The organism is Micromonospora sp. NPDC047644 (assembly GCF_040704315.1).
GTDB lineage: Bacteria > Actinomycetota > Actinomycetes > Mycobacteriales > Micromonosporaceae > Micromonospora.
On record NZ_JBEYSY010000007.1, the window covers coordinates 1 to 56,698 of the forward strand.

At 72.4% G+C, this 56,698-nt stretch carries 55 protein-coding genes and 1 pseudogene (1 of these 56 cut by a window edge); 11 read left to right on the forward strand and 45 right to left on the reverse strand.

Translation table 11 applies throughout. The features are described 5' to 3' along the window. The first annotated feature begins 122 nt into the window (after positions 1 to 122). A complete protein-coding gene (locus AB0877_RS12805) occupies positions 123 to 719 on the forward strand; it encodes a TetR family transcriptional regulator (protein WP_366608738.1) in 597 nt (198 codons plus the stop codon). Between the two features lie 186 nt (positions 720 to 905). Here the strand turns inward: AB0877_RS12805 and AB0877_RS12810 are convergent, their stop codons facing one another. From AB0877_RS12810 to AB0877_RS12820, 3 genes are all read right to left on the reverse strand, one after another. Then, the gene (locus AB0877_RS12810; RefSeq protein WP_366608739.1) at positions 906 to 1,655 is read right to left on the reverse strand and encodes a DUF2470 domain-containing protein; all 750 of its coding nucleotides are present in this window, start codon (positions 1,653 to 1,655) and stop codon (positions 906 to 908) included. A gap of 84 nt (positions 1,656 to 1,739) precedes the next feature. Next, on the reverse strand, positions 1,740 to 3,530 hold the full coding sequence (locus AB0877_RS12815) for an ABC transporter ATP-binding protein (protein WP_366608740.1): 1,791 nt from the start codon (positions 3,528 to 3,530) through the stop codon (positions 1,740 to 1,742). 55 nt (positions 3,531 to 3,585) lie between these two features. Beyond that, the gene (locus tag AB0877_RS12820; RefSeq protein WP_366608741.1) at positions 3,586 to 5,469 is read right to left on the reverse strand and encodes an ABC transporter ATP-binding protein; all 1,884 of its coding nucleotides are present in this window, start codon (positions 5,467 to 5,469) and stop codon (positions 3,586 to 3,588) included. A 172-nt stretch (positions 5,470 to 5,641) separates the two neighbouring features. Here AB0877_RS12820 and AB0877_RS12825 point away from each other — a divergent pair, with 172 nt between their 5' ends. Both AB0877_RS12825 and AB0877_RS12830 read left to right on the forward strand, forming a co-directional pair. Beyond that, a complete protein-coding gene (locus tag AB0877_RS12825) occupies positions 5,642 to 6,271 on the forward strand; it encodes a TIGR03085 family metal-binding protein (RefSeq protein WP_366608742.1) in 630 nt (209 codons plus the stop codon). Positions 6,272 to 6,399: 128 nt separating this feature from the next. After that, a complete protein-coding gene (locus AB0877_RS12830) occupies positions 6,400 to 7,347 on the forward strand; it encodes a terpene synthase (protein WP_366608743.1) in 948 nt (315 codons plus the stop codon). Positions 7,348 to 7,394: 47 nt separating this feature from the next. Here the strand turns inward: AB0877_RS12830 and AB0877_RS12835 are convergent, their stop codons facing one another. Beyond that, entirely contained in the window at positions 7,395 to 8,843 is a 1,449-nt protein-coding gene (locus tag AB0877_RS12835; protein WP_366608744.1) for a transposase, read from the reverse strand. A gap of 143 nt (positions 8,844 to 8,986) precedes the next feature. Here AB0877_RS12835 and AB0877_RS12840 point away from each other — a divergent pair, with 143 nt between their 5' ends. After that, a complete protein-coding gene (locus AB0877_RS12840) occupies positions 8,987 to 10,813 on the forward strand; it encodes a long-chain fatty acid--CoA ligase (protein ID WP_366608745.1) in 1,827 nt (608 codons plus the stop codon). 63 nt (positions 10,814 to 10,876) lie between these two features. Here AB0877_RS12840 and AB0877_RS12845 read toward each other — a convergent pair whose 3' ends face one another. Beyond that, complete coding sequence (locus tag AB0877_RS12845) at positions 10,877 to 12,331, reverse strand: PLP-dependent aminotransferase family protein (RefSeq protein WP_366608746.1); 1,455 nt, start codon at positions 12,329 to 12,331, stop codon at positions 10,877 to 10,879. A 59-nt stretch (positions 12,332 to 12,390) separates the two neighbouring features. Here AB0877_RS12845 and AB0877_RS12850 point away from each other — a divergent pair, with 59 nt between their 5' ends. Both AB0877_RS12850 and AB0877_RS12855 read left to right on the forward strand, forming a co-directional pair. After that, positions 12,391 to 13,062, forward strand: coding sequence for a hypothetical protein (locus AB0877_RS12850; protein ID WP_366608747.1), 672 nt, complete (start codon positions 12,391 to 12,393; stop codon positions 13,060 to 13,062). 100 nt (positions 13,063 to 13,162) lie between these two features. Beyond that, positions 13,163 to 13,624 carry a hypothetical protein gene (locus AB0877_RS12855; RefSeq protein WP_366608748.1) on the forward strand — a complete coding sequence of 154 codons (462 nt, stop codon included), beginning with the start codon at positions 13,163 to 13,165 and terminating at the stop codon, positions 13,622 to 13,624. A 41-nt stretch (positions 13,625 to 13,665) separates the two neighbouring features. Here AB0877_RS12855 and AB0877_RS12860 read toward each other — a convergent pair whose 3' ends face one another. Continuing rightward, positions 13,666 to 14,208 (reverse strand): GNAT family N-acetyltransferase, encoded by a 543-nt coding sequence (locus AB0877_RS12860; protein WP_366608749.1) that lies wholly within the window; start codon positions 14,206 to 14,208, stop codon positions 13,666 to 13,668. Beyond that, positions 14,199 to 15,437, reverse strand: coding sequence for a helix-turn-helix transcriptional regulator (locus AB0877_RS12865; RefSeq protein WP_366608750.1), 1,239 nt, complete (start codon positions 15,435 to 15,437; stop codon positions 14,199 to 14,201). Before AB0877_RS12865 ends, AB0877_RS12860 begins: the two co-directional genes overlap by 10 nt. 174 nt (positions 15,438 to 15,611) lie before the next feature. On the opposite strand from AB0877_RS12865, the gene AB0877_RS12870 reads away from it, so the two are divergent. Then, positions 15,612 to 15,860, forward strand: coding sequence for a hypothetical protein (locus AB0877_RS12870; RefSeq protein WP_366608751.1), 249 nt, complete (start codon positions 15,612 to 15,614; stop codon positions 15,858 to 15,860). Positions 15,861 to 16,043: 183 nt separating this feature from the next. Here AB0877_RS12870 and hisF read toward each other — a convergent pair whose 3' ends face one another. From hisF to hisD, 12 genes are all read right to left on the reverse strand, one after another. Then, a complete protein-coding gene (gene hisF / locus AB0877_RS12875; RefSeq protein WP_366608752.1) occupies positions 16,044 to 16,811 on the reverse strand; it encodes an imidazole glycerol phosphate synthase subunit HisF in 768 nt (255 codons plus the stop codon). A gap of 73 nt (positions 16,812 to 16,884) precedes the next feature. Next, complete coding sequence (locus AB0877_RS12880) at positions 16,885 to 17,880, reverse strand: NADP-dependent oxidoreductase (RefSeq protein ID WP_366608753.1); 996 nt, start codon at positions 17,878 to 17,880, stop codon at positions 16,885 to 16,887. Between the two features lie 47 nt (positions 17,881 to 17,927). Next, on the reverse strand, positions 17,928 to 18,359 hold the full coding sequence (locus AB0877_RS12885; protein WP_366609027.1) for an organic hydroperoxide resistance protein: 432 nt from the start codon (positions 18,357 to 18,359) through the stop codon (positions 17,928 to 17,930). 5 nt (positions 18,360 to 18,364) lie between these two features. Further along, positions 18,365 to 18,811: a MarR family transcriptional regulator gene (locus tag AB0877_RS12890; RefSeq protein WP_366608754.1), complete on the reverse strand. Its 447-nt coding sequence runs from the start codon at positions 18,809 to 18,811 to the stop codon at positions 18,365 to 18,367. 80 nt (positions 18,812 to 18,891) lie between these two features. Beyond that, complete coding sequence (locus AB0877_RS12895; RefSeq protein WP_366608755.1) at positions 18,892 to 19,281, reverse strand: RidA family protein; 390 nt, start codon at positions 19,279 to 19,281, stop codon at positions 18,892 to 18,894. Continuing rightward, entirely contained in the window at positions 19,278 to 20,003 is a 726-nt protein-coding gene (priA, locus tag AB0877_RS12900; RefSeq protein ID WP_357202526.1) for a bifunctional 1-(5-phosphoribosyl)-5-((5-phosphoribosylamino)methylideneamino)imidazole-4-carboxamide isomerase/phosphoribosylanthranilate isomerase PriA, read from the reverse strand. The genes AB0877_RS12895 and priA overlap by 4 nt, the downstream gene beginning before the upstream one ends. 14 nt (positions 20,004 to 20,017) lie before the next feature. Then, positions 20,018 to 20,341 (reverse strand): hypothetical protein, encoded by a 324-nt coding sequence (locus AB0877_RS12905; RefSeq protein WP_355007656.1) that lies wholly within the window; start codon positions 20,339 to 20,341, stop codon positions 20,018 to 20,020. Between the two features lie 36 nt (positions 20,342 to 20,377). Next, the gene (hisH, locus tag AB0877_RS12910) at positions 20,378 to 21,010 is read right to left on the reverse strand and encodes an imidazole glycerol phosphate synthase subunit HisH (RefSeq protein WP_366608756.1); all 633 of its coding nucleotides are present in this window, start codon (positions 21,008 to 21,010) and stop codon (positions 20,378 to 20,380) included. A gap of 13 nt (positions 21,011 to 21,023) precedes the next feature. Further along, positions 21,024 to 21,194: a hypothetical protein gene (locus AB0877_RS12915; protein ID WP_167362522.1), complete on the reverse strand. Its 171-nt coding sequence runs from the start codon at positions 21,192 to 21,194 to the stop codon at positions 21,024 to 21,026. 58 nt (positions 21,195 to 21,252) lie between these two features. Next, positions 21,253 to 21,864, reverse strand: a complete 612-nt coding sequence (gene hisB / locus AB0877_RS12920; protein WP_366608757.1) for an imidazoleglycerol-phosphate dehydratase HisB — start codon at positions 21,862 to 21,864, stop codon at positions 21,253 to 21,255. Then, entirely contained in the window at positions 21,861 to 22,934 is a 1,074-nt protein-coding gene (locus AB0877_RS12925) for a histidinol-phosphate transaminase (RefSeq protein WP_366608758.1), read from the reverse strand. Before AB0877_RS12925 ends, hisB begins: the two co-directional genes overlap by 4 nt. Then, positions 22,931 to 24,253: a histidinol dehydrogenase gene (hisD, locus tag AB0877_RS12930; RefSeq protein WP_366608759.1), complete on the reverse strand. Its 1,323-nt coding sequence runs from the start codon at positions 24,251 to 24,253 to the stop codon at positions 22,931 to 22,933. Before hisD ends, AB0877_RS12925 begins: the two co-directional genes overlap by 4 nt. Positions 24,254 to 24,359: 106 nt before the next feature. Between hisD and AB0877_RS12935 the strand changes: the two genes are divergently transcribed. Continuing rightward, complete coding sequence (locus AB0877_RS12935; RefSeq protein ID WP_366608760.1) at positions 24,360 to 25,067, forward strand: LON peptidase substrate-binding domain-containing protein; 708 nt, start codon at positions 24,360 to 24,362, stop codon at positions 25,065 to 25,067. Here AB0877_RS12935 and AB0877_RS12940 read toward each other — a convergent pair. From AB0877_RS12940 to mraZ, 25 genes and pseudogenes are all read right to left on the reverse strand, one after another. Then, positions 24,982 to 25,812, reverse strand: a complete 831-nt coding sequence (locus tag AB0877_RS12940) for a DUF2567 domain-containing protein (protein WP_366608761.1) — start codon at positions 25,810 to 25,812, stop codon at positions 24,982 to 24,984. The genes AB0877_RS12935 and AB0877_RS12940 overlap by 86 nt on opposite strands. Positions 25,813 to 25,868: 56 nt before the next feature. Beyond that, positions 25,869 to 27,566 (reverse strand): AAA family ATPase, encoded by a 1,698-nt coding sequence (locus AB0877_RS12945; RefSeq protein WP_366608762.1) that lies wholly within the window; start codon positions 27,564 to 27,566, stop codon positions 25,869 to 25,871. Positions 27,567 to 27,640: 74 nt separating this feature from the next. Next, complete coding sequence (locus AB0877_RS12950; RefSeq protein ID WP_366608763.1) at positions 27,641 to 28,672, reverse strand: hypothetical protein; 1,032 nt, start codon at positions 28,670 to 28,672, stop codon at positions 27,641 to 27,643. Between the two features lie 42 nt (positions 28,673 to 28,714). Then, positions 28,715 to 29,659, reverse strand: a complete 945-nt coding sequence (locus AB0877_RS12955) for an RluA family pseudouridine synthase (protein WP_091407730.1) — start codon at positions 29,657 to 29,659, stop codon at positions 28,715 to 28,717. After that, complete coding sequence (gene lspA / locus AB0877_RS12960) at positions 29,656 to 30,270, reverse strand: signal peptidase II (protein WP_366608764.1); 615 nt, start codon at positions 30,268 to 30,270, stop codon at positions 29,656 to 29,658. Before lspA ends, AB0877_RS12955 begins: the two co-directional genes overlap by 4 nt. A gap of 64 nt (positions 30,271 to 30,334) precedes the next feature. Then, positions 30,335 to 30,754: a TraR/DksA C4-type zinc finger protein gene (locus tag AB0877_RS12965; RefSeq protein ID WP_366608765.1), complete on the reverse strand. Its 420-nt coding sequence runs from the start codon at positions 30,752 to 30,754 to the stop codon at positions 30,335 to 30,337. A gap of 225 nt (positions 30,755 to 30,979) precedes the next feature. Next, on the reverse strand, positions 30,980 to 32,479 hold the full coding sequence (locus AB0877_RS12970) for a potassium/proton antiporter (protein WP_366608766.1): 1,500 nt from the start codon (positions 32,477 to 32,479) through the stop codon (positions 30,980 to 30,982). Positions 32,480 to 32,501: 22 nt separating this feature from the next. Then, entirely contained in the window at positions 32,502 to 32,807 is a 306-nt protein-coding gene (locus tag AB0877_RS12975; protein WP_366608767.1) for a DUF167 domain-containing protein, read from the reverse strand. 10 nt (positions 32,808 to 32,817) lie between these two features. Continuing rightward, positions 32,818 to 33,531 carry a hypothetical protein gene (locus AB0877_RS12980; protein WP_366608768.1) on the reverse strand — a complete coding sequence of 238 codons (714 nt, stop codon included), beginning with the start codon at positions 33,529 to 33,531 and terminating at the stop codon, positions 32,818 to 32,820. Positions 33,532 to 33,611: 80 nt separating this feature from the next. Continuing rightward, positions 33,612 to 34,421 carry a DivIVA domain-containing protein gene (locus AB0877_RS12985; protein WP_357354875.1) on the reverse strand — a complete coding sequence of 270 codons (810 nt, stop codon included), beginning with the start codon at positions 34,419 to 34,421 and terminating at the stop codon, positions 33,612 to 33,614. 44 nt (positions 34,422 to 34,465) lie between these two features. Beyond that, on the reverse strand, positions 34,466 to 34,771 hold the full coding sequence (locus AB0877_RS12990) for a YggT family protein (RefSeq protein ID WP_366608769.1): 306 nt from the start codon (positions 34,769 to 34,771) through the stop codon (positions 34,466 to 34,468). A 30-nt stretch (positions 34,772 to 34,801) separates the two neighbouring features. Beyond that, positions 34,802 to 35,494: a cell division protein SepF gene (gene sepF / locus AB0877_RS12995; RefSeq protein WP_366608770.1), complete on the reverse strand. Its 693-nt coding sequence runs from the start codon at positions 35,492 to 35,494 to the stop codon at positions 34,802 to 34,804. A gap of 192 nt (positions 35,495 to 35,686) precedes the next feature. Then, the gene (locus tag AB0877_RS13000) at positions 35,687 to 36,430 is read right to left on the reverse strand and encodes a YggS family pyridoxal phosphate-dependent enzyme (RefSeq protein WP_366608771.1); all 744 of its coding nucleotides are present in this window, start codon (positions 36,428 to 36,430) and stop codon (positions 35,687 to 35,689) included. Positions 36,431 to 36,439: 9 nt separating this feature from the next. Continuing rightward, positions 36,440 to 37,555 carry a cell division protein FtsZ gene (ftsZ, locus tag AB0877_RS13005; protein WP_366608772.1) on the reverse strand — a complete coding sequence of 372 codons (1,116 nt, stop codon included), beginning with the start codon at positions 37,553 to 37,555 and terminating at the stop codon, positions 36,440 to 36,442. Between the two features lie 244 nt (positions 37,556 to 37,799). Further along, complete coding sequence (locus AB0877_RS13010; RefSeq protein WP_366608773.1) at positions 37,800 to 38,618, reverse strand: FtsQ-type POTRA domain-containing protein; 819 nt, start codon at positions 38,616 to 38,618, stop codon at positions 37,800 to 37,802. Further along, the gene (murC, locus tag AB0877_RS13015; RefSeq protein WP_366608774.1) at positions 38,615 to 40,180 is read right to left on the reverse strand and encodes a UDP-N-acetylmuramate--L-alanine ligase; all 1,566 of its coding nucleotides are present in this window, start codon (positions 40,178 to 40,180) and stop codon (positions 38,615 to 38,617) included. Before murC ends, AB0877_RS13010 begins: the two co-directional genes overlap by 4 nt. Then, positions 40,177 to 41,283, reverse strand: coding sequence for an undecaprenyldiphospho-muramoylpentapeptide beta-N-acetylglucosaminyltransferase (gene murG, locus AB0877_RS13020; protein WP_355007673.1), 1,107 nt, complete (start codon positions 41,281 to 41,283; stop codon positions 40,177 to 40,179). Before murG ends, murC begins: the two co-directional genes overlap by 4 nt. Continuing rightward, complete coding sequence (locus tag AB0877_RS13025; RefSeq protein ID WP_366609028.1) at positions 41,283 to 42,695, reverse strand: putative peptidoglycan glycosyltransferase FtsW; 1,413 nt, start codon at positions 42,693 to 42,695, stop codon at positions 41,283 to 41,285. Before AB0877_RS13025 ends, murG begins: the two co-directional genes overlap by 1 nt. A 489-nt stretch (positions 42,696 to 43,184) precedes the next feature. Next, positions 43,185 to 44,309, reverse strand: coding sequence for a phospho-N-acetylmuramoyl-pentapeptide-transferase (gene mraY / locus AB0877_RS13030; RefSeq protein WP_030334519.1), 1,125 nt, complete (start codon positions 44,307 to 44,309; stop codon positions 43,185 to 43,187). After that, positions 44,306 to 45,703: a UDP-N-acetylmuramoyl-tripeptide--D-alanyl-D-alanine ligase gene (gene murF / locus AB0877_RS13035; protein WP_366608775.1), complete on the reverse strand. Its 1,398-nt coding sequence runs from the start codon at positions 45,701 to 45,703 to the stop codon at positions 44,306 to 44,308. Before murF ends, mraY begins: the two co-directional genes overlap by 4 nt. Beyond that, positions 45,700 to 47,262, reverse strand: coding sequence for a UDP-N-acetylmuramoyl-L-alanyl-D-glutamate--2,6-diaminopimelate ligase (locus AB0877_RS13040; RefSeq protein ID WP_366608776.1), 1,563 nt, complete (start codon positions 47,260 to 47,262; stop codon positions 45,700 to 45,702). Before AB0877_RS13040 ends, murF begins: the two co-directional genes overlap by 4 nt. A gap of 52 nt (positions 47,263 to 47,314) precedes the next feature. Further along, positions 47,315 to 49,522: a penicillin-binding transpeptidase domain-containing protein gene (locus AB0877_RS13045; RefSeq protein ID WP_366608777.1), complete on the reverse strand. Its 2,208-nt coding sequence runs from the start codon at positions 49,520 to 49,522 to the stop codon at positions 47,315 to 47,317. A gap of 3 nt (positions 49,523 to 49,525) precedes the next feature. Beyond that, positions 49,526 to 50,131, reverse strand: coding sequence for a hypothetical protein (locus AB0877_RS13050; protein WP_366608778.1), 606 nt, complete (start codon positions 50,129 to 50,131; stop codon positions 49,526 to 49,528). Continuing rightward, a pseudogene (rsmH, locus tag AB0877_RS13055) lies at positions 50,121 to 51,231 on the reverse strand (16S rRNA (cytosine(1402)-N(4))-methyltransferase RsmH). Before rsmH ends, AB0877_RS13050 begins: the two are co-directional and overlap by 11 nt. Before the next feature lie 206 nt (positions 51,232 to 51,437). After that, positions 51,438 to 51,869: a division/cell wall cluster transcriptional repressor MraZ gene (gene mraZ, locus AB0877_RS13060; RefSeq protein WP_030488958.1), complete on the reverse strand. Its 432-nt coding sequence runs from the start codon at positions 51,867 to 51,869 to the stop codon at positions 51,438 to 51,440. Positions 51,870 to 52,224: 355 nt separating this feature from the next. Here mraZ and AB0877_RS13065 point away from each other — a divergent pair, with 355 nt between their 5' ends. Genes AB0877_RS13065 through AB0877_RS13075 form a run of 3 tightly spaced genes read left to right on the forward strand, consistent with a single transcriptional unit; the run spans position 52,225 to position 54,861 of the window. Then, positions 52,225 to 53,472, forward strand: coding sequence for a MurT ligase domain-containing protein (locus tag AB0877_RS13065; RefSeq protein WP_355007801.1), 1,248 nt, complete (start codon positions 52,225 to 52,227; stop codon positions 53,470 to 53,472). Beyond that, a complete protein-coding gene (locus AB0877_RS13070) occupies positions 53,462 to 54,181 on the forward strand; it encodes a glutamine amidotransferase (protein WP_355007678.1) in 720 nt (239 codons plus the stop codon). The genes AB0877_RS13065 and AB0877_RS13070 overlap by 11 nt, the downstream gene beginning before the upstream one ends. Further along, positions 54,178 to 54,861: a VTT domain-containing protein gene (locus tag AB0877_RS13075; protein ID WP_366608779.1), complete on the forward strand. Its 684-nt coding sequence runs from the start codon at positions 54,178 to 54,180 to the stop codon at positions 54,859 to 54,861. Before AB0877_RS13070 ends, AB0877_RS13075 begins: the two co-directional genes overlap by 4 nt. A 271-nt stretch (positions 54,862 to 55,132) precedes the next feature. On the opposite strand, the gene leuS is transcribed toward AB0877_RS13075, so the two are convergent. After that, positions 55,133 to 56,698, reverse strand: the 3' portion of a protein-coding gene (gene leuS, locus AB0877_RS13080) for a leucine--tRNA ligase (protein WP_366608780.1). 1,275 nt of this gene lie beyond the right edge of the window; the window shows 1,566 of its 2,841 coding nt (coding positions 1,276-2,841); its start codon lies off the right edge, out of view — the gene reads right to left on this strand; its stop codon occupies positions 55,133 to 55,135.

A 56,698-nucleotide genomic window follows, 5' to 3' on the forward strand; every position in this document is an offset into this window, starting at 1 on the left:
TCCCGCCCGCTCTTCCGATCTCTGCCCGCCCGCGCGGGGGGCGGCGCCGGGCGCGGCAGCCGACCCGGGGGGGGGGCGGGCCCGCCCCACGACTCGGCGAGGCGGACGAACGAAGGGCGGCGATGACGCGGCGGACCGGCCGGCGACCCGGCAACCCGGGCACCCGGGAGGCGATTCTCGACGCGGCGCGGACGGCGTTCGCCGACCGTGGTTACGACGCCGCCTCGATCCGTGGCATCGCCGGCACGGCGCAGGTCGACCCGGCGCTCGTGCACCACTACTTCGGCAGCAAGGACCAGCTCTTCCTTGCCGCGATGAACTTTCCGGTCGACCCCGGTCAACTGGTGCCGAGGGTGCTCGCCGGCGACCGGGACGGCGTCGGTGAGCGGATGGTGCGCATCTTCCTCGGCGTCTGGGACTCCCCGGCCGGCAGCGCCGCACAGGCGCTGCTGCGCTCTGCGGTGAGCAACGAGTGGACCGCTCGACTACTGCGCGAGTTCGTCACCACCCAGGTGCTGCGCCGGGTGCTGGAGAACCTCGACGTCGACCCGGTCGAGCTACCGCTGCGAGGCTCCCTGGTGGCCACCCAGATGATCGGCCTGGCCATGATGCGACACGTGGTGCGCCTAGAGCCGGTCGCCTCGGCCGACCCGGAAACCCTGGTGGCCGCGATCGGCCCCACGATCCAGCGCTACCTCACCGGCCCCCTACCAACCTGACCCGCCCCAACCCCGCCCCGCCCGCCCCGCTCCGCCCCCGCCCGGCCGACGCCCCCGCCCCGCCCGTCCCCGCGATCTTGCACTTTCTGTCCCGACAAACGGGGCATATGACGCGTAACGGCAACCCAAACTGCAAGATCGACGCCGGCGGGGCGCGCGGCGCGCGGGGCGCGGGGCGGCGGGCGGTTAGTGCGGGGGGTGGGCGTCGGCAGGTAGTCGCAGGGGTGGGAGTAGCCGCGGCAGGTCGGCCGGGTCGGTCACCGGGCCCGGGAAGGCCAGCCGGACCCGACGCCGGGCGCCGGGTCGGCCGAGGGCCACCACCAGGCCGTAGCGGTCGATGCGCACCACCCGGGGCGGCCCGTCCGGGGTGTGCTCGGTCAACCCGAGCTGCTGGCGTAGGTACTCCGTCACCCGGGCGCCGTGGCAGTCGGCGAGGTCGGCCAGCAGCCGGGCCTCGACCGGGTGCACCGGGTCCGGTTCGGCCTCGGCGTACTCCACCGGGTCGATCCGGCGCACGACGCCGGCCCGCTCCCAGCGGACCTCGACCACCTCGAAGCGGAACAGCCGGAACCGGGTGCCCAGGTCGAGCAGGTCACCGGTCGGCTCGACCGCGGCGAACTCGTCAGCCGCGTGGCGGGCCTCGTCGCCGCGCAGCTCGGCCGCCCAGCCGGACACCCAGGCGCGACCCAGTCCGGGCGCGCCGGCGGCGGGCGGCAGGTCGAGCACGTCGAGCACGACAGCGACGTCGCTGCCCCCGGCCGCCGGTTGCAGGGCGGCGGCCAGGTGGCTGGCCACCGGCACCAGCAGCAGCACCCGCCCGTCCGAGTCGGTGGCGTGCCGGGCGTGGTGCGGGCCCGGCCGGTGGGCCAGGTGCACGAGGCCGGGCAGGCGGCCGGCGACGAGGGTACGGACGATCTCGGCGGAGTTGGGCCGCATGGGCGCGACCTCCTTCAAAGGTTAGGCTTACCTAACCCGGAGCCTAGAGCACCCGCCCGTCCGCGTCCACCGCCCCGCCGCACCTCACCGGGTCTGCTCCAGCCAGGAGGCGTAGAGCAGGCCGTACACCGAGTCGGCGTCGCGCACCAGCTCGTCGTGCGGGCCGCGCTGCACCACCCGGCCCCGGTCCACCACGATCACCTCGTCGGCGGCCTGTGCGGTGGAGAGCCGGTGCGCGATGGCCAGGGTGGTCCGACCCCGGGTGACCGCGTCCAGGGTGCGTTGCAACCGCACCTCGGTCGCCGGGTCCACCGCGCTGGTCGCCTCGTCGAGCACCAGCAGGTCCGGGTCGGCCACGTACGCGCGGGCCAACGCGACGAGCTGCCGCTCCCCGACGCTGAGCGCCTCGCCGCGCTCGCCGACCGGGGTGTCCAGGCCCGCCGGCAGGCCCTCCAGCCAGTCCGACAGGCCCAGCTCGGTGAAGGCGACGGTCAACTGCTCGTCGGTCAACTCCGGACGGGCGAACCGGACATTATTCCCCACCGTCGCGTCGAAGAGGAACCCGTCCTGCGGCACCATCACCACGCGGGAGCGCAGCGAGCCGAACCGGACGTCGGTCAGCGGCACCCCGGACAGCAGCACCGCCCCGGTCGACGGGTCCATCAGCCGGGTCAGCAACTTGGCGAAGGTGGTCTTGCCGCTGCCGGTTTCACCGACCACCGCCACCCGACTCTTCGCCGCGATCTCCAGGTCGATGTCGTGCAGCACCGGCGGACCACCCGGGTAGGCGAACCGCACACCGGCGAACCGGATGTCCAGCGGCCCGTCCGGCAGCTCCCGCCCCTGCTCCCCCGGGTCGGCCACGTCGGGGGCGACGTCCAGCACGTCCAGCACCCGACGCCAGCCGGCGATCGCGTTCTGCGCCTCGTTGAGCACCTCGGTGGCGATCTGCACCGGCTGGATGAAGAGCGTCACCAGGAAGAGGAACGCCGTCAGCTGGCCGATCGACAGCGTGCCGTCCACCCCCAACAGCACGCCGAGCACCACCACACCGGCCAGCGCCAACCCTGCCGCCAACTCCCCGACCGAGCTGCCCACGATGCTGATCCGGATCGCCCGCTGCTGGGCGAGGCGCTGCTTGTCGATCGCCTCGTCCAGCCGCCGCTCGGTGCGCCCGGCGATCCCGTACGCCCGGATCACCGGCGCGCCCACCACGCTCTCGCCGATCGCGCCGAGCAGCGTGCCGGTGCGTTGACGCACCGTCGCGTACGCGCCGCCGAGGCGACGTTGCAACTGCCGGATGACGAACACCGCCGGCAGGAACGCGGCCAGCACCACAAGTGTCAACTGCCAGGAGTACGCCAGCATGACGGCCGTGGTGACCACCAGCTGACCGAGGTTGACCAGCAGGATCACCCCGCCCCACTGGAGGAACTGGGTGATCTGGTCCACGTCGCTGGTGACCCGCGAGACCAGCGAACCGCGCCGCTCCGACTGCTGGTGCAGCATCGACAGGTCGTGCACGTGGCGGAACGCGCGCGTCCGGACGTTGGCCAGCGCCGTCTCGCTGACGGTGAACAGCCGGCGCATCATCAGGTAGCCGCAGATCGTGGTGATCGTCAGGATCGCCGCGGTGATCGCCACCACCGTCCACACCACGGTCAGATTCAGACCACCGACCAGGCCCCGGTCGATGCCCTGCTGCACGGCGACCGGCACGGCGACCCGACCCACCATGTAGACCAACGCCAGGGCCAACGTGCCGGCCAGACCGATCCGTAGCTCCGGGGAGAGCGCCAGGCCCCGACGCAGCGTCTGCCAGGTCGTCTCCTCCCGCGCCTCCGGCTCGTCCTTGTTCAGCGTCGACGTCGTCACCGGGCACGCCTTTCGTTCGCGACTGCGGGGCTCCGCTCCGCTGCACTCCTCGCGCTCACCGGTCCACCTCGATCTCCAGGCCCGACGGCAGCGGCGCCACATCGTCGCCGTAGGAACTCTCCTGTGCCCGCTCCACCTCGGCCTGCTCGTAGGCGGTGACCAGGTCGACGTAGCCGGGCACGGTGGCCAACAACTCGCTGTGGGTGCCCCGGGCGACCACCCGTCCCTGCTCCACGTAGATGACCTCGTCGGCGAGCGCGATGGTGGCCCGGCGGTACGCCACCACCAGGATCGACGCGGCGGGAACGCCCGCCTGCGTGGTCGAGGAGCGCAGCCCCGCCAGGATGGCCGCCTCCACCCGCGGGTCGACAGCGCTCGTCGCGTCGTCGAGCACCAGCAGGCGCGGTCGACCGGCCAGCGCGCGGGCCAGGGTGAGCCGCTGCCGCTGACCGCCGGAGAGCGAGGTGCCCCGCTCGCCGACCATGGTGTCCAGACCGTCGGGCAGCGCGGCGACGAAACCGTCCGCCTCGGCCAGCCGCAGCGCCGCCCAGACCACCTCGTCGTCCACACCGGGCCGATCGAGGGCGATGTTGGCGCGGACCGTGTCGTCGAAGATGAAGGGCACCTGGGCGACCAGGGCCACAGTGCCGGCCAACGACACGGAGGTCAGCTCGCGCACGTCCACGCCGTCCAGGCTCACGGTGCCGGAGTCGGGGTCGACGAGACGCACCGCCAGCGAGGCGATGGTGGACTTGCCGGCGCCGGTGGGCCCCACCAGGGCCACCGTCCGACCGGACGGCACCGTGAAGCCGACCTCGCCGAGGACCTGCGCGCCGGGCGGGTGCGCTTCGGCCGGCGGGTAGGAGTAGTGCACGTCGGTGAAGGTGAGGGTGGCCGGGCCGGCGGCGTCGGGGTCGAGCACCCGCTGCCCGTACGGCATCTCGCCGGTGGCGTCGAGCACCCGGCGCACCCGGTCCCAGCCGGCGACGCTGCGCGGCAGCTCGGCCAGCACCCAACCGATGGCCCGCACCGGGAAGGCCAGCACGGTGAAGAGGAAGGCCACACTGACCAGCTCGGTCACGCTGATCGCGCCCTGGCGCAACCGGAACGCCCCGACCACCAGGACGGCCAGGGTGCCGAGGCTGGGCAGCGTCTCCAGCAGCGGGTCGAAGATGCCGCGCAGCCGGCCGACCGCGATCAGCGAGTCGCGCAGCTCGCCGGCGCGGCCCGCGAACCGGGCGGTCTCCTGGGCCTCGCGACCCATCGTCTTGACCACCAGGGCGCCGTCGAAGCTCTCGTGGGCGATGCCGCTGACCTCCGCGCGCAGGCGCTGCGCCCGGGCCTGCCTGGGGGCCATCCGGCGGGAGTAGACGACGTTGAGCGCGAACAGGGCGGGGAAGACCGCGAGCCCGACCAGGGCGAGCGCCCAGTCGGTGGCGAAGAGCGACACGATCGCCCCGACCAGCATCACCAACGTGCCGACGGCGAACGGCAGCGGCGCGATCGGGTACCAGGCCGCCTCCACGTCGGAGTTGGCGTTGGACAGCAGGGTGCCGGTGGAGTTGCGGTGGTGCCAGGACAGCGGCAGTTCCAGGTACCGACGGGTCACCCTGCGGCGGTAGGAGGCCTGGAGGCGGTACTGCATGTAGCCGGCGCCGAGCCGGCGGCCGAAGATGCCCGCCACCCGCAGCACACTGATCCCGAACAACGCGGCCGCGGCCAGCGCCAGGGTGCCGGCGCCCACCTCGCCGCGCTCGATGGCCGGCAGCGCCACCTCACCGATGACCGACCCGACGACCCGGGCGCTGACGATGATCATCCCGCCGAAGAGCACGCTGCCGACGACCGCCACCGAAAAGATCCGCGGCTGCTCACGGATCGCCTGCCGCAGGACCCCCAGCCCTCGACTGAGAACGTCCCGACTTGTCTTGCTCGCCACGCTCTCCCCCGCCGTAAGCCGCAATTATCTCCCTCATCCTTACCGGTCGGAGCCAGTGCCGCCGACCCTGACCGGATATGTCGACCATCACGTACCGGACGGCGGCGTGCTCCCGGTGCCGACCGGCGTCCGCCGCCGCGCGCCGAGCGGCCACCGGGCCTACGATCGGGCCATGCCGCGGTACGCCCGAGCCGAGCGCGAGGCGCTGGCCGATCTTCTGCTGGCCCTCGGGCCGGACGCCCCTACTGTCAACGAGGGCTGGGCGACCCGCGACCTCGCCGCGCATCTGGTGCTGCGGGAGCGCCGTCCGGACGCGGCGGGTGGGATCCTGCTGCCGCCGCTGCGCGGCTATTCCGAGCGGGTCCGTCGCCGACTCGCCGCACGGCCCTACCCCGAGCTGGTGGCACAGGTGCGCCGACCGCCGCTGTGGAGCCCGATCAGCAACCCGCTGACCGACGAGCTGGCCAACACGATGGAGTTCTTCATCCATCACGAGGACGTCCGGCGAGCCGACTCCGGGTGGCAGCCGCGCGAGCTGGCCACCGGCCTGCAGAGCGCCCTCTGGAAACGCGCGGCCCCGATGGCCCGGCTGGCGCTGCGGCGTTTCTCGGCGGACCTCTACGTGCAGGCGCCCGGCCACGGGGAGGTCTCCCTCGGTCGCGGTGGTGAGCCACTGCGCCTGGTCGGGCCCCCGGCCGAGCTGGTGCTGTTCTTCTCCGGCCGGCAACGGGTGGCCCGGGTCCAACTGAACGGCTCGGCGGAGACGGCTCAACGGTTGCGGACCGCCGACCTGGGCATGTGACTGGCTGTACGTAAACGGTCACCGAAAGACTGTGGAATTTCCCACACCCAGCGAAACATGCAGATACCTCCTCCCGTACGCTTCACCGCGCCGCTCCGCGCCGGGCGGCACGGGAGTGGGGGCTCACTGTGCGGGACTTCGCGATTTCGGCGCTGCGGGAACCCCCGTTTCCCACGGGACGCCACGAGGCCACTGACCAGGTAGCAGGCGAGAGCATCGACTGGGCGCGGACGTTCGGTCTGGTCGATTCCAGCCAGCGCGTGCACCGCCTGGAACGGGCCGACGCCGCCGGCCTGGCCGGTCGCGCCTGCCTGGACGGCTCGGCGGAGGGCCTGCGGCTGCTCACTGACCTGATCAGCTGGCTCTTCGTCATGGACGACGCCTGCGACGAGGACGGCCTCGGCGCCGACCCGGTCCGGCTGGGCCCGGCGATCAGCACACTGCTCGACGTGCTGGACCGGTGCGGTGACCCGTACGTCGCACCGCCCGCCGTCGGGCCACTGGGCGACGCGCTGCACGACCTCTGCCGCCGGACCCGACTGCACGATCACGCCGGGCTGTTGCTGCGGTTCGTCAGCCAGATGCGCGAGTACCTGTTGGCGCTGCTCTGGGAGGCGGGTAACCGGGAGCGTCGGCGCGTACCCGAGGTGGCGGAGTACGTGCAGCTGCGCCGGCACATCGGGGGCGTTCATCCCTGCCTCACCCTGACCGACCTGGCGTCGACGCGGCCCTCCGGGCCGACCCAGCGCGCCAACCCGGGGCTGGTTGCCCTGGATCTGCTGGCGGTGGACCTGGTCTGCTGGTGCAACGACCTCTTCTCCTACGGCAAGGAGAGCCAGGCCGACCCGGACGCGCACAACCTCGTCACGGTGCTCGCCCAGGACGGCGACGCGGACGAGGTGACCGCGCTCCGGAGTGCGGCACACCGGTTCAACCAGGGTCTGGCGACGTACCTGGACGCGGAGGAGGCGCTGCGGACCACCGCCGACGACGGGATCCGCGACGCCCTGGCCGCTCGGCGCAACTGGGTCCGGGCCACCTACGACTGGTCAGTGATGGCCGCCCGGTACGCCTGATCGGCCGTACCGGTTGGTGAGACGGGCCGGCCGGACGATCACCAGGGCTAGTGCGGTGTCCATGAACGTTCACCGGGTGTCCGGTGGTCGTTGTGGATCCTCGCCTTGTGGGCGAGCGACTCCCCTCCGGGTGGTGGGGCGGGCCAGCGCGGGCCAACTGATCCTCGCGCCGTCCGTGGGCGACGGGGATCACGTCGGGACTGGCCGGCACCGGGAAGGTGCCGTCCGGCTCGACGGTGCGTGAGCACCTCCGACAACACAACAGCTGTCGGGGTCGTGGGTCCGCCGCCCGGGCTACGGGTGGCGATGGTGGCAGCCGCGACCAGGTCACGGTGCCCAGAAAACCGGCAGTGCGGGCAGGACAGGGTCCGCCCACGGGGCTTCGGTACCCGCCGCTGGCAGGCAGGGCAGGTCGAGGATGTGCCACGTTCGTCCACGAGGCGCAGCGTGATGCCGGCCAGGGTGGCCTTGTCGGTGAGGACCTGCAAAAGCCGGGCGACCTGCCACTGCCGCAACCGCAGGTTGTGCCGCCGCCCCGCCTCGATGTTAAGCACCCTACGTGGGTCCCCGACGCGCAGCTCACCGATTCGCTGTTCGACCGCCCACGACACGACCGAACGGGCGGCTTCGTGCTGGGCCTGACGGACCCTGCGCCAATGCCGGCCCTCCACCATACGGGCGCGGCGTCGGTACTTGCGCCACCGCCGCGAACCCCGCTGACCCGGCTTCGGCGCCCGGCGAGCCACCGCACGGCGGCGGGCTTTCGTGTCAGCCAGGTGCATGCGGTGCTCCGCCCGGATCGCCCGCCCCGACACCAGCAGCCCCGCACCGTCCGGGCCGGCCACCGCATACGGGTGGATGATCCCCAGGTCCACCCCAGCGATCCGGGCCGGGTCCGGTCCAGTGCCGGTCGGATAGGTCGCGATCGGAATCTCGGCACTCACGTCCAAGAACAGCCGACCGCCCTCGCACAGCAGCGTGATTGAGCGGACCTGCTCGAGCGGGTACGGCACCTCCCGCGCCAACCTCACCCACAACGGCGCCGCGCCCTTGCCCGTCGGGATCCGGACCCGACACCCGTCCAGGGCGAACGTGCCCTGAAACCAACGCACCGGCACCAACCCCCGCCGCCGACGCGGGAACCCGGCCGACACGTCACCGTCCTTACGTCGCTTCGCTGCCGCGAACCACGCGTCGGAGTACCGGCGCAACACCGACCGGGCCCCCGTCGAGTCCAACTCGGCGAACGTGCCCGGCCCCGAGGCCGCCAACTCCCGACACAACTCCTGATAGCCGGACAACGGCGCGTCCCGACGGCGACGCCGCCACGCGTTCACCTCCAACACACACGCCCACACATCACCAGCCGAACGCAGCAACCCGAAACACCGCCGCCGCTGCCCTGGCGTAACCCGCAACGCCACCCGCGCGGTGCGATACACCACCCCGGGCGCGGCAGGATCCCGACGACGAGGCACAACCACACCCAACACCATCGGTACGACGAAACCCCCGGCCGCCGACGCGGCAAACGTAAGTGGACACCGCACTAGCCGATGCACGGTGCCACGCAATACTCTTCGGTAACCATCATGACGTGACGACCGTCACGCCACCACCCCCGAAGGCGGCTACAGCGATGGCTCTCGATGTACCGTACCGCTCCATCCCGGACATGTTCCTCAAGCGCGTGGCGGCCACCCCCGACCGGCACGCGTTCGCGTCCCCGAACTCCGACGACTCGGGGCCGGCCTGGCTGACCTGGGCTCAGGTCGGTCAGCGCGCCAAGGCGGTCGCCGCCGGCCTGCACGGTCTGGGCGTCGGCCAGGAGGACCCGGTCGCGATCCTCGCCAACACCCGGCTGGAGTGGGTGATCGCCGACCTCGGCATCATGTGCGCCGGCGGCGCGACCACCACCGTCTACCCGACCACCGAGCCGGCCGACGCGACGTACATCATCGCCGACTCCGGGTCGAAGGTGCTGTTCGCGGAGAACCCGGCCCAGGCGGCGAAGATCGCCGGGGCGACCCTGCCCGCGCTCACCCACGTGGTGCTTCTCGACGGCGCGGTCGACCCGGAGGCCGCTGTCGCGCAGTTGACGCTCGCCGACCTCGAGGAGCGCGGCACCCAGGCGCTGGCCACCGAGCCGGAGCTGATCGACATGCTGGTGGCTGGCATCGGCCCGGACCACCTGGCCACCCTGATCTACACCTCCGGCACCACCGGCCAGCCCAAGGGCGTCGAGCTGCTGCACGGCGGCTGGTGCTGGGAGGCGGTCGCGCAGGCGGAGGTCGGGCTGCTGCGCGACGACGACCTGCAGTACCTGTGGCTGCCGCTGGCCCACTCGTTCGGCAAGACCCTGCTGTGCGGCGCCATCCACGTCGGCCTGCCCACCTACGTCGACGGGCGGGTGGACAAGCTGGTCGAGCTGCTCTCGGTGATCCGCCCGACGCTGATGTGCGGCGCTCCGCGGGTGTTCGAGAAGGTCTACAACAAGGCGGTGACCACCGCGCAGGGCGCCGGCGGCGCGAAGGCGAAGATCTTCGGCTGGGCCGTCGGCGTCGGCAAGGAGAAGGTCACCCTGGAGCAGGCCGGCAAGCCCGTGCCGGCCGGGTTGAAGGTGCGCTACGGGCTGGCCGAGAAGCTGGTGTTCAGCAAGCTCCAGGCTCGTCTGGGCGGCCGGATGCGGGTGCTGGTGTCCGGTGCCGCGCCGCTCAGCCCGGAGATCGCCACCTTCTTCGCCGCCGCGAACCTGCCGATCTCCGAGGGCTACGGCCTGACCGAGACCAGCGCGGGCAACTTCGTCAACCCGCCGGACGGTCTGCGGATCGGCACGGTGGGGCGGGCGATGGGCGACCTGGAGTGCAGGATCGACACCGACGGGGAGATCCTGGTGCGGGGTCGGCCCGTGATGCGCGGCTACCACAACCTGCCGGAGGAGACCGCCGCCTCGTTCACCGAGGACGGCTTCTTCCGTACCGGTGACATCGGCACCCTGGACGAGCAGGGCTACCTCCGCATCACCGACCGCAAGAAGGACCTGGTCAAGACCTCGGGCGGCAAGTACATCGCGCCGTCGCACATCGAGGGCATGTTCAAGGCCATCTGCCCGTACACCTCGCAGGCGGTCGTCGTCGGTCAGGCCCGCAACTTCTGCACGATGCTCGTCACCCTGGACCCGGACGCCATCCGGGGCTGGGTCGCCGGCGGCCCACTGGAGGGGCGCAGCTACACCGAGATCGTCGCGTCGGCTGAGGCCCAGACGATGGTCGAGGAGTACGTCGCGCAGCTCAACTCCAAGCTCAACCGCTGGGAGACCATCAAGAAGGTGGCCATCCTGCCGCGCGACCTGACGATCGAGGACGGCGAGATCACCCCGTCGCTGAAGATCAAGCGGCGTGGGGTGGAGAGCAACTTCGCCGCCGAGATCGACCGGATGTACGCCGGCACCCTCGCCGAGCTCTGACGCGTCGCCGGTGGCCCCGTACCCGCTCGGGTGCGGGGCCACCGGCGTTCGGGGCAGCGACGTTCAGGCGATGACGGCCGGCTCGCGCCACCGCTGGCGGCCGGCCCGGTCCAGGTCGTAGCGGATCGCCGCGAGACGCCCGACGGCCTCCACGAGGTCCGCGGCGGGCAGCGTGAAGGGCAGCCGCAGGAAGCGCTCCAGGGTGCCGTCCAGGCCGAACCGGGGACCGGGAGCCAGCCGTACGCCGACCTCGTCCGCGGCCCGGGCCAGCGCGCTCGAGACCGGGCCGTCCAACTCGGCCCACAGCGTCACGCCACCGCGCGGCACGGTGACCCGCCACTCCGGCAGTTGGTGCGCCAGCGCGCCGAGCAGGGCGTCGCGCTGGACGGCCAACTGGACGCGGCGGTCGGCGACGATGGCCTCGGCGTGGGCGAGCAGGTGCACCGCGACCAGTTGGTCCAACACGGGGCTGGCCATGTCGACCCCGACCCGCACGGCGGCCAGCCGCTGCACCTGCGGCGCGGACGCGCGCACCCAGCCGATCCGCAGGCCACCCCAGTAGGGCTTGCTCATCCCGCCGATGCTGATCACCCGGCTGTGCCGGTCGTAGGTGGCGACCGGGGGTGGCACCTCGGTGCCGTCCATCGACAGGTCCACGAAGGACTCGTCGATGATCAGATCGGTGCCGACGGCGTGCGCGGCGGCCACCACCCGCTCGCGCAGCGCGGCGGGCATCAGGTGCCCCGTCGGGTTCTGGAACTCGGGGATCAGGTAGGCCAGCTTGGGTCGGGTCTGGCGGAGACTGCCCAGCAGCAGGTCGGGCTCCCAGCCGGCGTCGGCGGCCAGCCCGTGGGTGCTGATCCGGGCCCGACGGCCGGCCAGGGCGGCCAGGGCGTTGGGGTAGGTCGGGGACTCGACCAGCACGGTGCCGCCCGGGGCCAGGGCGAGCCGCAGCACCAGATCCAGCGCGTGCTGGGTGCCGCTGGTGACCATGATCTGGTCGGGCGAGGTGGGCAGGCCCCGGGCGGTGTACCCGTCGGCCACCGCCTCGCGCAGCTCGATGATGCCGGTCGGGTGGTAACCGGCCCCGTTCAGGTAGCGGGGCAGGTCCTCGGCGGCGGCCCGTGCGGCCGAGAGCAGTTGCGGTGGCGCGGCCAGCGCGGCGACGCCGAGGTCGAGCATCTCCCGGTCGTCCAGTGGGGTCCACAGGCCGGTGCTGGCCACCCGGTGGTTGCCGGGCAGCATCGTCCAACTGCCGGCGCCCCGCCGGCTGGCCAGGTGCCCGGTCTCGCGTAGCTGCCGGTAGGCGGCGGTGACCGTGGTCCGGCTGATCCGCAGCGCCTCGGCCAGCTCCCGTTCGGCTGGGAGGCGGACGCCCAGCGGCAGCCGGCCGTCGGCCAGCAGCCCACGCACCGAGCCGGCCAGCGCGGCGTAGTCGGGGCTGCGGCGGCGGCCCGGCAGGGCATGCCACTGCCCGAGCAGACGGGCCAATTGGACGCCTCGCACCTGCCCGTTCATAGCCACTCCTCGAATATTGGCTTCTTCCTCGACGAGGATTGGCACCTAGGGTGGCACGCATGGCACTGCTTGGCAATCTGCGGCACCGGCCGGTTCGACGGTTGGTCCAGCTCTACCTCGGGCTCATCGTCTACGGCGTCAGCATGGCCCTGATGATCCGCTCCGGCCTGGGCCTCGACCCGTGGGACGTGTTCCACCAGGGGCTCTCCAAGCGGACCGGGCTCTCCTTCGGCACTGTCACCATCGCCGTCGGCGCGCTGGTCCTGCTGCTCTGGATCCCGCTGCGGCAGCGCCCCGGCCTCGGCACGGTCAGCAACGTCGTGGTGATCGGCCTGGTCGTGGACGCCACACTGGTCCTGCTGCCCGCGGGCGGCCCGCTCGGCGCCCGGATCGCGATGCTGGTCGGCGGGATCGTCGCCAACGGCGCCGCCACCGCTCTCTACCTCGGCGCCCGGTTGGGCCCCGGCCCCCGCGACGGTCTGATGACCGGGTACGTGGCCCGCCGGCCCGGCCTGTCGATCCGACTGGTACGCACCGTCATCGAGGTCACCGTGCTGGCGCTGGGCTGGCTGCTCGGCGGCACCGTCGGCCTGGGGACCGTCGCGTACGCGCTGGCCATCGGTCCGTTGGCCCAGTTCTTCATCCCGCTGTTCGCCGTGCCGGAGGCCGCCGCGCCGGACACTGCCGCGCCCCCGCCGGGCAACTCCGCGCCGGCCGCCCCGGCCGGCTGAACCTCACCGACCGTCCGCGAACCGGTACGTGGGGGTGGTACCGCGCACCGGTTCGTGGGTGGGTGTTCCCTTCCGCGACGCGCGCCGTCATCATCTGTGCATGGGGGAGAACGGTTGGCGCTGGAACGACGCCTGGATCTTCGTGTCGCTCGTCATCGCGAGCGGCGCCGGACGGCACCGTCGGTCGGCGACAAGCCGGCGGCCGGAGGGCGTCCGCCTGACCGACGTGCTCTCCACAGCCGACCACCTCAACCATGCGATCCCGCAGCGACACGAGGTGGAGGCCGCGGTCCAGCGGCTGGTCGGCGCCGGGCTGGTCAGCGTCGCCGACGGCTGGTTCCGGATCACCGCCGAGGGTGAGCAGCTGTGGCGTACCCGCCCGCGCGCGGGTGTGGCCACCACAGTGGACACCGTGCAGGGTGTGTTGACCCGCCGGCACGCGCCCGGCAACGCGGACTGGATCCTGGACGAGGCCGACCACGCGGCCGCCGTCCAGGAGTACGCGGTCCGTTCGATTCCCACCCCGCGTCGGTCACCGGAGGGGCACTCCGGCGAGCGCTGAGCCCTGTCGTCGCGATCCTCACCCGGCGGGGGCGGCGGGGATCAGCGACGCCGGACCGGCGCAACGGGCAACGGCAGGACCAGCAGGTGCATGGGTGTGCCGTCGGGCATCGCTGAGCAGCCGACGTGCTGCCATCCCGCGCGCTGGTAGACGGCGCGGGCCGGTGCCGCCGGGTTGGACGCGAGGGTTGCCCACCGCTCGGACCGCCCGTCGAGGAGCCGACGGATGAGTTCCGCGCCGATACCCGCACCGCGCCGGTCCGGATGCACAATCCACTCCATCACCGCGAACTTGTCGGCGGCCCGTAGATCAGTAGAAGGCTCGTTGTCGGCGCGTGTCCACCAACGGCCGGCTGGCAACCTCCATCCGTACGCCGCACCCACCAGCACGCCTGCGTCCTCGGCAACGACAAGAGTGAACCCGTCGCGTCGCGTCTCGTCGGGCAAACCATTGGCGAAGCCGGCCACCTGCTCCGGTCCCTCGGAGTACGGTGGCTCGGCGTAGACGACCGCGTACAGACTCACCAGCGCCGGAAACATGGCCTCGGCCGATTCGGCGGTGTGCACGCTGTACGTCACCGGCATAGCGGATGAGCCTGGGCCCGAACCCGGTCGACGAGATCCGCGAACGCCGGCCTTGACCGCTCAGCCGGGGGTACGGCAGCCGTGACCTGGGCAGCCACCGATCGCAGCAGCTGGTTGTGGAGACGGACTGGCAGCGCGTCGAGGGTGTCGGCAGCGTGCCGCAACCCGTCGGGGATGTGCCCACCCCGAACGAGCCGGGCAGCCTGATGCAGTTGCACCTGCGCACGTAACCGCGCCTGCGATGCCGGGTACAGGTCGAGGGCCCGCTCCTGCGCGGCCTCCGCGTCGACCAGACGGCCAGCGTGCGTGTACACCCACGATTCGGTGTGATGCAGCCGATGCTCCGGCCACCCCCACAACGACTCGACGTCGCTCGCGATCGCGGCTGGTAGCTGCTGAGCCAGGTCGGCGAGTTGCCGCACCGTCGCCACCGCCTCCGTGTGCCGCCCAGCCAACGACAGGGCTTGGGCGCGGCCGGCGAGCAACCCGCACGCCGCCGACGTGGCTTCTCGGCCCAGCAGAGGCAACGCCTTGTCCGACAGGGCGACGATCACCGACGGTCGGCGTCCGTCGTAGCAGCCGTTGACCACATCCCATGCCCGCACCAACATTCGAGTGTCGCTGTCCCCGGATTCGCCGGCAATGCGATGGGCGGTCTGCCACCAGCGGCGACCCATCACGTTCTGCCCCGACGCGACAAGGCTCAACGCGACGATGACGGATAGGCGCGCGGCAGCTCGCAGAAGACCAGGTCGGTGCCGACCAGTGTCGGCTGCGACCTGGTGTTGCAGCACGGTTAGGTCGGCTCTCAGCTGGGCCATCAGCGTGGGACGCGCTTGCCGGTAGTAGCTGTGGCCGTACTCGACCGCGATCTGCTCCCACTCGTCATGGTCGGGCGTCACCGCGTCGCCGAGGCCGTGGCGAAGGGCTTCGAACCCTGCCAGAGGTGCGACGGCGGGGGCGGCGGCCAAGGTGGTCATGGCCCGCAGCATGGTGCGTCTGTGCATGTCGGTGGCACCGGCACGGTCGGTCCGGTATGCCTCGACAAGCGCGCCGTCAGCGTCCAGGGCCCGATCGCAGGCCACGGCCAGCGCAGCGGTGGGACGGCGTCCACCACGCTCCACCTGAGCAATGTGGCTGTACTGGAAGTGGATGAGCGAACCGAGCTGCCGCAGAGACAGCCCGGCGCTCTCGCGGTGCCGTCTGAGTAGCTGCCCGAAGGTGTCCATCTCCGACCTCCAGCGTGTGCAGGAGCGTGTGCACACCGCGCACACCTGCCATAGGCCCAGCTTATCGGCCACGCTCGACGTATCAGTTCATCTGGCGCAGCAGCTTCCCACGGGATCGGCGGGATCTGTGTCTGCCATTCCGGTGACGTCCACCCCTCGCCCTCGGAGCCGAACATGACCGACAACCTTCAGGTGCCTGCGGGCACCCCGCTGCACCTGCTGGCGTGGGAGATCAGCCCGAACCCGACCAACCGCGACGAGCTGGTGTGGGCGGTGGTGGTGGACCCCCAGCATGTCGACGGGATGGTGCGGTTGCGTGGGCACACGTGCGCTGGCCCCGTACCGGATTGTGCTGGGGGGTGGTGCTTCGAGGCGCAGGTGTCCGTCGCGGCCATCCAGGCGAACACGGATGGAGCCCGGTGAGTGCGCCCAGCCAGGAGCAGCTGGCTCGATGGTGGCGGGTTCTGGACGAGCATGAGCAGCGAAAGGGGCGATGCCCGATCTGCGGCACATGCGCCCGGTGCTGGGCATGGGCGGGAGCGTTCGCGGATCTGATCGCGCACGACGCGTACCACCTGGGCCCGGCGCGGACGGTGGCCCGCCTGACTAGCGCACCGGGTGGCCGTCGAGGCGCAGCGCGTCCTTGACCTCGGCGACGGTCAGCTCGCCGAAGTGGAAGACGCTGGCGGCGAGCACCGCGTCCGCGCCGGCGCCGATCGCCGGCGGAAAGTGGGCCACCTCGCCGGCGCCCCCGCTGGCCACCACCGGCACGTCCACCACGGCGCGCACCGCCGCGATCAGCTCCAGATCGAAGCCGGCCTTGGTGCCGTCGGCGTCCATCGAGTTGAGCAGGATCTCCCCCGCGCCCAACTCGGCGCCCCGGTGCGCCCACCAGACGGCGTCGATGCCGGTGCCGCGCCGACCCCCGTGGGTGGTGACCTCGAAGCCGCTGGGCGTGCCGCCGTTCGGCGAGCGCCGCACGTCGAGGGAGAGCACGAGCACCTGCCGGCCGAACCGGTCGGCGATCTCGGCGATCAGCTCCGGACGGGCGATGGCGGCGGTGTTCACGCCGACCTTGTCGGCACCGGCGCGCAGCAGCGTGTCCACGTCGGCGACCTGCCGGACCCCGCCGCCGACGGTCAGCGGGATGAACACCGACTCGGCGGTGCGGCGCACCACGTCGAGCATGGTGCCCCGGTCGCTGGAGGACGCCGTGACGTCGAGGAAGGTCAACTCGTCCGCGCCGGCCCGGTCGTACGCGGCGGCCAGCTCCACCGGGTCGCCGGCGTCCCGCAGGTCCAGGAAGTTGACCCCCTTGACCACCCGCCCGGCGTCCACGTCCAGACAGGGGATCACCCGTACCGCCACCGTCATGCCGCGAGCCTATCCTCCGCACGCGCGACGGCGGTCGACCCGCTCGGGTCGACCGCCGTACACGAGTGCTGCGTCACACCTTGACGAGCATCTTGCCGAGGTTGTCGCCGCGCAGCAGGCCGAGGAACGCGGCCGGGGCGTTCTCGATGCCGTCCACGATCGTCTCGTCGTAGGACAGCGTGCCGTCGCGCAGCCAACCCGAGACGTCGCGCACGAACGCCGCCCGCACGTCGTTGTGGTCGTTGACCAGGAAGCCACGCAGGGTCAGCCGCTTGCCGATGACCATCGCCAGGTTGCGCGGCGCGGCCGGCGGCTCGGTGGCGTTGTACTGCGCGATCATGCCGCAGATGGCGGCCCGACCGTGCAGGTTCATGGCCGAGATCGCGGCCTCCAGGTGGTCACCGCCGACGTTGTCGAAGTAGACGTCGACGCCGTCGGGGGCGGCCTCACGCAGCGACTCGCGGACCCCGTCGTGGTAGTCGAAGGCGGCGTCGAAGCCCAGCGCCCGCAGCCGTTCGACCTTGGCCGGCGAGCCGGCGCTGCCGATCACCCGGCCGGCGCCCTTGAGCTTGGCGATCTGGCCGACCAGGCTGCCCACCGCGCCGGCCGCGGCGGAGACGAAGACCGTCTCGCCGGGCTTCATCGCGGCCACCTCCAGCAGACCGGCGTACGCGGTCAACCCGGTCATCCCGAGCACGCTCAGGTAGGCGCTGACCGGGGCGATGCTCGGGTCGACGGGGCGGGCCGCGGCGGCGTCGAGCAGCGCGTACTCCCGCCAACCCAGCCCGTGCAGGACTGTGGTCCCGACGGCGACGTCCGCCGACTCGCTGGCCACCACCTCACCGATCGCGGCACCGTCGAGCGGCGCGTCGAGCGCGAACGGCGGCACGTACGACTTGACGTCGTTCATCCGTCCGCGCATGTACGGGTCGACGGACATGTACTGGTTGCGGACCACGATCTGGCCCGGGCCGGGCGTCGGCACCTGGGTCTCGACGAGCCGGAAGGTGTCTTCGGTGGGCCAGCCCTGGGGGCGGCTGGCCAGGTGGATCTCGCGGTTGCTGGTCATGGGGTGGTCGTCCTCTCGTCCGCGGGTGGGGGCCTGGGGCCGCGAGGTCACGCGGACAGGGTCTCGCGGACGGTGAGGGTGACGTCGACGCTGCCACGGGTGGCGTTGGAGTACGGGCAGACCTGGTGGGCCTGCTCGACGATCTGCTCGGCGACCTCGCGGGGCGCGGCGGGCAGGTCGACGACGAGCTGCACGGTGAGCCCGAAGCCGCCGCTGCCGTTCGGGCCGATGCCCACCTCGGCGGCGACCACGGAACCGGTCACGTCGGCCTTGGCCCGGCGGGCCACCAGCCGCAGCGCGCTGTGGAAGCAGGCCGCGTAACCGGCGGCGAAGAGCTGCTCGGGGTTGGCCGCGCCACCCGCGCCCCCCATCTCCTTCGGCACTGCCAGGTCGAGGGCGAACGTGCCGTCGGAGGTCTCGACGTGGCCGTCCCGGCCGTCGCCGGTGGCGGTCGCGGACGCGGTGTAGACAACCTGCATGGTGGTCACTGCTCCTTCTGTCGGTGGATGGTGTCGGTGACCCGGGTGAGGGTGTCGCGCAGCGCGACGAGCTCGCCGAAGCCCAGCCCGGTGGCCTGCGCGATCCGCAGCGGGACATCGCCGACCCGCTCGCGCAGCGCCCGGCCCTGCTCGGTGAGGCCCACCTCGACCCGCCGCTCGTCGCGGGCCGACCGCCGCCGCACCACCAGGCCCGCCCCTTCCAGCCGCTTGAGCAGCGGGGAGAGCGTGCCGGAGTCCAGCCGCAGCTCGGTGCCCAACTCGGACACCGTCGGGGCGTCGTCGGGGCGCTCCCAGAGCACCAGCAGCGCCAGGTACTGCGGGTAGGTCAACCCGACCTCGTCGAGGATCGGCCGGTAGACGTCGGTCAGTGCGCGCGACGCGGCGTAGAGCGCGAAGCACACCTGCCGGCGCAGCACCAGGTCATCCGTCACCACCGAACCGTAGCCCACAATTAAGTTGTGCACAACTTATCGGACTACGGGACCACCTGCGGACCGCGCGGGCGATCACCTCAGCGATCGCCGAGGTACGCCTCCAACTCCACCTCGACCAGGTGCTCCGGGTCCAGCAGAGCGGCCACCACCACCAGGGTGGCCGCCGGCCGGACCGCGCCGAAGACCGCGTTGTGCGCCCGGCCCACCTCGTCGGCGTGCAGCCGGTCCGTCACGTACATCCTGGTCCGGACCACGTCGCCCGGCTCCGCACCCACCTCGGCGAGCGCGGACAACCCGATCCGCAGCGCCAGCGCGGTCTGCGCGGCCGCGTCACCGACGTGCACCACCCGGCCGTCCACAGTCGCCGTGCAACCGGCCGTCCAGGCCCGCTCACCGGCCCGGACGACCCGGGAATACCCGTAGCGCTGCTCCCACGGGCCGCCCGACCCCAGTCGGGTCGTCGTCACGCCTCGGCCAGCGTCCGCAGCGCCTCGGCCACCGTGAAGGCGCCCGCGTAGAGCGCCTTGCCGGCGATCACACCCTCCACCCCGGCCGACTCCAGGGTCGCCAACGCCCGCAGGTCGTCCAGCGTGGAGACCCCGCCCGAGGCGATCACCGGCCGGTCCGTACGGGCACACACCTCGCGCAGCAGATCCAGGTTCGGCCCGCGCATCGTGCCGTCCTTGGTGATGTCGGTGACCACGTACCGACTCGCGCCCGCCTTGTCCAGCCGCTCCAGCACCTCGTACAGGTCACCGCCGTCGCGGGTCCACCCCCGCGCCGACAGGGTGTTGCCCCGCACGTCCAGCCCGATGGCCACCCGGTCGCCGTACTCCGCGACCACCCGGTCACACCAGACCGGGTCCTCCAGGGCGGCGGTGCCGATGTTCACCCGGGCCGCCCCGGTGCCCAGCGCCGCGCGCAGCGACTCGTCGTCACGGATGCCCCCGGAGAGCTCCACCTTCACGTCCAACTGGCGCACCACCTCCGCCAGCAGGTGCGCGTTGGTGCCCCGACCGAAGGCCGCGTCCAGGTCGACCAGGTGGATCCACTCCGCGCCGTCCTGCTGCCAGGCCAGCGCCGCGTCCAACGGGTCGCCGTAGATGCTCTCGCTTCCGACGGCGCCCTGCACGAGCCGGACGGCCCGGCCGTCAGCGACATCCACCGCGGGTAACAGGGTGAGGCTCAAGGTCTTCTCCTCGATCAGGTACGACGGTCCAGGGCGATCACCACGATCGCCGGCAGTACGAGCAGCAAGAGCGCGATCAGCGCGATACGCAACGCCAGGTTGTCGACAAACGTCCAGATCAGCAGCAACGCCGCGCCGGTGAGCAGCACGATCGCGGCCCGCTCACCTCGAGTGTGCCGGGCCAGCCGCCCGGAGCGACCCCGCCGCAGCCGCGGCGTCAGACTGCGGACCACCGCGCGACGCCGTTGCCGGCGGGCGACCTGACGCTGCCGGACCGCCCGTTCCCGGGCCTGCTCCGCCTCCCGCTCGGCCCGTCGGCGGGCGCGCTCCCGGCTCACCGCGACGCCCCTCGCCCGGGCACCGCGCGACGGCGCTCAGTCACCGCTGGGCAACGTGGCGAGCCAGTTGCGCAACAGCGCGGCACCGGTGTCGGCGGACTTCTCCGGGTGGAACTGGGCCGCCGACAACGAGCCACGCTCCACCGCCGCGACGAAATCCGTGTCGTGGTGGGCGGTGGTCACCGTGGCACCGGCGGCGGCCAACACCGCCGGGTCACCCATCGCGTACGAGTGGACGAAGTAGAACCGGCTCTGCTGCGTCAACCCGGCGAACAGCACCGACTCCCGCGGAGCCCGGACCGTGTTCCAGCCCATGTGCGGCAACCGGGTGGCGGCCAACCGGGTCACCCCGCCGGGCAGCAGCCCCAGCCCCTTGGTCACCACGCCGTGCTCGTCACCGTGCTCGAAGAGCACCTGCATGCCCACGCAGATGCCGAGCACCGGCCGGCCGGCGGCCACCCGTTCGGCGATCACCGGGCCGGCGCCCAGCGCCTCGATCCCCGCCATGCACGCCGCGTACGCGCCCACACCCGGCACCACCAGACCGTCGGCGGCAGCCGCCGCGGCCAGGTCGGAAGTCACCCGGACGTCCGCTCCGGCGGCGGCCAGCGCCCGCTCCGCCGAGCGCAGGTTGCCCGAGCCGTAGTCGAGCACCACCACGTCACTCATGTCGTCACCCCGATCACCCGTTCTCCGGCAGCAGCCGCAGCACCCCGGCGACAGTGGCGAGCACCGCGAGCGCCGCGGTGATCAGCACGGCGGCCTTCGGCGCGCCCTGCCGGTAGAGCGACCAGGTGCCGCCCACCAGCACCCCGGCCAGGATCAGCAGCAACGTCGGCAACGCGGCACCCATCAGCGCCACCCTTCATTCGCGACTGCGGGGCTCCGCCGCGCTGCAACCCTCGCGCTCATCAGAGCGCGCCCTTCGTGCTCGGGATCGAACCGGCGGAACGCGGGTCGATCGAGGTGGCCTCGCGCAACGCGCGGGAGACCGCCTTGAACTGCGCCTCCACCACGTGGTGCGCGTCCGGGTGACCACCCGGCCGGGCCGCCCGCAGCACGTCGACGTGCAGCGTGACCCGGGCCGCCTGACCGAAGGACTCCCAGATGTGCCGGGTCATGCTGGTCGCGTACACCGGCCCGATGTACGGGGCGAGCACCGGCTCGTCGTGCACCACGTACGGCCGACCGGAGAGGTCCACAGCGGCCCGGACCAGCACCTCGTCCATCGGCACCGTCGCCGAGCCGTACCGTCGGATGCCGGCCTTGTCGCCCAGCGCCTGGTCGAACGCCGCACCCAGCGCCAGCGCGGTGTCCTCGATCGTGTGGTGCGCGTCGATCTCCAGGTCACCCACCGTGCGCACGGTCAGGTCGAAGCCGCCGTGCCGGGCGATCTGGTGCAGCATGTGGTCGTAGAAGCCGACGCCGGTGCTGATCTCGGCGGCACCGGTGCCATCGAGATCGATCTCGACGAGGACCTTGGTCTCCTTGGTGATCCGTTCCACCCGGGCGGTCCGACTCATTGCGAAGTCTCCATTGCAGAAAGGAAGGCGTCGGTCTCGGCGGCGGTGCCGGCGGTCACCCGCAGCCAGCCGGGCAGGCCGACGTCACGGACCAGCACCCCCTGCGCCAGCAGGGCGTTCCAGACGATGGTCTGGTCGCCGCCCACCTCGAAGAGCACGAAGTTGGCGTCGCTGTCGGCGACCCGCAACCCCCGCTCGCGCAGCGTCGCCACGATCCGGTCCCGCTGCGCCATGATCGCGCTCACCGTACCGAGAAGGGCATCGCGGTGCGCCACCGCCGCGCGTGCGGCGGCCTGGGTGAGCGCGGAGAGATGGTACGGCAGACGGACGAGCTGCACCGCCCGCACCACCGCCGGGTCGGCGGCCAGGTAACCCAGCCGGCCACCGGCGAAGCCGAACGCCTTGCTCATCGTCCGGGTGACCACCAGCCGCGGGTGGCCGGGCAGCACCGCGAGGGCGCTGACCGTCCCGGGCCGGGCGAACTCGGCGTACGCCTCGTCCACGACGACCATGCCGGGCGCGACGTCGAGCACCGCGGCGATCACCGCCGGGTCCAGCGCCGTACCGGTGGGGTTGTTCGGCGAACAGAGGAAGACCACGTCCGGCCGGTGCTCCCGGACCTGCGCGACCGCCTCCTCGGCGGTCAACCCGAAGTCGAGGCCGCGCGCGGCGGGCACCCACCGGGTGCCGGTGCCGAGGGCCAGCAGCGGGTGCATCGAGTACGCCGGAACGAAGCCGAGCGCGGTGCGCCCCGGCCCGCCGAACGCCTGGAGCAGCTGCTGCTGGATCTCGTTGGAGCCGTTGGCCGCCCACACCTGCTCGACGGTGAGCCCGTGCCCGAGATAGTCGGCCAGGTCGGCGCGGAGCGCCACCGCGTCCCGGTCCGGGTAACGGTTCAGCTCGCGCAGCTCGGCCGCGAGCGCCTTGCCGATCGCCTCGACCACCGGCTCCGGGACCGGGTGGGAATTCTCGTTGGTGTTGAGCCGCACCGGCACGTCCAACTGCGGCGCCCCGTACGGCGACAGCCCTCGCAGGTCGTCGCGGATCGGAAGGTCGTCCAGACTGGTCACGCCGGCCCTCCGGGGAAACGCGCCTGGACCGCCTGGCCGTGCGCGGGCAGGTCCTCCACGGTGGCCAGGGTGACCACGTGCGGGGCCACGTCACGCAGCGCGGCCTCGGTGTATTCGATCAGGTGCACACCGCGCAGGAACGACTGCACGGACAGGCCCGACGAGTGCCGGGCGCAGCCGCCGGTGGGCAGCACGTGGTTGGAGCCGGCGCAGTAGTCGCCGAGCGACACCGGCGACCAGGCGCCCACGAAGATCGCCCCGGCGTTGCGGACCCGCAGCGCCCACTCCCGGGCGTCGACCGTCTGGATCTCCAGGTGCTCGGCCGCGTACGCGTCGACCACCCGCAGCCCAGCCTCAAGGTCGTCGACCAGGACCACGCCGCTCTGCTCACCGGTCAGCGCCGTGGTGACCCGCTCGGTGTGCTTGGTCGCCGGCACCTGCCGGGCCAGCTCCGCCTCGACCGCCTCGACCAGCGCCACCGACGGGGTGACCAGCACGCTCGCGGCGAGCGGGTCGTGCTCGGCCTGACTGATCAGGTCGGCGGCCACGTGCGCCGGGTCGGCGGTGTCGTCGGCCAGGATGGCGATCTCGGTCGGCCCGGCCTCGGCGTCGATGCCGACCACGCCGCGCAGCAGCCGCTTGGCGGCGGTGACCCAGATGTTGCCGGGGCCGGTGATCAGGTCGACCGGGTCGCAGCGCAGCTCGCCCAGCGGGTCGACTGCCGCGCCGTAGGCCAGCATCGCCACCGCCTGGGCCCCGCCCACGGCGTACACCTCGTCGACGCCGAGCAGCGCGCACGCGGCGAGCACCCGGGCGTCGGGCAGGCCGCCGTTGTCCTTCTGCGGCGGGCTGACCACCACCAGCGAGCGCACCCCGGCCGCCTGGGCGGGCACCACGTTCATCACCACCGTCGACGGGTACATCGCCAGGCCACCGGGCACGTAGAGGCCGACCCGGTCGACCGGCAGCCACCTCTCGGTGACAGTGCCGCCGGGCACCACCTGGGTGACGTGGTCGGTGCGCCGCTGGTCGGCGTGCACCCGGCGGGCCCGGGCGATGGACTCCAGCAGCGCGGCACGCACCGCCGGGTCGAGCACCCCCTCCGCCTCGGTGATCGCCTCGACCGGCACCCGCAGCACCTCCGGGGAGATGCCGTCGAACCGCTCGCTGGCTTCCCGGATCGCCGGGTACCCATGCTCACGGACCGCCTCCACCAGCGGACGGATGCGCTCGACGGCGACGGACACGTCGAGCTGGGCACGGGGCAGCAGGCGGCGCGGGTCACCGAGACCGTCGCGCAGGTCGATCCGATTCAGCACCCTTGCGAGTCTAGGCGGCCGGTCCGACGCCCACCCGAGCCGCCCGTACGCCGGGACGGTGAGCCGGGCCACGCCGCCACGGGTGAGATTGGTTAGGCTCGACCATGTGACCGCACGGCTGCCGGTGTTCCCGCTCGCAACGGTGCTCTTTCCCGGGTTGGTGCTGCCGCTGCACATCTTCGAGGAGCGCTACCGGGCGCTGGTCCGACACCTGGTCGGCCTGCCCGACGGTGCTCCGCGCGAGTTCGGCGTGGTGGCCATCCAGTCCGGCTGGGAGGTCGCGCCCGCCGGTCCCGCCGGCGCGCCGGCCGCCCCGGGCGTCGGCCAGGTGACGCTGCACGAGGTGGGCTGCACCGCCGAGCTGCGCCAGGTGACCGAGTTGACCGACGGTGGTTACGACATCGTCACTGTCGGTCGGCGTCGTTTCCGGATCGCCGAGGTCGACGACAGCGCCGAGCCCTACCTGACCGCCGACGTCGAGTGGCTGCCCGACCAGGGCGGCCCGGACGAGGTGGCCGACCTGCTGGCCGCCCGGGTGATCGCGGTGTTCCGGCAGTACCTCGGCCTGATCCGCTCCGACCCGGAAGAGATCTCCGAGCAGTTGCCGGAGGACCCGACCGTGCTCTCGCACCTGGTGGCGGCGACCGCGGCGCTCACCGTCGACGACCGGCAACGGCTGCTGGCGATCGACGACACCGCCTCCCGGCTCCGCGCCGAGCTGCGGTTGCTCAACCGCGAGGCGGCTCTGCTGCGTCAGGTGCGGGCGGTTCCGGTGCCGCTGTCGGAGCTGGCGTCCCCGCCGGCACCCAACTGAACTCTCCCGGCTCGGGTTCGGGGCGCAGCCCCGGCCACCGCGACCAGCCGGCGAGCAGCGTGTACATGACCGCGGCCCCGAACGCCGGCAGCAGCAGGTTGCCGTGCGGCACCGGCAGCACGCCGAGCAGCCAGTCCACCCCACCGGCGCGCAGGTCGGCGGGTTTGCTGAACGCCTGCCCGGCCGGGGCGGTCGCCAGCAGCCGTTCGAAGGTGGCCAGACCGATCCGCCGGCCCACCTGCCAGGCCACCGGCGCGGCGACCAGGGTGCCGAGCACCGCGGCCAGCAGCCCGACCGGGCCGCGCCGCCGTCGCAGCACGAACCACAGAGCGAGCGCCACGAGCAGCCCGAAGGCGAGCCCGAGCAGGCTGAACCAGCCGTCGGCGGCGATCGGCTGCTCCGGTTGCGGCTCGGCGTAGATCGCCCCCTCGGCGGTCTTGAGCACCGGAGTGTCCGGGGCGAGCGCGGCCCAGAGCAGCCCGAGCGGAACACCCAGCGCGGCGAGCGCGAGCACGACGCCCAGCACCGTCGCCAGGGCACGCAGCGGACGACGCGGTTCGTCGAACCGCAGCTCCAGCGAGCTCAGGTACGCCGCCGAGGCCGGCGGTTGACCCGGACCGAACTCGCCCGGCGCCGTCCCGGCCGACGGGTCGACCCGCGGCGGTTGCGCGTCCGGCGTACGGGGTGGCGTGGGTTGGTCGGGCTCGTCGACGGGCCGCTCACGGTCGGGGTTGTCCGGGCTCACCCGATGATCCTCTCAGGCCCGGCGCCCGGCCGGGGCTCCGGTGGCGGCAGAGCAGCTCACCGGGCGAACGGCTCCACCATCATCGCCGCGGCCCGCAGCCACGCCTGCCGGGTCTCCGGCTGGAGCTGGTGGTACTCGATCGACGACCCGGTCTCCAGCGCCGGGTCGTACGGTACGACGGCCACGCCCCTGGTACGGGTGGCGAAGTGCCGTTCCAGGTCGTCCTGGAGCGTCGAGCGACCCGGGGTCGGGCAGGAGATGAGAGTGATCGCGTTGTCCGCCAACTCGCCCATGCCCTCCTCGTGCAGCAGGTCGAGCATCCAGTCCGCGCTGAACGCCGCGTCCTCCCGGGGCACCGTGGTCACCACCAGTTGGTCGGCGGCCTGCATCACGGTGCGCCAGTTGGGGCTCTCCACGTTGTTGCCGGTGTCGACGCAGACCACGTCGTGGGTGCGCCGCAGCAGCTCCAGCACCCGCCGGACGGTGAACTGGTCCAGTCGCTGGGCGAAGCGCGGGCTCTCCTCGCCGGCCAGCACGTCGTACGAGCCGTCGGAGGCGTGCCGCAGATAGTCGTCCAGCCGGTCCAGCAGGGTCGCGCCCTCCAGGATCTCGATCTGGGCGAGGTCGCTGATCAGGTGCCGGATCGTCCGGGCGTGCCGCGCGCTGCCGGCGCGCAGGCCGAGGGTGCCGCGCAGCTCGTTGTCGTCCCAGGCCAGCACGCCCTTGCCGCGGACGCTGCCGACCGTCGCCGCGGCGAGCACGGTGGCGGTCGTCTTGTGCACTCCGCCCTTGGGGTTGGCGAAGGCGAAGACCCGGGGTGTGCCGAGGTCCCGTTGGAGCACTCCGTTGGCGCGCTCCTGCTCCTGGTCGACGGCCGGTGGACGCCATTCGACCCGGGCCGGGTAGGCACGTTCGGCGACCGCCGAGCCGACCGCCGGCGCGGGTGGTGGCGGGACGGGCACGGCAACCGGCGGCGCGGCGACCGGCGGTGACGGGGCGGCCGGGTAGCCGGTCTCCGGCTGGTAGCCGGTCTCCAGCAGGGCGTACCGCGATTCCGCCGGCGGGTCGCCCGGTCGGTAGCCGTTGTCCAGCAACGCGTAGCGCGACGGGACCGGGTCGGGGCCGCGGGCCGGCGGCTCGGGCTCGGCCGGGTACGCCGGCTCGGCCCGGTAGTCCGGCTCGGCCCGGTAGTTCGGCTCGGCCCGGTACGCCGGCTCGGCCCGGTAGTCCGGCTCGGCCCGGTAGTCCGGCTCGGCCCGGTAGCCGGGCGTCGCGCGGTAGTCCGGCTCAGCGCGGTAGCCGGGCGTCGCGCGGTAGTCCGGTTCAGCCCGGTAGCCGGGCTCGGCGCGGTAGTCCGGCTGCTCGGTCCGGTACGCCGGTTCCGCTCGATAGTCCGGCTCGGCCCGATAACCCGGCTCGGTCCGGTACGCGGGCTCGGCCCGGTAATCCGGCTCGGCCCGGTACGCGGGGTCGACCCGGTAGGTCGCCTCGGCCCGGTAAGCAGGCTCCGCGCCGTACGACAGGTCGGCCGGATGCCCGATGGCGGGTGCCCGCCCGGCGTAGCCGTTGGGGGCCGCACGCCGCGGCAGCGGGTCCGGCGGCGGTTCCTCGCCACGCCGATCCGGCTCGGTCTGCTCCGCGCCGCGACCGCCCAGCCGGGCACGGTCCAACAGCGCGCGCCACCGCGGCGCTGGTTCGGCCGGCCGGCCCCAGCCGGTCTCACTGCCCTCCACGGCCCGCCCTCCCAGCGCCATCGATCTCTGTCTGACAGGCTACGAACCCAACCCTATTCGGACCACACCTCAGAGCGCACACCAGCCGGCGCAGATCACGACGACGGCGATGGCGGCAAGGGCTCGCTGAGGGTGGCGTCCGGCGAGGTGGTGACACTCGGCGGCGTCGACTCGGTGGGCTCCGGCGTCGACGGTTCGGGTGACGGAATCGTCACGACTGGTGCGGGTTCCGACGATTCGCCCACGGAGGCCGACGGCGCCGGCGCGCTGACCATCGGCGCCGGCCGCTCGGACCGGGTCGGCACCGGGCTCGGCCCCGTGTCGGCCGGCGGGCGCACCACGTCACGCTGCTCCGGCAGGGGTGGCGTGAAAACCGTCCGGTCCAGCCGGTACACCTCGGGGGCGGGGTCGACCGCCCGTACGTCCGGCCGGGCCGCCACACCGCGCAGCGCCACCGGCGTCGCGCGCACCACCGCCGCGTAGACGCAGGCGCAGCCGGTGCGGTACGCGGCCGCCTCGGCGGCGGCCACCTCGGCGCCGCTGACGTACTGCTCCCGCAACTCCCGCTGGCCAACCCCGTCGCCGTCGACGGCGGCGGCCCTGGCCCGGTAGTCGGCGGCCTCGGTCTCCTTGCGGGCCGCCACCTGTTCCATCCCGGCGACCACGTCGTCGGGCACCCGCAGCGCGGGGATCTTGACGATCTCGGTCTGCCGGCCGGGCAGCGGAACCCGCCCGAAGACGGTGGAGACCCCCACGTCGCCGAGCACCGTCGCCAGCCGCTGCGGAGGCAGGTACACGTCGAGCGTGACCAGCGCGTACGTCCCGCCCTCGGCGGCCGCAGCGGACGCGGGCAGCGCCGCCAGGTCGGCCGCGGCGGAGCGCAGGTAGCCGGGGACGGAGTCGCCGTCGGCAACGCCGACCCGGGTCACCTCGCCGACAGTCCGGTCGCCGACCGGGCTGTCGTCGACGGCCCAGACGGCGGTGCCCAACACCGCCGCCGCGGAGAGCACCGCGGCCCAACTGAGCACGCCGGAGCGCGCCGACCGGTCGCCCAGCCGGGCCACCGCCCGGGTCAGCGGCGGCAGCAGCCGCTGGTCCAGCTGCCGCAGCAGGTTGCCGGCGCGCACGGGCGGGATCCCCTCTGTGAAACGGTGTCGGGCGGTCGCCGCTCAGTCACGCAGGATCTGAAGCGCACGGTCCAGATCGTCAGGGTAGTCGCTGACGAACCGGACCTCGTCCCCCGTTCGGGGATGCAAAAAGCTCAGTTCGCGGGCGTGCAGCCACTGTCGGGCCAGGCCGAGACGGGCCGAGAGGGTGGGATCGGCGCCGTAGGTGAGGTCACCCACACAGGGGTGCCGCAGGGTGGAGAAGTGCACCCGGATCTGGTGGGTCCGGCCGGTCTCCAGCCGGACGTCGACCAGACTCGCCGCCGGGAACGCCTCCAGGGTGTCGTAGTGGGTGATGCTCGGCTTGCCGCCGGACACCACAGCCCAGCGGTAGTCGTGGGTGGGGTGCCGGTCGATCGGCGCGTCGACGGTGCCCCGCAGCGGGTCCAGATGACCCTGCACCACCGCGTGGTAGCCCTTGTCGACCTCGCGGTACTTGAAGGCCCGCTTCAACGCCGTGTACGCCTGCTCACTCTTGGCCACCACCATGATCCCGGTGGTGCCCACGTCGAGCCGGTGCACCACGCCCTGGCGTTCGGCGGCGCCGCTGGTGGAGATGCGGTGCCCGATCGCGGCGAGCGCGCCGATCACCGTCGGCCCGGTCCACCCGGGGCTCGGGTGCGCGGCCACCCCGACCGGCTTGTCGACCACGACGATGTCGTCGTCGGCGTAGACGACCCGCAGGCCGGGCACCGCCTGCGGCACCACCGTCGGCGGTGCGACCGGGGCGGGCAGCGTGACATCCAGCCAGGAGCCGGCCTTGACCTTGTGCGAGTTGGGCCGGGCGGAGCCGTCGACCAGCGCGTCCCCGGCGTCGACCAGGGCGGCGGCGGCGGTGCGGGAGAGCCCGAACAGGCGGGACACGGCCTGGTCCAGGCGCATGCCGTCGAGGCCGTCCGGAACCGGAAGGGAACGGTGGTCGCCGCCAGCGGCGAACGCCGAGGTCATGCCCGCTCCCGCTGCTCGGTGCCCGGCGCGGCGTCCGTCGTGGCCGGGTCGCCGTCGCGCCCCGCCCGCCGGCCGTCACGCTGGCGGCCGGTCAGCTCCAACAGGACGGCCAGCAGCACGCCGCAGACCAGCGAACTGTCCGCCAGGTTGAACACCGGCCAGACCTGACCGTACGGGTCGAAGAGGCTGATCATGTCGACCACGTGCCCGTGGAACGGGGACGGCGCCCGGAAGATCCGGTCGACGAGGTTGCCCAACGCACCGCCGAGCACCAGGCCGAGCGACACCGCCCAGGGCAGCGAGCGCAGCCGCAGCGCCATCCACACGATCCAGCCGACCACACCGATGGTGATCAGTGGGAAGACCCAGGTGTGGTCCGCGCCGATGCTCCAGGCCGCACCGCTGTTGCGGGTCAGGCTCAGGTAGACGAACCCGCCGAGCAGCCGGACCGGCTCTCGGTCGGTCAGCGCGGCCAGCGCGAGGTGCTTGGTGACCAGGTCGGCCAGCAGGGCCACCAGGGCGACCCCGGCGAGAATCGCGACGGCCCGGGGCCGGCGGGTGCCGCCGCCCGGATCGGTGCGGCCGGGTTCGGCGGACGGTACTGCGGTCATGCGCTCCCCATCGACAGTCTCGGCGGTGATCGCTCACCGTCTCATCGCCGCCGGGGAACGGACCTCAGCGCCGCTCCTCCAGCTGCTTGCACGTCACACACAGGGTGGCCGACGGGAAGGCGGCGAGGCGCTCGACCGGGATCGGGTTGCCGCACCGCTCGCACCAGCCGTAACCACCCTCGTCGAGGCGCTCCAGAGCGCGCTCCACCTGCGTGATCCGTTCCAGAATGCTGTTGGCGAGAGAGATCTCCTGCTCCCGCTCGAGCGTCTTGGTGCCCGTGTCGGCCTGGTCGTCCCCGGCCGAGTCGGTCAGCCGATCGCGCTGCAGCTCGGTGATCTCACTCAGCGTCTGATCGTACTCGGCACGAAGGTCGTCCCGCCGCGCCGCCAGCGCCGCCCGGATCTTCTCGGTCTCCGCCGTGCTGCGGGTGGCCTTCGCCACCGGCTTGCGCCCGGCGGTCCTGGTGTCGGATGGCTTCGCCATGGGTCGCTCCCTCGGCCGGGGAACCGCGCGGGCCGCGGCGCCTGGTCAGGGGGCGCCGACAAAGGCGTCCCCTATGGACGAAAAGGGGCGCACGGCGACGATGGCCGCGCACTCCCGAGGTTGGCAAGAATACGGAACGTACAGGCGTCCGACAACGTGCCGCACCGTCGCACCGTCTAACAGCCCCTAGCCATGCCTAACTGGGGCAAAGGGAACGCTAGCAGATCAATTGGGCACCTCATCGCCGTACTCACCAAACCATCGGGCCAGCCGACCCCGCCGACTGACCGCCCGCAGCCGCCGTTCCGCCGCGTCCCGCACCCCGGCGGTCGCCACGATCAGCAGACTGTCGCCGGTCTTCAACCGGGTGTCCGGGGCCGGCACGAAGCCCACGCCGTCGCGCAGCACCAGGGTCACCGACGCGCCCAGCGGAAGGCGCAGCTCGTCGACGTGCACCCCGGCCAGTCGTGAGCCCGGTGGCACCTCCACCTGGAGCAGGTCCGCCCGCATCCGCTCCAGCGGCGCGGTCTCCACGTGGATCTCGGCGGCCTCAGCCGGCGCGGTCACCCGCAACCGGCGGGCGAACGGCCCCAACGTCCCGGTCTGCACCAGCGTGAAGATCACCACCAGCACGAAGACCACGTCGAAGAGCCGCTCCGCGCCGGGCACCCGCTCGGAGAGCGGAATGGTGGCCAGGACGATCGGCACCGCCCCGCGCAGCCCGGCCCAGGACAGGAACGCCTGCTCCCGAAGCCCGACCCGGAACGGCAACGCCGAGACGGCCACCGACAACGGCCGGGCCAGGAGCACCAGAGCCAGCCCGGCGACCACCGCGGGCAGCACCGCCGCGTCCAGCCGGCCCGGCGAGGCCAGCAACCCGAGCAGCACGAACAACCCGATCTGGGCGAGCCAGGCCAACCCGTCCGCGAAACCGAGAATCGCCTGCCGGTGCGACAGGCGGGCATTGCCCAGCAGCACCCCGGCCACATAGACGGCGAGGAAGCCCGAGGCGTGCAGGACGGCCCCGGCGGCGTACGCCAGCACCGTGATGCCCACCGCGGCGATCGGGTAGAGCCCGGCCGAGGGCAGCGCGGCCCGGCGCAGCGCCCACGTGCCGGCGACGCCGGCGGCGACGCCCACCGCCGCGCCGACGCCCAGCTCGTAACAGACCAACGCGACCTCGTACCACCACGGGTGTGCGAAACCCCGGTGGGACAGCAGCACCACCAGCAGCACCACCGGGGCGTCGTTCATCCCCGACTCGGCCTCCAGGGTCGCCACCAGCCGGGGCGGCAACCGCAGTCGGCGCAGAGTGGCGAAGACGGCCGCCGCGTCGGTGGACGAGAGCACCGCGCCGTAGAGCAGAGCCAACCGCCAGTCCAGCCCCAGCAGCAGGTGCACGGCCACGCCGACCACCACGATGCTGACGACCACGCCGACAGTGGACAGCGCGGAGGCCAGCCCCAGCACCGGGCGCAGCGTGGTCCACCGGGCGGTGAGCCCGCCCTCCGCGATGATCACGATGAGCGCGCAGAAGCCGAGGGTCCGGGTCAGCTCGACGTCGTCGAAACGGATGCCCAACCCGCTCTCGCCGATCGCCACACCCAGAGCCAGGTAGACCAGGAGGCTGGGCACACCGAGCCGGGTGGAGAGTCGCACCGCGCCGACAGCGACCAGCAGCACCGCCGCACCGAGCAGCAGCGCGATGTCCAACCCGGGCGTCACGGCTGCCTTGCCTGGACTGTCCTCACTCGGCGGATCCGTCACGCAGACGGCGCAGCACCTCGGGCAGGTCCGGGCCGGGCCGATCGACGAGGAAGAGCTTGTCCCGGCTGCCCGCGCCGGCACGCAGCGACACGAGGGCCGGCCGGACGCCCAACGCGCCGGCCAACGCCCGCCGGGCGGCCTCGGTGGCCCGCCCGTCGACGGCCGGGTCGTGGACCGCGATCACGAGGGCAGGCCCGTGCGGGCCGTCGAAGCGGCCACCCACCCGGTCCCGGGAGGCGCCGGGCTTCACCCGTACCGCCACTGTGAGCGTGTCCTGCGCGGGCACCGGCGCCGCTTCAGATCGGACGGGCGTCGGCGAGGAGAGCGGTCGCCGGCGCGCAGTGCGCGCACGGGGTGAAGCCGAGGTCCACCGCCTCGGCGACCGGCAACGTCTCGGGCTGCCAGCCGATCAGGTGGGGGCAGCCGTCCAGGTGGTAACGGGGGCGGCCGTCGACGACCTCGACAGCGTCGAGCAGTCGGGCCACCCGGGCCGCCTCGGCGGGCGTGATCTGCTGGGCGGCCGGCTCGTCGACCGCCGCGACCGCCGGGTCGAACACGTCGCCGGTCGACTCCGTGAGGGGCGACGCCGGGCTGACCGGCCGGGCCCGCGCAGGCGTCTCGTCCGCCGCACTCGCCATCGGCGACGCGTCGTCGACGCGCGGCGGGTCGACCGGCGGCTCGGGTGGTTGCCGCCACCCGGCGCCGCCGGTACCAAACGTCGTGGGCACGTGCTGGACCGGCACCTCCGGCTCGACCAGCGGCGGCCCGTACGCGACACCCGGTGTGGCCTGGCTGGCCGTGCGGGGCGCGTCGGGGTGTCGCCGGTCGGTCCGGCCGGGATCCGCCATGGCGCGGTTGGCGGCTGCCTGGCGGGCCCCCACCACCAACGCCACGGCGGCCAGCAGACTGGCCGCGATGGAGATGACCAACAAGAAGCTGGAGCCACCGGCCAGGCCGAGCACCAGTAGCACCACCGCGACGAGGATGAGCAGGAGACTTGCGACTATCACGGCTCACCCCCGCCGCGTCGAACCGTCCAGGCCGGGCCGGCGACCGTCACCATTGGCGGACAGCGATCGCCGGCCGGTGCTCAGCGTCCGGCTTCGAGGGCGCCGGAGCGCCCGCCGCCGCCGTACGAACCAGCGAGGCCCGCTGCGGCCAGCCCGTTGCCGCCAGTGACCCGGCCAGCTTCGGAGCGGGTCATCTCGGCTTCGAGGCCCTGGCCACGACCGTCGAGGTCACGCAGCTGGCTCTCCAGGTACGCCTTGAGCCGGGTGCGGTACTCGCGCTCGAACTGCTTGAGCTCCTCGATGTGCTTCTGCAGCGCCGTGCGCTTGGCGTCCAGGCCACCCATGGCCTCCTGGTGCCGCTGGCGGGCGTCCCGCTCAAGGGCGTCAGCCTTGGCGCGCGCCTCCCGGGTCACCTCCTCGGCCTTGCTGCGAGCCTCGGACAACAGCTGGTCGGCCTCGCGGCGAGCGTCGGACACGTGGTCGTCGGCGGTGCGCTGGGCCATCATCAGCACGCGCAGGGCCTGCTGCTCGCCGTCACCGGTGACGCCGCCGGCCGGGCCGCCGGTCGCGCGGACCTGCTCCAGCTCGGCCTGCATCGCGCGGGCAGCCTGCTCGGCCGCCGACTTGTCGCGCTGCACCCGGTCCAGTTGGGCCTTGACATCGTTGAGCTCCGCCGCCAGTCGGGCGTCGCCGCCGGGGCCGGCGGGGGCACCGCCACGGCCGCCGCGCTCCACCTGGGCGCGCAGCTCGTTGTTCTCCTCGATGAGACGGGCGAGCTCGCGCTCGACCTCATCGAGGAAGGCGTCGACCTCCTCCTCGTCATACCCCCGTTTGCCGATCGGCGGCTTTTTGAAGGCGACGTTGTGGACGTCGGCCGGGGTCAGCGGCATCGAAACTCCTCGGGTCAGTTGCGGCCGCGAAAGCGCGTCGGTCATCAGGCAGATGCCCTGATCGACGGCCCTAACACGAACTCCATCAGCACGAACAGGATAACCAGGAGCACAAGGGAGGCCAGGTCGATGCTCACGGTACCAATTCGCAGCGGAGGGATCACACGCCTCAACGCGTTGAGAGGGGGATCAGTGACGCTCCACACGGATTCCAATCCTGCCGATGCTCCACGCCCCGGTTGCCAGCGACGGCCGTACTGCAGGACGGCGCTCAACACGAACCGGGACAGAAGAACGAGCAGGAAGACATAAAGGATCAGGTACAGCACTTGCAGTAAGATCGACAACACGGTCAGCGACGTCCCTCGGGTCGGGCGGGATCAACTCAGACTGAAAAAGCCGCCCTCAGCGATCTTGGCTTTGTCCTCTGCGGTGACCTGGACGTTAGCCGGTGAGAGCAGGAACACCCGATTGGTCACGCGCTCGATCGTACCGCGCAGGCCGAACGCCAGCCCGGCGGCGAAGTCCACCAGACGGCGGGCATCCGCCTCATCCATCTCGGTGAGATTGATGATCACAGGGACACCGTCGCGGAAGTGCTCACCGATCGTGCGCGCCTCCCGGTAGGTGGTGGGGTGCAGCGTGGTGATCTGGTAACGCTGCTCCTCCTCGGGCAGGGCCCGCTCACGCGCCGTGACCTGCGGCGCGAGGGCCAGATTGTCCCGAGTGTGGTAGGTCAGCGCACCGGAGGTCTCGCCCACGGACGAGCGGGTGATGGACCGGACGCTGGACCGCTCGATCCGCTCCGGCCGCTCACCGTCACCGCGCTCGGACTCGCTCAACCGGCCGCTCGACCGCTCGGAGAGTCGACCCCGCCCACTGTCGCGCGGCCGGGGAGCCGGCGGCTCCTCGGCGTCGTCCTCGTCGTCGTCGGCGAACTCCTCGGAGTACCGGCTCTGCCGGTACCGCGAGTCGCGGTAGCCACCCTTGTCGTAGCCACCGTCGTCGTAGGCCCGCTCGTCGTCTTCTTCGACCAGACCGAGCCAGACCCCCGCCTTGCGCAGTGCACCCATCCCGCGCCCTTCCGTCCGCCGTGCGGCACGCGCCCCCGTGCCATGTCGCCCGTCGCGAGTGGACAACCATGCCCATCGGACCGGAACAGCAATCCCCCCGGCGCGCGATTCGCGTCGCGCGCCACGACCCCCGACCGGGAGACGCCCGCCCCTGAAACAACACTGATGTAATTTGCTTGTCTCGCGGTCAGGCTACCGCAGCGTGGGACGCATTCCGAGCAACGCGCTACCGACGCGGACATGTGTCGCGCCGTAACGGATCGCGGTGTCGAAATCCCCGCTCATGCCGGCGGACAGCGCGGTCGCTCCCGGATGGACAGCCCGAAACGCGTCGGCGACCTCCGCGAGCCGGGCGAACGCCCGCTCCGGCTCCCACCCCAGCGGAGCGACAGCCATGAGACCGACCAGACGCAACCCCGTTGCCTCGGCGACCGCCTCCGCCACCGGCTCCAGACCGGCGGCCGGATCCGCCGAGCCGGGCAGCGCGCCGCCCCGGGCCGCGTCGCCGTCAATGCTCACCTGGACCAGAGCGTCCAGCGGCTCGCGCCGGTCCGCGGTCGCGGTGGCCAACGCCCGGGCCAGCCGGACACTGTCGACGGAGTGCACCACGTCGGCGTAGCGGACCACCGAGCGGGCCTTGTTGCGCTGCAACTGGCCGATGAAGTGCCAGCGGGGACGCACCCCGGCGGCAGCCACCTCGGCGGCCTTGCCGGCGGCCTCCTGGTCCCGGTTCTCCCCCATGTCGGTCACCCCGAGCCCGGCCAGCGCCACCACGTCACTGGCCGGGTAGGTCTTCGTCACCGCGATCATGGTCACCTCGGCGGGGTCCCGGCCGGCCTGCGCGCAGGCGTCATCGACCCGGGACCGGACCTGGGCCAGACCGGCCGCGAGTTCGGCGTGCCGATCCGGTCGTACCGTGGCTGAGCTGTCGGTCATCGGCGGTGCTCAGGACCCGTTCTTGAGGAAGTCGGGAACGTCCACGTCGTCGAAGAGCACGCGACGCGGTGACTGGGCCGGGGCCGGGTTGGTGGCCGGCACGGGCGCCGGGGTGCTCTGCGGTGCGGGTTGGTTGGTGTTGGTCTTGCGGGTCGGTTCGGCCGCCTTGTACGCGGGCGTGCCGCCGTCGAAGCCCGCCGCGATGACAGTCACCCGCACCTCGTCACCGAGCGCGTCGTCGATGACAGCGCCGAAGATGATGTTGGCGTCCGGGTGAGCCGCGTCGGTGACCAGCTGGGCGGCGTCGTTGATCTCGAACAGGCCCAGGTCGGAGCCGCCGGCGATGGAGAGCAGCACGCCCCGCGCGCCGTCCATGCTCTGCTCCAGCAGCGGGCTGGAGATGGCCGCCTCGGCCGCCTCGACCGCGCGGTTCTCGCCGCGGGCGCTGCCGATGCCCATCAACGCGCTGCCGGCGCCGCTCATCACGCTCTTGACGTCGGCGAAGTCCAGGTTGATCAGACCCGGGGTGGTGATCAGGTCGGTGATGCCCTGCACACCCGAGAGCAGCACCTGGTCGGCCGTGCGGAACGCGTCCATCATGCTGATGTTGCGGTCGCCCAGGGCCAGCAGTCGGTCGTTCGGGATGACGATCAACGTGTCGCACTGGTTGCGGAGCTCGTCTATGCCGGTCTCGGCCTGCACCTGGCGGCGCTTGCCCTCGAAGGAGAACGGCCGGGTCACCACGCCGATGGTCAGCGCGCCGAGCTTGCGGGCGATGTTGGCCACCACGGGTGCGCCGCCGGTGCCGGTGCCGCCGCCCTCGCCGCAGGTCACGAAGACCATGTCGGCACCCTTGAGCACCTCCTCGATCTCGTCGCGGTGGTCCTCGGCGGCGTTCTTCCCGACGTCCGGGTTGGCCCCGGCCCCCAGGCCGCGGGTCAGCTCCCGACCGACGTCGAGCTTGACGTCGGCGTCGCTCATCAGCAGCGCCTGCGCGTCGGTGTTGATCGCGATGAACTCGACGCCCTTGAGCCCAACCTCGATCATCCGGTTGACGGCGTTGACGCCGCCACCCCCGATGCCGACGACCTTGATGACCGCCAGGTAGTTGTGCGGAGGTGTCATCTCCGGTCCTTTCCTTCGAGATTGGCTTCGGCCGACCGGTTACGGCGTGGCCAGACCAGCGGCCGACGACAGCTGTCTCCAACGAGGATCAGGGGTGAACCCTAACCCTCTACTAGAGGCTTACAGTTATGTCAACCACTGAAGCTCTTCGAGGCAACGTAAGCGCCACCGCGCGATGAGCCAAGGACCCGGGCGGCGTGTCGCCGCGCGGAGCGCCACGGGTCACGCCACGCACGCTCACTGGTCAACGAAAGGTCACCACATCCGGCGCGCTCACGTCGATCCGGTCGGCGTCCTCGTCGAGCAGTGCGGTGGCCACCCGGGCCTTGTCCGTACCCCGGCTCGCGTCACCCCAGACCACCGTCCGGTCGCCGCGCAACCGCAGGCTGATCCGGGCCAGCCCCGCCACGTTCACGTCCACCAGCTCCGCGCGCAGCTGCGGCGTCAGCGCGACGAGCACCTCCAGCGCGGCCCGGGTGCCGGGGTCGTCGGCGGCCGGCCGGGCGACAGTCACCTGTGGCAGGTCGGCCGGGCGTCGCTCCACCGTCCGGAACGCCACCCCGCTGCGGTCGATCAGGGCGAACACCTGGCCTTGCGGCACCACCGCCACCGCTGTCCGCTCGGTCACCCGCACCACCAGCGCGCCGGGCCAGTCCCGGGAGACCGTGGCCCGCTCCACCGCCGGCAGCGCGCCGACCCGACGGGCGACGGCGGCCAGGTCCACCCGGGCCAGCGGCACCCCGTCCGGCACCTCCGCCGCGTCGTGCACCTGCACCGGGCTGACCAGGTCGGCACCCTCCACGCGCACCTCCCGCACACCGAACAGCCCCGTGCCGAGCACCGTCCAGGCGACCAACCCGGCCAGGGCGAGCACCCCGGCGGTCACCGCCCACGGCAGCGCCGCACGCATACGACGCTGCCGGGCACGGGCCATGAACCGGCGGGTCGAGGGCGGCACCGCGTCGCGGCCCGCCCGGACCAACTGCCACCGCCGGGCCGGACCGCGGCGCGGAGCGCCACCGTCGGCGGCGCTGGTCCGCCCTCGGGCCGGGCCGGGACTCATCCGGCCGTGGGCGCCGAGCCGCCGGGCACGGCGGTGCCACCGAGAGCCGCGCCGTCGCCGCCGGACGTCGCCCCACCCGGCACCGGGTCACCGAGCGCCGGGGTGGTGGCCACCGGGTCGACGGTCGCTGTCGGCGCCGAGCCGGAGGCGCGCTCACCCAGGGCGGCCAGCAGTTCGTCGCCCATCAGCGAGATCGGCGGAGCGCCCATGGTGACCACCACGTCCCCGGAGCGGGCGCGACGGGCCACCTCGATCGGGGCCTGCTCCCACGACTCCACGAAGACCTTGCGGTCGGCGGGCAGATCCACCGCCGCGATCAGTGCCGCCGAGCCCTCGCCGGGCTGACGCAGCTCACCCGGCCCGAAGACCTCCAGGAGCACCACCTCGTCGGCGATGGCCAGCGCCTCGGCGATCTCCGCCTGGTTGTCGCGGGTGCGGTACAGCCGGTACGGCTGAAAGACGACGATCAGCCGTCCGTCCCCGGCGACCTCGCGCAACGTCTGGTTCGCCAGCGTCATCGAGGTCGGGTGGTAGGCGTACTCGTCGTAGACCAGCACACCGTCCGCGACACCCTTGCGCTCGAAGCGCCGCCGCACCCCGGGAAAGACCGCCAGCGCGGCCTCCGCCGCCTCCAGCGGCAGTTCCAGCAGGTACGCGGCCAGCACCGCGGCGGCGCTGTTCAGCCCCATGTGTCGGCCCGGCACCGGCAGCCGGAACTCGCCCAGCGACCGCCCGTCGATGGCGGCCAGGTAGCGCACTCCACGGGCGGAGGAGACCATCTCGGTCAAGCGCAGGTCGGCGTCGGCCGCCTCGCCGTAGGTGAACACCCGTCGTCCCTCGGACCGCAGGCTCTCGGCCAACCGCCGACCGCCGGGGTCGTCGACGCAGGTGATGATGAACCCGTCCGGGTCGGTCAGGCGGGCGAACTCCACGAACGCCGCCTCCAGCGTCGCGTAGTCGCCGTAGGTGTTCAGGTGGTCCGCCTCGACGTTCGTGATGATCGAGACGTACGGGCGGTAGATGAGGAACGAGCGGTCGCTCTCGTCCGCCTCGACCACGAAGTGCTCGCCGGTGCCGTGGTGGGCGCCCGAACCGACCTCGGAGATCTCCCCGCCGATCACGAAGGACGGGTCCACACCGGCCTGCTGGAGCACCATCGTCACCATCGAGGTGGTGGTGGTCTTGCCGTGCGTGCCGGCGACGGCCACCGCCCGACGGCCGGTCATCGCCGCGGCGAGCGCCTCCGAGCGGTGCAGCACCCGCAGGCCGCGCCGACGCGCCTCGACCAGCTCCAGGTGGTCCTGGGGAATGGCCGACGAGTAGACGACGGTGTCCACGCCGTCGAGGTTGCTCACCTCGTGACTGAGGTGGATGGTGCCGCCGAGCGCCCGCAGGCCGGCCAGCGAGGGCCACTCCCGCAGGTCGCTGCCGGAGACCCGGATACCGCGGGTGAGCAGCAGCCGGGCCACGCCGAGCATGCCCACCCCACCCACTCCGATCAGGTGGACGGCACCCAGGTCCTCGGCGGTGAGCGTGCCGGCCGGGGTGAACTGCGCGGTCATCGGGCCACCGCCGCCAGCACGAAGGAACGCAGCGCCTCGTCGCCGTCGCGCCGGCCGTACGACCCGGCGGCGGCACCCATGTTGTAGAGCCGCTGTGGGTCGCGGATCAGGGGGATGACGGTGCGCTCCAGCCAGTCCGGGGTGAGCTCCGCGTCGTCGACCAGCAGCCCACCGCCGGCCTCCACCACGGGCAGCGCGTTGCGCCGCTGCTCCTGGTTGCTGTGCGGGTACGGCACGTAGATCGTGGGCAGCCCGATCGCGGCCACCTCGGCGACGGTCATCGCCCCGCCCCGGGCCAGCATCAGGTCGGCGGCGGCGTAGCCCAGCTCCATCTCGGACAGGTACGGCAGCGTCACGTACGGCACCGGCAGGTCGGTCGGGATCGGCACCGGCTCGTTGCGGGCGCCCATCACGTGCAGCACCTGCACGCCGTTGCGGGCCAGCTCCTTGGCCGCCCCGGAGACCGCCAGGTTGATCGAGCGGGCGCCGGACGAGCCGCCGGACACGAAGAGCACCGGCAGGTCCGGGCGGAGCCCGAAGTGGGCGCGGGCGGCGTTACGCAGCGCGTACCGGTCCAGACCGGCGATGGCGCGGCGCAGCGGCACACCGACGACCGTGGCGTCCCGCAGCGACTCGGCCTGGCTCGGCTGGTTCGGGAAGCCGACGGCCACGTTCTTGGTGAACTTCATGCCCAGCTTGTTGGCCACGCCCGGCGGCACGTTCACCTCGTGGATCACCATGGGCAGCTCGCGGCGCCACGCGGCCAGGTAGGCCGGCACCGAGACGTACCCGCCGAAGCCGACGACCACGTCGGCGCGCACCTCGTCGATCACCTTGCCCGCGGCGCGGGCCGCGGTCCACATCCGACCGGGGGTACGGACCAGGTTCATGTTGACCGACCGGGGCAGCTGGTACGCCGGGATCTGCCGCAGGTCGTAACCCTGCGGCGGGATCAGGTCGTTCTCCATGCCCCGTGGTGTGCCGAGGCAGGTGATCCGGACGCCCGGGTCGTGTCGGCGCAGGCAGTCGGCGAAGGCGAGCAGCGGGTAGACGTGCCCCCCGGTGCCACCTCCCGCGAGCACCACCGAACGCAGCGGACCCATCAGCGTCTCCTCTCGCTCGCCGTACCACCGCGGCTGCGGTCCTGTCGGACCCCGCGCGGCGCGGCCTGATCGTCGTGGCGCCGCTCGCGGGACCGGGGTACGGACCCTCGGCCAGCGGGCGGCGTCGCCGGGCGGCGACGCCGGCCGGGAAGCGGCGGCAACGGGGCCCAGAGTAGTCGGACCCACCGGGCCGGCGGACGGGCATGCAGTGCTCTGGCCGCATCGGGTTCGGCGCGGGCGAAGGACGCCAGCATGCCGATGCCGGCCAACGTCACCACCAGGGCACTTCCGCCGTCGGAGATGAACGGCAACGGCAGACCGGTGATCGGCAGCAGCCCCACCACCCCACCGATGTTGATCACGGCCTGGCTGACCAGCCAGGTGGTCACGGCGGTGGCGGCGAGCCGGCGGAACGGGTCGTCGACCCGCCGGGCGATCCGGAAACCGGTGTACGCGAGGACCGCGAAGAGGCTGAGCACCACGACGCACCCGATCACGCCCAGCTCCTCGGCGACGATCGCGAAGATGAAGTCGTTGTGCGCCTCGGGGAGCCAGTCCCACTTCAGGCTGCCCTTGCCCAGCCCGACACCGAACCAGCCACCGTGCTCGATGGCCAGCCGCCCCTGGTAGAACTGGAGGCAGTCGTTGAGTTTGCAGGTCTCCGGGTCCGGCGGGTTGAAGAACATGTCCAGCCGGGCGAGGCGGTAGTTGTCCGCGCCGCGCTCGCCGGAGCCGGCGCCCAGTGAGGCCACCGCCACGAGCAGGCCGATGCCGACCAGCCCGGCCGTGGCCAGGGCCCCGAAGACCCGCATCCGCACCCCGGCGGCCCAGAGCAGGCCCACGACCAGGGCCAGCAGACAGAGCATCGTGCCGGTGTCGTTGTAGCCGACCAGGACGAAGAGCAGGCCGACCACCGGAAAGAGCGGGGTGGCCAGTTCGCGCCACCAACCGAGCGCGGCGCCCTTGCGGGCGACCAGGTGCGCACCCCAGAGCACCATCGCGAACTTGGCCAACTCGGAGGGCTGTAGCTGGATCCCGCCGACGAACAGCCAGTTCAGCCGGGCCTCGATCGGGCCGAAGCTGGCCGACTTCTGACTGGTCAGCCGGGCGTAGGCGACCAGCAGGTTGAGCACCACCAGGAGGGCGACCGAGGCGAACAGCAGCGGCCGGCCCAACGACCGGTAGGTGCTGGCCGGCAGGCGCTGGCAGATCCAGAACGCGCCGATGCCGATCACCGCGAAGATGGCCTGCTTGGTCACCGAGGCCGAGGCGTTGCCGTCCTCGGCGTAGTCCTTCACGCTGGTCGCCGAGAAGACCATGGTCAGCCCGATCAGCAGCAGCAGGCCGGCGCAGGACAGCAGAAGGTAGTAGGAGGTCAGCGGCCGGTCCAGCAGGCCGCGCAGCGCGGCCAGCCCGCCGGCCGCGTCGAACCCACGCGGCGGTGTCGCCGCCACGGCCTCCGGCCCGCGTCCCGCCGCCCCGGGTTCCCGCCCCACTGCCCCAGATTCCCGTGCCCCGGGTCCGGGTTCGCGGGCCGCCGTGCCGCGCTCCGGACCGCGCGCCCCGGCAGTCACCGGCGTACGCGCCGCGCTCGGCGACCGTCGCGGTCGTCCGACAGTCCCATCCTCGGTGCCGATTTCCTCCCCCACCCCGACATCATCACCGCTGAACACGCCCCACCGCCCCACAACGCCTCACCGGGCGTGTCGAACCCGCCCCCACGCCGCCCCCACGGCCCTCCCCCACGCCGCCCCCCGCGCCGCCCTCCCGCCGCCCTCCCGCGTCGATCTTGCACTTTGTGCACCGGCAAAACGCCCAGTAAGGGACGTTCCGCCAGCCGAAAGTGCAAGATCGACGGATGAGGGGTGGGGCGCGGGGGCGCGGGGCGCGAGGGCTGCGGGTCAGGTCATGTTGGCGAGGAACTCGCTGTAGAACAGGCCCAGGGCGATGGCCACGCCGATGCCGGCGATGATCCAGAAGCGCACCACGATGTTGACCTCGCTCCAGCCGGCCAACTCGAAGTGGTGCTGGAGCGGAGACATTCGGAACACCCGTTTACCGGTGGTCTTGAAGGAGATGATCTGGATCACCACGGACATCGTGATGATCACGAAGAGCCCGCCGATGATCGGCAGCAGCAGAATGGTGCGGGTGGACATCGCCATGCCGGCGATCAACCCGCCCAGCCCCAGCGCCCCGGTGTCGCCCATGAAGATCCGCGCCGGGGAGGTGTTCCACCAGAGGAAGCCCACACAGGCTCCCGCCGCCGCCCCGGCGATCAACGCGATCTCCAACGGGTCGCGGACCTCGTAGCAGTACGGCTGGGTGTAGTTCGGGTCGGCGCACCAGTGCCGGTACTGCCAGAACGCGATCAGCGCGTACGCGGCGAGCACCATCACCGAGGCGCCGGTGGCCAGGCCGTCCAGGCCGTCGGTGAGGTTGACGCCGTTCGTCGCGGCCATCACCACGAAGATGAAGATGATCACCGCGCCGACCTTGCTGACCTCCAGGAAGTCGATGTCCCGGATGAAGCTCAGCGTGGTGCTGCCCACCGTCTCGGTGTTTGTCGCCAGGCCCGAGCCGTTGGTCATCGTGCTCGGGAACCACAGCGCGATCACCCCGAAGACCGCGCCGACCAGGATCTGGCCGAGCAACTTGCCACGCTTGTTCAGCCCGGCACTGTTGCGCTTGCGCACCTTGAGGAAGTCGTCGAGGAAACCCACAGCGCCGGAGAAAACCATCAGCCCCAGCAGCACCAGCGCGGTGATGGTCGGCTCCACCTGGGCGATCTGCTGATCCGGCAGGGTGGTCAGGGCGAGGTGCCCGGCCACGTACGCGATCACCGTGGCCAGGATGAAGACCACACCACCCATCGTGGGGGTGCCCTTCTTGCCCTGGTGCATGGCCGGACCGTCCGACCGGATCGGCTGACCGGCCTTGAGCCGGGTGAACACCTTGATCGCGATCGGGGTGCAGAAGAGCGAGACGAGGAAGGCCACCCCGATGGCGACGATCACCGCCCTCATCGGGTCGGCTCCCCACCGGCGTCGGCGCGCAGTGCGTCGGCCACCTCCCAGGTCCGGTACCGGGAGCCCTTGACCAGGACGACGTCACCCGGTCGTAGCTCGCTCCGCAGCACCTCGACGGCCGCCGCCTGATCGGTGAGCAGCACCGACTCTCCTCCCCAGTTTGCTACCGCTGTCGCGCCTTCGTGGATCGGCGCGGCCGGCTCACCCACCACGAGCAGCCGGTCGACACCCAGCTCGGCCGCGAGTTGGCCGACCTCGGCGTGGCCGTCGTACTCGAACGGGCCCAGCTCGGCCATGTAACCAAGCACCGCGACGGTACGCCGCCCCTGGCCCATGCTGGCCAGCGCCCGCACCGCGACCGCCATCGAGGCCGGGTTCGCGTTGTACGAGTCGTCGATCACGGTCACCCCGTCGGGGCGGTCGAAGACGTCCATCCGTCGGGTCGAGACCAGCCCCAGCTCGCCGAGGGCCGTGGCCAGCTCGGCCAGCGGCATCCCCAGCTCCCGGGCGACCGCCGCCGCCGCGAGCGTGTTCCAGACCTGGTGGCGACCGGCCAGTCGGAGCCGCACCGGCGCGCGCCCCTCCGGGGTGACCAGGGTGTACGACGCGTGACCCCGCTCGTCGAGCGTGACGTCCTCGGCGCGCACGTCGGCGTCGGACGCCTCGCCGTAGCGGACCACCCGGGCCTGCGTGCGGCCCGCCATCGCGTCCACCAGTGGGTCGTCGGCGTTCAGCACGGCCAACCCGTCCGGTGGCAGCGCCTCGACCAGCTCGCCCTTGGCCACGGCGATCGCGTCCTGCGAGCCGAACTCGCCGATGTGCGACGTGCCGACGTTGAGCACCACGGAGATCCGGGGCGGCACCAGCTCGCACAGGTAACGGACGTGCCCGATCCCGCGCGCGCCCTTCTCCATCACCAGGTAACGGGTGTCCGGGTCGGCCCGCAGCGCGGTGTACGGGTGCCCCAGCTCGTTGTTGAACGAGCCGGGTGGCGCCACGGTGGCCCCGAGCCGGGAGGTGAGCTGCCCGATCAGGTCCTTCGTGGTGGTCTTGCCGGACGAGCCGGTCACGCCGATCACGGTCAGCCCGGTCAGCCGGTCCACCACCGCGCGGGCCAGTCGGCCCATCGCGGTCAGGGCGTCGTCGACGAGCACCATCGGCACCCCGGGCACCTCCCGGCTGCCGAGCACCGCCACCGCGCCGGCCTGGATCGCCGTCGCCGCGTAGTCGTGCCCGTCGACCTTCTCCCCCGGGAAGGCCACGAAGAGCGAGCCGGGCCCCACCTTGCGCGAGTCGAACTCCACCGAACCGGTCACCGTGGCGGCCGGGTCGGCGGCCACCAGCCGCCCGTCGACCGCTGCGGCCACCTCGGCCAGGCTCAGCGTGATCACCGCTGACCCGCCAGGTCCCCGAAGCGGGCCCGCAGCGCCTCGGACAACTCGATGCTGTCGTCGAACGGGAGCACCTGACCCGCCACCTCCTGGCCGCGCTCGTGGCCCTTGCCGAGCAGCGCGATCACGTCGCCCGGCTCCGCCAGCCGCACCGCCTCGTCGATCGCCGCGCGGCGGCCCGCCACCTCGATGATCCGAGCGGCCGTGCCGGCCCGGTACGCCCCGGCCAGCACCTCGGCGCGAATCTCCCCCGGATCCTCGGTACGCGGGTTGTCGTCGGTCACCAGCACCACGTCGGCTCCCTCCGCCGCGGCGGCGCCCATCACCGGCCGCTTGCCCCGGTCCCGGTCCCCACCGGCGCCGATCACACAGATCAGTCGGCCGGCGCTCAACTCGCGCAGCGCGGCGAGCGCGGCCACGATCGCGTCCGACTTGTGGGCGTAGTCGACCACCCCGCGCACCGGCGCGGTGACGTCGACCAGCTCCAGCCGGCCCGGGACGCCTCCGCAGGCAGCCACACCGGTCGCAGCGGTCCCCGGGTCCACCCCGGCACCGACGAGCGAGGCGATGGCCAGCAGCGCGTTGGCCACGTTGTGCCGGCCGGGCAGCGCGACACCGGCGGACACCGCCACGCCGTCCGGGCCGTGCGCGGTGAACCGCTGCGCGTACCCCTCGCCGCTCACCCCGTCGGCCCACCAGGTAGCACCCTGGTCACCGCCCGCCGAGTAGGTGACGGTGGTCGGCTTGAGCAGCGGCTTCAACGCCGGATCGTCGTGGTTGAGCACCTCGACCGCGCAGCGCCCGTCGAAGAGCAGGGCCTTCGCGGCGAAGTAGTCGTCGCTGTCGGCGTGGAAGTCCAGGTGGTCGGAGCCGAAGTTGGTGTAACCACCGACGGCGAACCGGACCCCGCCCACCCGGCCCATGGCCAGCGCGTGGCTGGAGACCTCCATGACCACGGCGGTGACCCCACGCTCGCGGGCGGTGGCCAGCATGGCGTGCAGGTCGGTCGCCTCGGGGGTGGTGCGCACACTGTCGATCACCAGATCACCGAGGCGGGTCTCCACCGTCCCGACCAGTCCGGTGGTGTGCCCGGCGGCCCGCAGCCCCGACTCGATCAGGTACGCGGTGGACGTCTTGCCCGCGGTGCCGGTCACCCCGATCACGGTGAGATCGGCGGTCGGGTCGCCGTACACGGCCGAGGCCAGCTCGCCGAGCACGGCGCGCGGGTCGGGCACCACCAGGGCGGGCAGGCCGGTTCCCGCCGCCAACTCCGCACCGGCCGGGTCGGTCAGCAGCGCCACGGCACCCGCCTCGACGGCGCCGGCGGCGAACTCCGCCCCGTGCCGACGGGCACCGGGCAGCGCCGCGTACAGGTCGCCGGGGCGAACCTCCTGGCTGGCATGGGTGACCCCGGAGACGACCACCGCGGCGGTGTCCGCCGGAAGATCGACGGCGAGTCGGACGGCGAGATCACCGAGCCGGACTCCGGTCACGGTACGTGGACGTGGATTGCCGGGCACGGCGTCAGACCCTACCCGGTCGTCCGGTTCCGGCCGCACAGCCGCCCCGGTGGTTCGTCGGCACTCACCGATGATGTCCCGCCATCGCTGCTCAGCGCGGATAGACCACGAACTTGGGCGTGGATCCGCCGGTCGAGGGCGGCACCCGGTAGTGACGCAGAGTGAACTGCATCATGTCGCGGAACGCTGGATTGGCGATCGCCGCGCCCCCGCCGTTGGGCGCGTACACGAAGACCGCGATCACGTAGCGGGGGTTCTCGGCGGGGGCCATGCCGATGAACGACGACACCTCACCGGGCTGCTTCTTGCCGTTCACCAGCCGCCACCCGGTCCCGGTCTTGCCGGCGACCCGGTAACCGGGGACGGCTGCGGTCAGGCCGGTGGCGTGGTCGACGGTGGTGACCGCCTCCAGCATGGTGCGCAGGGCCGCCGCGTTCTGCGGGCTGAGCACCGACCGGGTCACCGGGGCCGGCGCGGGGGTGCGCTTACCGTCCGGGCCGATCACCTCCTTGACCAGGTGCGGCTGCACGTACGTGCCGTTGTTGGCGATGGCGGCGTACGCGGCAGCCATCTGCAACGGCGTGGCGTCGACGCTGTGCCCGATCGGCACCGACCCGTACGACGACCCGCTCCACTCGTCGGCCGGCAGCAGTCGGCCGCTGGCCTCTCCCGGCATCCCCTCGCCGGTGGGCTTGCCCAGCCCGAACCGCTTCTGGTAGTCGATCAAACGGTCCCGGCCGAGCTTCTCGGCGATCGTGATCGTGCCGACGTTCGACGAGTAGGCGAGCATTCCCGGCACGCTCATCCGCTTGCCGTCAGCCGGATGGGTGTCGGAGAACCAGGTGTCGCCCATCTTGATGTTGTTGGCGACGGGGAACGTGGTGTCCGGGGTGATCACCCCCTCCTGCAGCGCCGCGCCGTAGGTGATCGCCTTGTGCACCGAGCCCGGGTCGACCACGAAGCTGGTCGCGGCGTCCTCCCGGGCCACCGGGTCGCTGGGCGTCGGCTTCGCCGCGTTGTACGTCGGGTTGCTGGCCTGGGCCAGCACCGCGCCGGAGGGAATCTCCATGACCACTGCCGCGCCGGTGCCGCCCGGCGCCTTGGCCATGCCCGCGCTGAGGATCTGCTGAGTTCGGAACTGCAGGTCGCGGTTGAGGGTGAGCGCGAGCGAGCTGCCCGGCTTGGCGAGAGTGGTCCGGCTGTAGCCGCCCGGGATCGGCGCTCCGAGGTCGCCGAGGCCGGCCTCGTACACCCGTTTGCCGTCCTGCCCGGCGAGCACGTCGTCGTAGCGGGCCTCCAGCCCCTCCAACCCGACCATGTCCTGGCTGGTGAAGCCGATCAGGTTGGCCGCCAGGTCACCACCGGGCACCTCACGGCGTTCGTCGCGGTGCACCCCGATGCCGGACAGCTCCAGCGCCTGTACCCGCTTGGCGGTGGAGATCTCCACTCCCCGCGCCAGGTACACGAAGCGGGACGGCTTGCCGTCCTCCAGCTTGCGGGGCTTCATCTGCTCGACGAGCTTCGACACCGCGATGCCGAGCAGCGGGGAGAGCGCCTTGGCGACGGCGGCGGAATCCTCCACCTCGGTCGGGTCGGCGTACACGTACCTCGCCTCGACACTGCGGGCCAGCGGCGCGCCGGTGCCGTCGTAGATCGCGCCGCGCGGCGCCGGCAGCTCGACGGTGCGGAGTCGGTCGCTGATGCCGCCCCCGGCGTACGCCGGAGCGTCCACCGTCTGGAGGAAGATCAGTCGGATCCCGATGCTGGCGAAGAGCGTCAGGGCGAGCACCGTGCCCAGCCGCAGCCGCAGCCGCGAGTCGGCCAGCTTCGGCGGGCGTCGTGGCTTGCGCGACGGCCGCCGCGCCGCCGGTCGGTCGGTGCGCCGCGGCGCGCGTGGCGTGGTCCGGCGACGCGGCGGCGGCTCGTCCCCACCCGGGCCACGGGGGGTACGCGGTGCGACGGTGCGCACCACCCCACCGCGTCCGGCGGCCGGAGCGTCGCGCCGGCCGGCCCGGGCGGCGGCCCGACCGCCGTCGAGCACCTGCAACGCCGGCCGGAACGGGTCACCGGACCGGGTGCTGCGCGGCGTACGCCGCTGCTCGGCGCCCTGACCGCGCGCCGGCGCGCCGCGCTCCTCACGGACGGTCCGGCCCCTCGGGGTGTACGCCCGGGCGCCGGAGATGCCCCCGATGCCCGGCTCGCCGGTGCGTGGCTCGCCGTCGGCGGGCCCGGCGTCACGCGCAGAACCGCGCCGGGACCCCGTAGGGTCCCGGCGCGGCTCGTCCGACCTTGGTGGCACCGGTCAGCCTCCCGCACCCTGGCTCGTCACCGACGGCTGGCCGTTCGCCGGCTGCGGCACACCGATGGTCTTACCGTCCGGCAGCCGGATGTAGCCCGGCTCGCCGGCGTCGACCAGGCCCAGCCGCTTCGCCTCGGCGGTCAGATTGCCCGGCGCCTCGGCGTCGGCGATCTGCTTGTCCAGTTGCTGCTTCTCCAGGTCCAGTCGAGCCTGCTGCTGCTGCAACCGCTCCAGCCGGAACGCGTTCTCATTGATCTTGGTGTTGACCGCCAGGATGCCCAGCACCCCGCCGACCACCAGCACCACGATCAGCGCCGCGAACGGCGCACGCGGCACCGAGATCGGCGGCGGCGGCGCCACCCGCAGCCGCGGCGGCCGGGCACCGGTGGCGCTGGCGGCCTTCTCGACCGGTCGCAGCGCGGCGGTGCCCTGAGTCGGGAACTCGCGCGCCCCCCGGGCGCGAGTCTCCCCCTGCCGGTTCACTCGATCGATGCGTGACGTACCGTTACCGAGGCGCGGAGCCCGCTCCGCCGCGGTCCGGCCCCCCGACCGCGGTGCGCGCTGCCCGCCGCCGGTGACGTCCCGGCGGTCGCGCTTGTCAATGCTCATGTCCCTCCCCCTCAACGTCCGTCCCTCTAGCCGTCCCGGTGCCCCTGACCCCCCACGGATCAGGCGGACCCCGTGCCCGGTTGGTGCATTCCCTTCACCCGTCGGCGAGACCGTTCGCGGTCGGTCCGCCCCTGCTCTGTCGCGTTCGGGTCGAGTCGCTCCGCGGCCCGTAGCCGCACCGAGGCGGCCCGTGGGTTCGCGGCGACCTCCGCCTCCCCCGGCAGTTCGGCGCCCCGGCTGAGCAGCCGGAACGTCGGACCGGACCCGGGGAGCTCGACCGGGAGGTCAATCGGGCCCTTGCTGCGAACCCGGTCCGTGAGGGCCGCCTTGGTGAGCCTGTCCTCCAGCGAGTGGTAGGACAGGACCACCATGCGACCGCCCACGGTCAGTGCGTCGAGTGCGGATGGCAACGCTGTCTCCAGCGCTGCCAGCTCTCTGTTTACCTCGATCCGTAAAGCCTGAAACGTTCTCTTTGCCGGGTGCCCACCCGTTCGTCGGGCTGGTGCCGGAATGGAGTCCCGAACCAGCTCCGCCAGCAGCGCGGACGAGGTGATCCGGGCCCGTTCCCGCTGCCGGATGATCGCCGAGGCGATCCGGCCGGCGAACTTCTCCTCGCCGTAGACCCGCAGCACCCGGGCCAGGTCCGGGTGCGCGTACGTGTTGACCACCTCCTCGGCGGTCACCCCCCGGGTCTGGTCCATCCGCATGTCCAACGGCGCGTCCTGGGCGTAGGCGAACCCCCGGTCGGGCGCGTCCAACTGCAACGACGAGACACCCAGGTCGAACAGGATGCCGTCGATGGCCGGATAGCCCAGCCGGTCCAGCACGTCCGGCAACTCGTCGTAGACGGCGTGCTCCAGGTGCACCCGATCGGCGAACCGGGCCAGCCGGACCCGCGCGTGAGCGAGCGCCTCGGTGTCCCGGTCGAGCCCGATCAGCACCGTCTCCGGATGCGCCTCGAGCACCGCCTCCGCATGCCCGGCCAGACCGAGCGTCGCGTCGACGTAGACCGTCCGGCCGCCTCGACCCAGCGCGGGGGCCAGCAGCTCGAGACACCGCTCGAGCAGCACCGGCACGTGTGTGCCGCGCAACTCCCCCATGATGACCCCCACTGGTTGAAACGTCCGTCCTTCTCGTGCGCCTGTCGTCGGACGGCGCTGCCGTCGTACCGCCAGATCCCCATCCGCTCCCGCCTGACACCGGACCGTCGCCCAATGACCGGATCGTGCGCCTGGCACCGGGGAAGTGATGCCAGGAACTCGAAAGCGGCTGGAGATCTCGCAGTACGTCGGGCGCCGTTGCCGCCCTACAGACCGCCGGGCAGCACCCCCTCCTCGATGTCGGCGAAGTCGTCTTCGCTCTCGGCGAGGTAGGTCTCCCAGGCGACCTTGTCCCAGATCTCCACCCGCGTGCTCGCGCCGATCACGACCAACTCGCGGTCCAGTGCGGCATAGGCCCGCAGGTGAGCCGGGATGGTCACCCGGCCCTGCTTGTCCGGAACCTCGTCGTGCGCGCTGGCGAAGAAGACCCGGCTGTAGGCACGGGCCGCCTTGTGTGTCATCGGCTGTGCGCGCAACTGCTCCGCGATCCGCTGGAACTCAGGGGTCGGGAAGACGTAGAGGCAGCGCTCCTGCCCTTTGGTGACCACGACACCCCCCGCCAGCTCATCCCGAAACTTGGCCGGAAGGATCAACCGGCCCTTTTCGTCCAGGCGCGGAGTGTGGGTGCCGAGAAACATCGGCCCAACCCCCTCGCCCTTGAGCGGCGTTCGCGGCGCCGCTGACCCCCCGGGCCGGTGAGCCCTCCCGGCCTCACCATTGGTCCCCACTCTACTCCACTTCCCTCCACCCGCAACCAAATTCGCCCGCGTGGCGCGCCTGACCCGAGGACAAAACCGCACGTCACAGGGGGTGGAGCGGAGTGGAGGGCTTCAGCCGCCCCTCGGCGTGGTCCGCTTTCCGACATTGATCGACTCCGTCCGGGGGACGCCGACCCGGCCGCCCGCGCGGTCACCACGGCCGAACGGTTCACCGTCGGCGGCGATCTGGCGAGGCCGGCGGTCCGGTAACCTCGCTCGCGTGACGGACGCGAAAATGCCCCTACGGGCCAAGGTGGCCAGCTCCGTGTCACGGACCGCCGCGGCGCTCTCCCGGGCGGCCGGCCGTGGCGACGGTTCAGTGATCGGCGGGTGGATCGGCCTGAAGATCGACCCGGACCTGCTGGCCCACCTGTCGGCCGGGCGCGCGATCGCGCTCGTCTCCGGCACCAACGGCAAGACCACCACCACCCGGTTGACCTCCGCCGCGGTCGGCGTGCTCGGCCGGGTCGCCACCAACTCGTTCGGCGCCAACATGCCCAGCGGGCACACCTCGGCGCTGGCCAAGGCCGGCAGCACCCCGTACGCGGTGCTGGAGGTCGACGAGCACTACCTGGCGCAGGTGCTGGAGGCGACCGAGCCGCACGTGGTCGCGCTGCTGAACCTCTCCCGCGACCAGCTCGACCGCGCCAAGGAGGTCGCCATGATGGCGCAGCTCTGGCGTGCGGCGCTGGTCCGGCACACCAACGTACGGGTGGTGGCCAACGCCGACGACCCGCTGGTGGTGTGGGCCGCCACCCCACCGGGTGATCCCGCCCGGGGCATCAACCCGCCGCACGTGACGTGGTTCAGTGCCGGCCAGCGGTGGCACGACGACTCCTGGGTCTGCCCGGAGTGCGGCTCCACCATCCAGCGCTCCGGCGAGCAGTGGTGGTGCACCGGCTGCCCGCTACGCCGACCGGAGCCGCACTGGGTCGTCGAGGACGAGGGTGTGCTCGATCCCACCGGCGCCTGGCACAAGGTCTCCCTCCAGCTGCCCGGCAAGGTCAACCTCGGCAACGCGGCGACAGCGCTCGCGGTGGCCGCCGAGTTCGGTGTCCGCCCGGTCGACGCGGTGTCCCGCCTCGGCATCGTCACCTCGGTGGCCGGCCGTTACGCGCAGGTCGACAAGGACGGGCGCAACATCCGGCTGCTGCTGGCCAAGAATCCGGCCAGTTGGCTGGAGGCGTTCGACATGGCCGACAACGCGCCGACCCTGCTCTCCATCAACGCGCGCGATCCCGACGGTCTGGACACCTCCTGGCTCTACGACGTCGACTTCGCCCCGCTCCGGGGCCGGCAGGTGTTGATCACCGGCGACCGGGCATACGACCTGGCGGTTCGACTGGACGTCAACGACGTGCCGTTCCAGCACGTCCGCACGTTCGACGACGCCCTCCGGTCGGTCCCACCCGGGCGGCTGGAGGTCATCGCGAACTACACCGCGTTCCAGGACATCCGAGCGGAGTTGGACCGTGTCATCTGAGAGTCTGCGCATCGTCTGGATCTACCCCGACCTGCTCTCCACCTACGGCGACCGGGGCAACGCCCTGATCCTCGCCCGGCGGGCCCGTCAGCGTGGGATGCCGGTCGAGGTGCTGGAGGTCCGCTCCGACGAACGGCTGCCGGCGACCGCCGACATCTACCTGGTCGGTGGCGGCGAGGACGGCCCGCAGGCGCTCGGCGCCCAGCGGCTGCTGGCCGACGGCGGCCTGCACCGCGCCGTCGCGCAGGGCTCGGTGGTGTTCGGCGTCTGCGCCGGCTATCAGCTGCTCGGCACCTCGTTCTTCGCCAAGGGTGTGCAGTGCCGCGGGCTGGAGCTGCTCGACCTGCACTCCGACCGGGGCGAGAGCCGGGCCGTGGGCGAGCTGGCCGGTGAGATCGACCCCCGGCTGGGTCTGCCCCCGCTGACCGGCTTCGAGAACCACGGCGGCCGCACCCACCTCGGTCCGGAGGTCTCGCCGCTGGCCCGGGTCACCGCCGGGGTCGGCAACGACAGCGCCACCGAGGGCGCGTGGCGCGGCAAGCTGCTGGGCACCTACTCGCACGGGCCGGCGCTGGCTCGCAACCCGGCCCTGGCCGACCTGCTGCTGCGCTGGGCCACCGGGGCGCACCAGCTGCCGCCGTTGGACGACACCTGGTCGGACCGGCTCCGCAACGAGCGCCGCTCCGCGGTGGCCGCCGCTCGGGCATGATCCGTGCCGTCCGGCGGCTGCTGCGGCAGCCGTCGGCCGCCCGGTTCGCCCTGCTCGTGCTGCTGATCGGCGGGTGCGGGTTACTGCTGCTGCTGGTGCCCCGGCCGGATCCGGCGCAGTTGCCGCTGGTCGCCGACCGGCTGGGCGACCTCGCCCCGGTGGCGGCGATCCTCGGTGGCGCGCTGCTGCTTGTTGCCCTGGTGCCCCGGACCTTCATCACGCTCGCCGCGGGTGCGATCTTCGGCCCGCTGGAAGGCGCCGCGTACGCCCTGGGCGCCGCGCTGGTGGCGGCGGCGATCGGGTTCACGGTCGGCCGGTTGCTCGGTCGGGAGTTCGTGGCCGAACGCGTCCGGGGTCGACTGGCCCGCCTCGACGGCTGGTTCGCCCGGCAGAGCGTGCTCGGTGTGGTCACCGTCCGGCTGCTGCCGATCGCCGGCTTCGGCCTGGTCAGCTACGGCTACGGCACGACCGGCGCCCGAGTGCTGCCATTCCTGGCCGGCAGCGTGATCGCGTCCGCGCCGACCGCCTTCGGTTACGCGGCGATCGGCGCGGCGGTCAGCTCCCCCGGCCACGTCAACTGGTACGCCGCCGCCCCGGCCAGCCTCGGCCTGATCGCCAGCCTGGTGCTCATCCACCAGTGGTGGCGCGCGGAACGCCGCCGCCGCACCATGCCCGTCTGACCCGACCGCCCCATCCCGTCCCCAACCTCCGCGATCTTGCACTTTCTGTCCCGGCATTACTGAACAAGAAGGGCATAACCCGCACCGAAACTGCAAGATCGCGGAGGGTGGAGGGCGGGGCCGGGCCGGGCGGGGCGGGGCGGGGGCGCGGGATCGCCGAGGAGCGTGATGACTCAGAGACATAAATATGCCTCTGAGTCATCACGCTCGTTTCAGTGTTCGCTTCGGTGGAGGTTACTGTGCGTCTCGCTCACGACGCGGGGCACCGTTGTCAGGCGACCACCGAGACCATCCGGCCCTTGACCACGATGACCTTGCGCGGCTCCTTGCCGTTCAGGGTCGCCGCCACCGCGTCCAGGGCCGCCGCGCGGACGCTCTCCTCGGAGGCGTCGGCGGGGACCTCGACCCGGCCGCGGACCTTGCCGTTGACCTGCACCGGGTAGGTCACCGTGTCGGCCACCAGCAGAGCCGGATCGGCGGTCGGGAAGTCCGCGTACGTCAGCGAGGTGTCATGGCCCAGCTTGCGCCACAACTCCTCGGCCAGGTGCGGGGCGAACGGCGCGACCATCAGCACCAGCGGCTCGGCCACCTCGCGGGGCGTGGCCGACAGGCCGGTCAGCCCGTTGGTCAGCTGGATCAGCTTGGCGATCGCGGTGTTGAACCGGATGCCGTCCATGTCACCACGGACCCCGTCGATCACCGTGTGCAGCAGCCGGCGGGTCGCCTCGTCGGCCGGGTCCTCGGTGATCCGCAGGTCGCCGGTCTGCTCGTCGACGACGGCCCGCCACACCCGCTGCAGGAACCGGTACGAGCCGACCACCGCCCGGGTCTCCCAGGGGCGGGAGACCTCCAGCGGGCCCATCGACATCTCGTACACCCGGAAGGTGTCCGCGCCGTACGCGGCGCACATGTCGTCCGGGGTCACCACGTTCTTCAGGGACTTGCCCATCTTGCCGTACTCGCGGTTGACCACCAGGTCTTCCAGGTAGTACGCGCCGTCGCGCTCGACCACGTCCTCGGCCTGCACGTAGCTGCCACGCGAGTCGGTGTACGCGTACGCCTGGATCATGCCCTGGTTGAACAGCTTGCGGAACGGCTCGAACGACGACACGTGCCCCAGGTCGAACAGCACCTTGTGCCAGAAGCGCGCGTACAGCAGGTGCAGCACGGCGTGCTCGGCGCCACCGACGTACAGGTCGGTGCCCCCGCAGTCGCCGTCGCCGCGCGGGCCCATCCAGTACCGCTCGTTCTCCGTGTCGACGAACCGCTCGCTGTTGGTCGGGTCCAGGTAGCGCAGCTCGTACCAGCAGGAGCCGGCCCACTGCGGCATCACGTTGGTTTCCCGGGTGTAGCGCTTCGGCCCGTCACCCAGGTCCAGTTCGACCTCGACCCAGTCGCGCCGCCGCGACAGCGGGGTCTCCGGGTTGCTGTCGGCGTCGTCGGCGTCGAACGTCTTCGGGGAGAAGTCGTCCACCTCCGGCAGCTCGACCGGCAGCATCTCCTCCGGCAGGGCGATGGCCGCGCCGGTCTCGTCGTAGACGATCGGGAACGGTTCGCCCCAGTAACGCTGCCGGGAGAACAGCCAGTCACGCAGCCGGTAGGTCACCGCGCCGGTGCCGTGCCCGTTCGCCTCCAGCCAGGCGATGATCGCCGCCTTGGCGTCGGCGACCCCCAGGCCGTTCAGGTCCAGGCCGCGCTCGGGCGCGGCGCTGTTGATCGCCGGGCCGTCCCCGGTGTACGCCTTGCCGTCGAAGCCCTCCGCCGGCTGCACGGTACGGACGATGGGCAGCTCGAAGACCTCGGCGAACGCCCAGTCCCGCTCGTCCTGCGCCGGCAC

Coding starts and splice junctions, on each gene's coding strand:
- AB0877_RS12805 (WP_366608738.1), top strand. CDS start 123: ATGACGCGGCGGACCGGCCGGCGACCCGGCAACCCGGGCACCCGGGAG.
- AB0877_RS12985 (WP_357354875.1), bottom strand. CDS start 34,421: ATGCCGCTGACCCCGGCCGACGTCCACAACGTCGCCTTCAAAAAGCCG.
- AB0877_RS12860 (WP_366608749.1), bottom strand. CDS start 14,208: ATGCCGGTGACGTACAGCGTGCACACCGCCGAATCGGCCGAGGCCATG.
- mraZ (WP_030488958.1), bottom strand. CDS start 51,869: ATGTTTCTCGGCACCCACACTCCGCGCCTGGACGAAAAGGGCCGGTTG.
- AB0877_RS12945 (WP_366608762.1), bottom strand. CDS start 27,566: ATGGCGCTGGGAGGGCGGGCCGTGGAGGGCAGTGAGACCGGCTGGGGC.
- AB0877_RS12915 (WP_167362522.1), bottom strand. CDS start 21,194: ATGGGTGCCGCGTTGCCGACGTTGCTGCTGATCCTGGCCGGGGTGCTG.
- AB0877_RS12810 (WP_366608739.1), bottom strand. CDS start 1,655: ATGCGGCCCAACTCCGCCGAGATCGTCCGTACCCTCGTCGCCGGCCGC.
- AB0877_RS12870 (WP_366608751.1), top strand. CDS start 15,612: ATGACCGACAACCTTCAGGTGCCTGCGGGCACCCCGCTGCACCTGCTG.
- AB0877_RS12855 (WP_366608748.1), top strand. CDS start 13,163: ATGGGGGAGAACGGTTGGCGCTGGAACGACGCCTGGATCTTCGTGTCG.
- mraY (WP_030334519.1), bottom strand. CDS start 44,309: ATGAGGGCGGTGATCGTCGCCATCGGGGTGGCCTTCCTCGTCTCGCTC.
- AB0877_RS12955 (WP_091407730.1), bottom strand. CDS start 29,659: ATGACCTCGGCGTTCGCCGCTGGCGGCGACCACCGTTCCCTTCCGGTT.
- ftsZ (WP_366608772.1), bottom strand. CDS start 37,555: ATGACACCTCCGCACAACTACCTGGCGGTCATCAAGGTCGTCGGCATC.
- AB0877_RS13065 (WP_355007801.1), top strand. CDS start 52,225: ATGCCCCTACGGGCCAAGGTGGCCAGCTCCGTGTCACGGACCGCCGCG.
- AB0877_RS12840 (WP_366608745.1), top strand. CDS start 8,987: ATGGCTCTCGATGTACCGTACCGCTCCATCCCGGACATGTTCCTCAAG.
- AB0877_RS13075 (WP_366608779.1), top strand. CDS start 54,178: ATGATCCGTGCCGTCCGGCGGCTGCTGCGGCAGCCGTCGGCCGCCCGG.
- murC (WP_366608774.1), bottom strand. CDS start 40,180: ATGACCGCGCAGTTCACCCCGGCCGGCACGCTCACCGCCGAGGACCTG.
- hisH (WP_366608756.1), bottom strand. CDS start 21,010: ATGAGTGACGTGGTGGTGCTCGACTACGGCTCGGGCAACCTGCGCTCG.
- AB0877_RS12850 (WP_366608747.1), top strand. CDS start 12,391: ATGGCACTGCTTGGCAATCTGCGGCACCGGCCGGTTCGACGGTTGGTC.
- AB0877_RS12880 (WP_366608753.1), bottom strand. CDS start 17,880: ATGACCAGCAACCGCGAGATCCACCTGGCCAGCCGCCCCCAGGGCTGG.
- lspA (WP_366608764.1), bottom strand. CDS start 30,270: ATGACCGCAGTACCGTCCGCCGAACCCGGCCGCACCGATCCGGGCGGC.
- AB0877_RS12885 (WP_366609027.1), bottom strand. CDS start 18,359: ATGCAGGTTGTCTACACCGCGTCCGCGACCGCCACCGGCGACGGCCGG.
- sepF (WP_366608770.1), bottom strand. CDS start 35,494: ATGGGTGCACTGCGCAAGGCGGGGGTCTGGCTCGGTCTGGTCGAAGAA.
- AB0877_RS12835 (WP_366608744.1), bottom strand. CDS start 8,843: ATGGTGTTGGGTGTGGTTGTGCCTCGTCGTCGGGATCCTGCCGCGCCC.
- AB0877_RS13050 (WP_366608778.1), bottom strand. CDS start 50,131: ATGAGCATTGACAAGCGCGACCGCCGGGACGTCACCGGCGGCGGGCAG.
- AB0877_RS13010 (WP_366608773.1), bottom strand. CDS start 38,618: ATGAGTCCCGGCCCGGCCCGAGGGCGGACCAGCGCCGCCGACGGTGGC.
- hisF (WP_366608752.1), bottom strand. CDS start 16,811: ATGACGGTGGCGGTACGGGTGATCCCCTGTCTGGACGTGGACGCCGGG.
- AB0877_RS12825 (WP_366608742.1), top strand. CDS start 5,642: ATGCCGCGGTACGCCCGAGCCGAGCGCGAGGCGCTGGCCGATCTTCTG.
- AB0877_RS12845 (WP_366608746.1), bottom strand. CDS start 12,331: ATGAACGGGCAGGTGCGAGGCGTCCAATTGGCCCGTCTGCTCGGGCAG.
- murG (WP_355007673.1), bottom strand. CDS start 41,283: ATGGGTCCGCTGCGTTCGGTGGTGCTCGCGGGAGGTGGCACCGGGGGG.
- hisB (WP_366608757.1), bottom strand. CDS start 21,864: ATGAGTCGGACCGCCCGGGTGGAACGGATCACCAAGGAGACCAAGGTC.
- AB0877_RS12865 (WP_366608750.1), bottom strand. CDS start 15,437: ATGGACACCTTCGGGCAGCTACTCAGACGGCACCGCGAGAGCGCCGGG.
- AB0877_RS13000 (WP_366608771.1), bottom strand. CDS start 36,430: ATGACCGACAGCTCAGCCACGGTACGACCGGATCGGCACGCCGAACTC.
- AB0877_RS12965 (WP_366608765.1), bottom strand. CDS start 30,754: ATGGCGAAGCCATCCGACACCAGGACCGCCGGGCGCAAGCCGGTGGCG.